The sequence below is a fragment of the Blastococcus sp. LR1 genome (assembly GCF_020166105.1).
In the GTDB taxonomy this organism is placed as follows: domain Bacteria; phylum Actinomycetota; class Actinomycetes; order Mycobacteriales; family Geodermatophilaceae; genus Blastococcus.
This window is the reverse complement of the sequence record NZ_JAIUJY010000003.1, coordinates 282,327-338,329: the sequence shown is the minus strand read 5'-3', so window position 1 is coordinate 338,329 and position 56,003 is coordinate 282,327. Positions and strand designations below refer to the sequence as shown.

57 protein-coding genes (2 of these 57 cut by a window edge) are annotated in these 56,003 nt (G+C 73.3%); 27 read left to right on the top strand and 30 right to left on the bottom strand.

All coding sequences use genetic code 11. The features are described 5' to 3' along the window. The 12 genes from LBW97_RS10370 to LBW97_RS10315 all read right to left on the bottom strand — a co-directional run. Positions 1-749 carry the 5' portion of an amidohydrolase family protein gene (locus tag LBW97_RS10370; RefSeq protein ID WP_224499348.1) on the bottom strand. It extends 271 nt beyond the left edge of the window, so 749 of the gene's 1,020 nt are visible here — the first part of the coding sequence; the start codon lies at positions 747-749; its stop codon lies off the left edge, out of view. Continuing rightward, positions 746-1,525, bottom strand: coding sequence for an NAD(P)-dependent oxidoreductase (locus tag LBW97_RS10365; protein ID WP_224499347.1), 780 nt, complete (start codon positions 1,523-1,525; stop codon positions 746-748). The genes LBW97_RS10370 and LBW97_RS10365 overlap by 4 nt, the downstream gene beginning before the upstream one ends. Next, positions 1,522-2,484 carry a VOC family protein gene (locus LBW97_RS10360; protein WP_224499346.1) on the bottom strand — a complete coding sequence of 321 codons (963 nt, stop codon included), beginning with the start codon at positions 2,482-2,484 and terminating at the stop codon, positions 1,522-1,524. The genes LBW97_RS10365 and LBW97_RS10360 overlap by 4 nt, the downstream gene beginning before the upstream one ends. Positions 2,485-2,503: 19 nt before the next feature. Further along, positions 2,504-3,580, bottom strand: a complete 1,077-nt coding sequence (locus LBW97_RS10355; RefSeq protein WP_224499345.1) for a 4-oxalomesaconate tautomerase — start codon at positions 3,578-3,580, stop codon at positions 2,504-2,506. Beyond that, complete coding sequence (locus LBW97_RS10350; protein ID WP_224499344.1) at positions 3,580-4,281, bottom strand: 4-carboxy-4-hydroxy-2-oxoadipate aldolase/oxaloacetate decarboxylase; 702 nt, start codon at positions 4,279-4,281, stop codon at positions 3,580-3,582. The genes LBW97_RS10355 and LBW97_RS10350 overlap by 1 nt, the downstream gene beginning before the upstream one ends. Further along, on the bottom strand, positions 4,278-4,928 hold the full coding sequence (locus tag LBW97_RS10345; RefSeq protein ID WP_224499343.1) for a GntR family transcriptional regulator: 651 nt from the start codon (positions 4,926-4,928) through the stop codon (positions 4,278-4,280). The genes LBW97_RS10350 and LBW97_RS10345 overlap by 4 nt, the downstream gene beginning before the upstream one ends. Before the next feature lie 226 nt (positions 4,929-5,154). Continuing rightward, on the bottom strand, positions 5,155-6,417 hold the full coding sequence (locus tag LBW97_RS10340; RefSeq protein WP_224499342.1) for an ABC transporter substrate-binding protein: 1,263 nt from the start codon (positions 6,415-6,417) through the stop codon (positions 5,155-5,157). Further along, positions 6,414-7,541 (bottom strand): branched-chain amino acid ABC transporter permease, encoded by a 1,128-nt coding sequence (locus LBW97_RS10335; protein ID WP_224499341.1) that lies wholly within the window; start codon positions 7,539-7,541, stop codon positions 6,414-6,416. Before LBW97_RS10335 ends, LBW97_RS10340 begins: the two co-directional genes overlap by 4 nt. Continuing rightward, complete coding sequence (locus tag LBW97_RS10330; RefSeq protein ID WP_224499340.1) at positions 7,541-8,422, bottom strand: branched-chain amino acid ABC transporter permease; 882 nt, start codon at positions 8,420-8,422, stop codon at positions 7,541-7,543. Before LBW97_RS10330 ends, LBW97_RS10335 begins: the two co-directional genes overlap by 1 nt. A 1-nt stretch (position 8,423) precedes the next feature. Then, positions 8,424-9,134 carry an ABC transporter ATP-binding protein gene (locus LBW97_RS10325; RefSeq protein WP_224499339.1) on the bottom strand — a complete coding sequence of 237 codons (711 nt, stop codon included), beginning with the start codon at positions 9,132-9,134 and terminating at the stop codon, positions 8,424-8,426. Further along, complete coding sequence (locus LBW97_RS10320) at positions 9,121-9,876, bottom strand: ABC transporter ATP-binding protein (protein WP_224499338.1); 756 nt, start codon at positions 9,874-9,876, stop codon at positions 9,121-9,123. Before LBW97_RS10320 ends, LBW97_RS10325 begins: the two co-directional genes overlap by 14 nt. A 183-nt stretch (positions 9,877-10,059) precedes the next feature. After that, complete coding sequence (locus LBW97_RS10315; RefSeq protein ID WP_224499337.1) at positions 10,060-11,247, bottom strand: CynX/NimT family MFS transporter; 1,188 nt, start codon at positions 11,245-11,247, stop codon at positions 10,060-10,062. Between the two features lie 294 nt (positions 11,248-11,541). Between LBW97_RS10315 and LBW97_RS10310 the strand changes: the two genes are divergently transcribed. The 5 genes from LBW97_RS10310 to LBW97_RS10290 all read left to right on the top strand — a co-directional run bounded on the left by LBW97_RS10310 (position 11,542) and on the right by LBW97_RS10290 (position 16,768). Beyond that, a complete protein-coding gene (locus LBW97_RS10310) occupies positions 11,542-12,942 on the top strand; it encodes an aminomethyl transferase family protein (protein ID WP_224499336.1) in 1,401 nt (466 codons plus the stop codon). A gap of 200 nt (positions 12,943-13,142) precedes the next feature. After that, entirely contained in the window at positions 13,143-14,762 is a 1,620-nt protein-coding gene (locus tag LBW97_RS10305) for a GAF domain-containing sensor histidine kinase (RefSeq protein WP_224499335.1), read from the top strand. Then, positions 14,759-15,421 (top strand): response regulator transcription factor, encoded by a 663-nt coding sequence (locus tag LBW97_RS10300; protein ID WP_224499334.1) that lies wholly within the window; start codon positions 14,759-14,761, stop codon positions 15,419-15,421. The genes LBW97_RS10305 and LBW97_RS10300 overlap by 4 nt, the downstream gene beginning before the upstream one ends. Before the next feature lie 152 nt (positions 15,422-15,573). Then, positions 15,574-15,867, top strand: a complete 294-nt coding sequence (locus LBW97_RS10295) for a 2Fe-2S iron-sulfur cluster binding domain-containing protein (RefSeq protein WP_308010452.1) — start codon at positions 15,574-15,576, stop codon at positions 15,865-15,867. Positions 15,868-15,892: 25 nt separating this feature from the next. Next, the gene (locus tag LBW97_RS10290) at positions 15,893-16,768 is read left to right on the top strand and encodes an alpha/beta fold hydrolase (RefSeq protein ID WP_224499333.1); all 876 of its coding nucleotides are present in this window, start codon (positions 15,893-15,895) and stop codon (positions 16,766-16,768) included. A gap of 16 nt (positions 16,769-16,784) precedes the next feature. On the opposite strand, the gene LBW97_RS10285 is transcribed toward LBW97_RS10290, so the two are convergent. Continuing rightward, positions 16,785-17,534, bottom strand: a complete 750-nt coding sequence (locus LBW97_RS10285) for an IclR family transcriptional regulator (protein ID WP_224499332.1) — start codon at positions 17,532-17,534, stop codon at positions 16,785-16,787. A 161-nt stretch (positions 17,535-17,695) separates the two neighbouring features. On the opposite strand from LBW97_RS10285, the gene LBW97_RS10280 reads away from it, so the two are divergent. The 13 genes from LBW97_RS10280 to LBW97_RS10220 all read left to right on the top strand — a co-directional run bounded on the left by LBW97_RS10280 (position 17,696) and on the right by LBW97_RS10220 (position 30,377). Beyond that, complete coding sequence (locus tag LBW97_RS10280; protein ID WP_224499331.1) at positions 17,696-18,673, top strand: PDR/VanB family oxidoreductase; 978 nt, start codon at positions 17,696-17,698, stop codon at positions 18,671-18,673. A 32-nt stretch (positions 18,674-18,705) separates the two neighbouring features. Continuing rightward, positions 18,706-19,917 (top strand): cytochrome P450, encoded by a 1,212-nt coding sequence (locus LBW97_RS10275; RefSeq protein WP_224499330.1) that lies wholly within the window; start codon positions 18,706-18,708, stop codon positions 19,915-19,917. Positions 19,918-19,943: 26 nt separating this feature from the next. Further along, entirely contained in the window at positions 19,944-21,305 is a 1,362-nt protein-coding gene (locus LBW97_RS10270) for an aminomethyl transferase family protein (RefSeq protein ID WP_224499329.1), read from the top strand. Between the two features lie 145 nt (positions 21,306-21,450). Next, a complete protein-coding gene (locus LBW97_RS10265) occupies positions 21,451-22,167 on the top strand; it encodes an alpha/beta fold hydrolase (protein WP_224499328.1) in 717 nt (238 codons plus the stop codon). A 1-nt stretch (position 22,168) separates the two neighbouring features. Next, the gene (locus tag LBW97_RS10260) at positions 22,169-22,450 is read left to right on the top strand and encodes a muconolactone Delta-isomerase family protein (protein ID WP_224499327.1); all 282 of its coding nucleotides are present in this window, start codon (positions 22,169-22,171) and stop codon (positions 22,448-22,450) included. Further along, positions 22,447-22,854: a protocatechuate 4,5-dioxygenase subunit alpha gene (gene ligA, locus LBW97_RS10255; protein ID WP_224499326.1), complete on the top strand. Its 408-nt coding sequence runs from the start codon at positions 22,447-22,449 to the stop codon at positions 22,852-22,854. The genes LBW97_RS10260 and ligA overlap by 4 nt, the downstream gene beginning before the upstream one ends. Continuing rightward, complete coding sequence (locus LBW97_RS10250) at positions 22,847-23,695, top strand: class III extradiol dioxygenase subunit beta (protein WP_224499325.1); 849 nt, start codon at positions 22,847-22,849, stop codon at positions 23,693-23,695. Before ligA ends, LBW97_RS10250 begins: the two co-directional genes overlap by 8 nt. Before the next feature lie 34 nt (positions 23,696-23,729). Next, the gene (locus LBW97_RS10245) at positions 23,730-24,596 is read left to right on the top strand and encodes a methylenetetrahydrofolate reductase (RefSeq protein ID WP_224499324.1); all 867 of its coding nucleotides are present in this window, start codon (positions 23,730-23,732) and stop codon (positions 24,594-24,596) included. Next, positions 24,593-25,465 (top strand): bifunctional methylenetetrahydrofolate dehydrogenase/methenyltetrahydrofolate cyclohydrolase FolD, encoded by an 873-nt coding sequence (folD, locus tag LBW97_RS10240; RefSeq protein ID WP_224499323.1) that lies wholly within the window; start codon positions 24,593-24,595, stop codon positions 25,463-25,465. Before LBW97_RS10245 ends, folD begins: the two co-directional genes overlap by 4 nt. Then, positions 25,465-27,249 carry an aminodeoxychorismate synthase component I gene (gene pabB, locus LBW97_RS10235; RefSeq protein ID WP_224499322.1) on the top strand — a complete coding sequence of 595 codons (1,785 nt, stop codon included), beginning with the start codon at positions 25,465-25,467 and terminating at the stop codon, positions 27,247-27,249. Before folD ends, pabB begins: the two co-directional genes overlap by 1 nt. A gap of 46 nt (positions 27,250-27,295) precedes the next feature. Further along, positions 27,296-27,925, top strand: a complete 630-nt coding sequence (locus tag LBW97_RS10230; protein ID WP_224499321.1) for a cyclodeaminase/cyclohydrolase family protein — start codon at positions 27,296-27,298, stop codon at positions 27,923-27,925. Continuing rightward, positions 27,922-28,884: a dihydropteroate synthase gene (folP, locus tag LBW97_RS10225; protein ID WP_224499320.1), complete on the top strand. Its 963-nt coding sequence runs from the start codon at positions 27,922-27,924 to the stop codon at positions 28,882-28,884. The genes LBW97_RS10230 and folP overlap by 4 nt, the downstream gene beginning before the upstream one ends. Then, the gene (locus LBW97_RS10220; protein ID WP_224499319.1) at positions 28,881-30,377 is read left to right on the top strand and encodes an aldehyde dehydrogenase family protein; all 1,497 of its coding nucleotides are present in this window, start codon (positions 28,881-28,883) and stop codon (positions 30,375-30,377) included. Before folP ends, LBW97_RS10220 begins: the two co-directional genes overlap by 4 nt. Positions 30,378-30,436: 59 nt before the next feature. Here the strand turns inward: LBW97_RS10220 and LBW97_RS10215 are convergent, their stop codons facing one another. Then, entirely contained in the window at positions 30,437-31,033 is a 597-nt protein-coding gene (locus tag LBW97_RS10215) for a 5-formyltetrahydrofolate cyclo-ligase (protein WP_224499318.1), read from the bottom strand. 276 nt (positions 31,034-31,309) lie between these two features. On the opposite strand from LBW97_RS10215, the gene LBW97_RS10210 reads away from it, so the two are divergent. Beyond that, a complete protein-coding gene (locus LBW97_RS10210) occupies positions 31,310-32,176 on the top strand; it encodes a siderophore-interacting protein (RefSeq protein ID WP_224499317.1) in 867 nt (288 codons plus the stop codon). A 278-nt stretch (positions 32,177-32,454) separates the two neighbouring features. After that, entirely contained in the window at positions 32,455-32,628 is a 174-nt protein-coding gene (locus LBW97_RS10205; protein WP_224499316.1) for a hypothetical protein, read from the top strand. Positions 32,629-32,638: 10 nt separating this feature from the next. Here the strand turns inward: LBW97_RS10205 and LBW97_RS10200 are convergent, their stop codons facing one another. From LBW97_RS10200 to LBW97_RS10185, 4 genes are all read right to left on the bottom strand, one after another. Continuing rightward, entirely contained in the window at positions 32,639-33,196 is a 558-nt protein-coding gene (locus LBW97_RS10200; RefSeq protein ID WP_224499315.1) for a helix-hairpin-helix domain-containing protein, read from the bottom strand. A 31-nt stretch (positions 33,197-33,227) separates the two neighbouring features. Next, a complete protein-coding gene (locus LBW97_RS10195; RefSeq protein ID WP_224499314.1) occupies positions 33,228-34,202 on the bottom strand; it encodes an alpha/beta hydrolase in 975 nt (324 codons plus the stop codon). A gap of 29 nt (positions 34,203-34,231) precedes the next feature. Further along, positions 34,232-35,053, bottom strand: a complete 822-nt coding sequence (locus LBW97_RS10190; RefSeq protein ID WP_224499313.1) for a mycofactocin-coupled SDR family oxidoreductase — start codon at positions 35,051-35,053, stop codon at positions 34,232-34,234. Positions 35,054-35,116: 63 nt separating this feature from the next. After that, the gene (locus LBW97_RS10185) at positions 35,117-36,763 is read right to left on the bottom strand and encodes an FAD-binding protein (protein WP_224499312.1); all 1,647 of its coding nucleotides are present in this window, start codon (positions 36,761-36,763) and stop codon (positions 35,117-35,119) included. A 53-nt stretch (positions 36,764-36,816) separates the two neighbouring features. Between LBW97_RS10185 and LBW97_RS10180 the strand changes: the two genes are divergently transcribed. Next, positions 36,817-37,371, top strand: a complete 555-nt coding sequence (locus LBW97_RS10180) for a TetR/AcrR family transcriptional regulator (protein WP_224499311.1) — start codon at positions 36,817-36,819, stop codon at positions 37,369-37,371. Between the two features lie 117 nt (positions 37,372-37,488). Here the strand turns inward: LBW97_RS10180 and LBW97_RS10175 are convergent, their stop codons facing one another. The 5 genes from LBW97_RS10175 to LBW97_RS10155 form a co-directional block, all read right to left on the bottom strand. Next, a complete protein-coding gene (locus LBW97_RS10175; RefSeq protein ID WP_224499310.1) occupies positions 37,489-38,421 on the bottom strand; it encodes an ABC transporter substrate-binding protein in 933 nt (310 codons plus the stop codon). Between the two features lie 100 nt (positions 38,422-38,521). Then, entirely contained in the window at positions 38,522-39,211 is a 690-nt protein-coding gene (locus LBW97_RS10170) for an ABC transporter permease subunit (RefSeq protein WP_308010451.1), read from the bottom strand. Positions 39,212-39,214: 3 nt separating this feature from the next. Continuing rightward, positions 39,215-39,865 (bottom strand): ABC transporter permease, encoded by a 651-nt coding sequence (locus LBW97_RS10165; protein ID WP_224499309.1) that lies wholly within the window; start codon positions 39,863-39,865, stop codon positions 39,215-39,217. Then, entirely contained in the window at positions 39,862-40,926 is a 1,065-nt protein-coding gene (locus LBW97_RS10160; RefSeq protein ID WP_304505426.1) for an ABC transporter ATP-binding protein, read from the bottom strand. Before LBW97_RS10160 ends, LBW97_RS10165 begins: the two co-directional genes overlap by 4 nt. 135 nt (positions 40,927-41,061) lie before the next feature. Continuing rightward, positions 41,062-42,579: an aromatic amino acid lyase gene (locus tag LBW97_RS10155; protein WP_224499308.1), complete on the bottom strand. Its 1,518-nt coding sequence runs from the start codon at positions 42,577-42,579 to the stop codon at positions 41,062-41,064. 128 nt (positions 42,580-42,707) lie between these two features. Here LBW97_RS10155 and LBW97_RS10150 point away from each other — a divergent pair, with 128 nt between their 5' ends. Beyond that, the gene (locus tag LBW97_RS10150; RefSeq protein WP_224499307.1) at positions 42,708-43,505 is read left to right on the top strand and encodes an SDR family NAD(P)-dependent oxidoreductase; all 798 of its coding nucleotides are present in this window, start codon (positions 42,708-42,710) and stop codon (positions 43,503-43,505) included. Continuing rightward, complete coding sequence (locus LBW97_RS10145; protein ID WP_224499306.1) at positions 43,502-44,242, top strand: SDR family oxidoreductase; 741 nt, start codon at positions 43,502-43,504, stop codon at positions 44,240-44,242. Before LBW97_RS10150 ends, LBW97_RS10145 begins: the two co-directional genes overlap by 4 nt. A gap of 7 nt (positions 44,243-44,249) precedes the next feature. Here the strand turns inward: LBW97_RS10145 and LBW97_RS10140 are convergent, their stop codons facing one another. Then, complete coding sequence (locus LBW97_RS10140; RefSeq protein ID WP_224499305.1) at positions 44,250-45,560, bottom strand: MFS transporter; 1,311 nt, start codon at positions 45,558-45,560, stop codon at positions 44,250-44,252. Positions 45,561-45,718: 158 nt separating this feature from the next. On the opposite strand from LBW97_RS10140, the gene LBW97_RS10135 reads away from it, so the two are divergent. Further along, positions 45,719-47,374: an AMP-binding protein gene (locus LBW97_RS10135; RefSeq protein ID WP_224499304.1), complete on the top strand. Its 1,656-nt coding sequence runs from the start codon at positions 45,719-45,721 to the stop codon at positions 47,372-47,374. A gap of 13 nt (positions 47,375-47,387) precedes the next feature. On the opposite strand, the gene LBW97_RS10130 is transcribed toward LBW97_RS10135, so the two are convergent. Continuing rightward, the gene (locus tag LBW97_RS10130; RefSeq protein ID WP_224499303.1) at positions 47,388-47,801 is read right to left on the bottom strand and encodes an alpha/beta fold hydrolase; all 414 of its coding nucleotides are present in this window, start codon (positions 47,799-47,801) and stop codon (positions 47,388-47,390) included. A 90-nt stretch (positions 47,802-47,891) separates the two neighbouring features. Here LBW97_RS10130 and LBW97_RS10125 point away from each other — a divergent pair, with 90 nt between their 5' ends. Further along, positions 47,892-48,365: a heme-degrading domain-containing protein gene (locus LBW97_RS10125; RefSeq protein WP_224499302.1), complete on the top strand. Its 474-nt coding sequence runs from the start codon at positions 47,892-47,894 to the stop codon at positions 48,363-48,365. Positions 48,366-48,393: 28 nt separating this feature from the next. Here the strand turns inward: LBW97_RS10125 and LBW97_RS10120 are convergent, their stop codons facing one another. Beyond that, the gene (locus LBW97_RS10120) at positions 48,394-49,173 is read right to left on the bottom strand and encodes a creatininase family protein (RefSeq protein WP_224499301.1); all 780 of its coding nucleotides are present in this window, start codon (positions 49,171-49,173) and stop codon (positions 48,394-48,396) included. Between the two features lie 93 nt (positions 49,174-49,266). Here LBW97_RS10120 and LBW97_RS10115 point away from each other — a divergent pair, with 93 nt between their 5' ends. Both LBW97_RS10115 and LBW97_RS10110 read left to right on the top strand, forming a co-directional pair. After that, positions 49,267-50,586: an amidohydrolase family protein gene (locus tag LBW97_RS10115; protein ID WP_224499300.1), complete on the top strand. Its 1,320-nt coding sequence runs from the start codon at positions 49,267-49,269 to the stop codon at positions 50,584-50,586. Between the two features lie 98 nt (positions 50,587-50,684). Further along, positions 50,685-52,064: an amidohydrolase family protein gene (locus tag LBW97_RS10110; RefSeq protein ID WP_224499299.1), complete on the top strand. Its 1,380-nt coding sequence runs from the start codon at positions 50,685-50,687 to the stop codon at positions 52,062-52,064. Positions 52,065-52,139: 75 nt separating this feature from the next. Here LBW97_RS10110 and LBW97_RS10105 read toward each other — a convergent pair whose 3' ends face one another. From LBW97_RS10105 to LBW97_RS10090, 4 genes are all read right to left on the bottom strand, one after another. Then, positions 52,140-53,306, bottom strand: a complete 1,167-nt coding sequence (locus tag LBW97_RS10105) for an ABC transporter substrate-binding protein (RefSeq protein ID WP_224499298.1) — start codon at positions 53,304-53,306, stop codon at positions 52,140-52,142. Positions 53,307-53,437: 131 nt separating this feature from the next. Further along, positions 53,438-54,310 (bottom strand): ABC transporter permease, encoded by an 873-nt coding sequence (locus LBW97_RS10100; protein WP_224499297.1) that lies wholly within the window; start codon positions 54,308-54,310, stop codon positions 53,438-53,440. A 44-nt stretch (positions 54,311-54,354) separates the two neighbouring features. Continuing rightward, positions 54,355-55,128, bottom strand: a complete 774-nt coding sequence (locus tag LBW97_RS10095; protein ID WP_224499296.1) for an ABC transporter ATP-binding protein — start codon at positions 55,126-55,128, stop codon at positions 54,355-54,357. 120 nt (positions 55,129-55,248) lie between these two features. Beyond that, on the bottom strand, positions 55,249-56,003 hold the 3' portion of the coding sequence (locus LBW97_RS10090; RefSeq protein ID WP_224499295.1) for an amidohydrolase family protein. 490 nt of this gene lie beyond the right edge of the window; only the last 755 of its 1,245 coding nucleotides appear in the window; its start codon lies off the right edge, out of view; it ends in the stop codon at positions 55,249-55,251.

Sequence of the window (56,003 nt, the reverse complement as noted above, 5' to 3'; positions counted from 1 at the left end):
ATGACGTTGGCCTCGACAGGCGGCTGCCCGAGCATGTCGGCCAGGCCCCGGTAGCGGCCCCAGTGGTAAGGCACCGCTCCCCCGCCGTGCGGGATGACCAGCCGCAGGTCGGGGAGGTCGGTGAACAGGTTCCCCTGGATGAGCTGCATGAACGCCGTGGTGTCGGCGCTGATGTAGTAGGCGCCTGTGGCGTGGAAGAACGGCGTCGCCGAGCCGGAGACGTGCACCATCGCCGGCACGTCGAGCTCCACCATGGCCTCGTAGAACGGGTACCAGCTGCGGTCGGTCAGGGCCGGGGAGCTCCAGTGCCCACCACTCGGGTCGGGGTTGAGGTTGCACCCGATGAAGCCGAGCTCCTCGACGCAGCGGCGCAGTTCCGCGATGGACCCCTCGATCGGCTCGCCGGGCGACTGCGGCAGCTGGCAGACGCCGATGAACCGGTCCGGGTAGAGCTGCGTCACCCGGTGGATCAGGTCGTTGTTCCGGCGGGCCCACTCCAGGCTCACCGCGCCGTCGCCGACGTGGTGGGCCATCGCCGAGGCACGCGGGGAGAAGAGCGTGAGGTCGATGCCGCGCTCGTCCATGAGCCGCAGCTGGCTGCCCTCGATGGTCTCCCGGAGCTCGTCGTCGCTGATCGTCGGGTACGCCGCCGGGGTGGTGCCCGCCTTCCAGGCCGACACCTGCTCCTCCCGCCAGGCCGTGTGGGCGGCCGGGGCGGTCGTGTAGTGGCCGTGGCAGTCGATGATCACGCAGTTCCCTCCTGGGCGTCGCGCAGCTCGGCGAGCAGGTCGCGGGCGGCGGTGGCGACCCGCGGGCTCACGCCCAGCTCGACGAGCTGGTCGGTGGCCGCGGCCATCTCGTCGGCCCGCCGGCGCGCGTGCCGGTGCGTGCCCTCGACCAGCCGGTCGATGGTGCGGTCGTCGAAGGCGGCCAGCTCGGCGCTGATGTTGTCCCGCAGCCAGTCCGCGCAGCCGGCCGCCTCGCCGGCCTCCAGCGCCTCGACCACCGCGGCCGCGAGGCCCTTGTAGAAGACGCTGCGCAGCAGCTTCCGCGAGATCGCCTCGCCCACCGGGCCGGGCTGCACGGTCACCTCGGCGCCCAGCGGCGTCATGATCTCGGCGTAGCGCTGCGCGGCCGGCCCGGAGACGAGCATCGGCGTCCGGATGCCCTTGCCCGGCACCGGCGCCATCAGGGCGACGTCGACGACGTCGATCCCCTCCCCCGCCGCCTCGGCCACGGCAACCTTCACCCCGGGCGCGGCGGTGTTCAGCTCGGCGAACACCGTTCCCGGCCGCAGCCCCGGCAGGGCGTTGGTCAGCGCGGTGAGCGCGTCGTGCGAGCTGTTCATGCTCAGGACGACGTCGGCGTCGGCGACCGCCTCGGCCTCGCTGCCGCGCGACTGCACGCCGTCGACGACCAGGCCCTTCGGGTCGTACCCGCGGACGTCGGCCCCGGCGGCGACCAGGTCGCGGCCGATCTCCGTGCCCGCCTCACCGAGCCCCAGGAGGGCGATGCGCGTCGTCATCCCTGGGCGCCCGGCTGCTCGACCGGCGGGGTGCCGTGGGTGTGGAACGTGGAGATGGTCTGCAGCCCCCACGCCTGGCCCTTCGCCCGCTCCGCGGCGTTCCAGTCGATCGGCTGCCAGTCCGGGGCGAACACCAGCCGGGCGCCCGGGTTGTCCAGCTCGATCCGGTTGCCGGCCGGGTCCCAGACGTAGAGGAAGAAGCTCTGCTGGATGGTGTGCTTGTGCGGGCCGGTCTCGATGTGGATCCCGTGCTCGAGCGCCAGGTCCGCGGCCCGGATGACGTCGTCCCGGCTGTCGACGGCGAAGGACAGGTGGTGCAGCCGCCCCGCGGTGCCGGTGTTGTCCCGGGTCCACACGGCGTCGTAGCCCTTGTTCGTGAACGTCGTCCAGCTGCCGGCGACGCCGTCGTCGAGCACGATCTGCTCGGTGATCATCCCGCCGAGGGTGTCGACGGCGAAGTCGCGGTTGGCGACCGGGTCGACCGCCAGGTAGTTGATGTGGTCGATGCGGCGGACGCTCACGCCCCGGCCCGGATAGGCCTGCGCCTGGTTCTTCAGCGCCGGCTTGAGGTCACCCTCGGGCCGGTACCACTCGGTCTCGTAGTAGACGCCCATCTCGTGGCCGTCGGGGTCGGTGAAGACGTAGACCGGGCCGTAGCCGGGGTCGCCGTCCTGCCAGCCCTGTCCCAGACCGGTCGCCTCGATCGCCTCGACCCGCCGCTGCAGCGCCTCGGGGCTGCTCGCCCGGAAGTTCGTGCGGCCGACCCCGGGACGCGGAGCGGCGGTGAGCTTGATCGTGGTGTTCTCGTAGTCGTCCCACGCGCGCAGGAAGACCGAGTCGCCGTCCCGGCCGTTCTCGGTCATGCCGAGGTAGCGCACGTAGAAGTCGAGGCACTCCTCGGGCTTGTCGGTCAGCAGCTCGACGTGGGCGAGGTGCGCGATGTCGTGCAGCGGCGGCACTGGATCTCCTGAGGTCGGGTCAGCGGGGGTAGGCGGTGCCGTCGAAGAGCTTGCGGGCGGTGCGGACGACGCCCGAGCGGACCACCCGGGGCGGGGTGACCGAGCCGTCGACGACGACGTCGACCACCAGGTGGCCGGTGGGGTGCTCGACGTCGACTCGCGAGGTGTCGGCCGGCCAGTCGGCGGTGAGCTCGTGGCCCACGGCGCCGGGCAGCAGCATCCCCGTGACGACGCTGACCGCCCCCAGCACGCCGATCGAGCTGTGCGGCTGCACCGGGATGAACGAGCGGGTGCACACCTGGCCGCCGTCGCGCGGCGCCGACAGCAGCACGGTCTTGGGCACCGACGCGGCGGAGACGTCGCCCATGCCCATGAGCTCGGCGGCCTTGCGGCGGAAGGCGTCGACCCGCTCGAGCAGGGAGCTGTCGGCGGCGAGCTCCTCGTGCGACTCGTACCCGGTGAGCCCGAAGGACTCCGCCAGCGCCAGGACGACGGGCATGCCGTTGTCGACGCAGGTCACCTCGATGCCCTCGACGCGATCGCGGACGTTGCCCGTGGGCAGCAGCGCGCCGGTGGCCGAGCCCTCGGTGTCGGTGAACGCGAGCACGATCGGCGCCGCCGTGCCCGGGACCCCGGCGATCCCGACGTCGCCGCGGTACTCGACCCGGCCGCCAGGCGTCGGGAAGGTGGCGACGGCGACGCTGTCGGAGTTGACCATCCGGATGCGCACGCTGGTCTCGCCGTCCGCGGCCGGCACCAGCCCGCGCTCGACGGCGAACGGCCCGATGCCCGAGAGCATGTTGCCGCAGTTCTGCCGGTCGCTGACCGTCGCCTCGTCCACGCCCAGCTGCAGGAACAGGTAGTCCACGTCGACGTCGTCGGCCGGCGAGGGCGAGACGATCGCGACCTTGCTGGTGAGCGTGGTGGAGCCGCCGAGCCCGTCGATCTGGCGCGGGTCGGGGGTGCCCATCAGCCGCAGCAGCAGGTCGTCACGCTCCGCCGGGTCCTCCGGGAGGTCGCGCGCCTCGAAGAACAGCCCCCGCGACGTGCCGCCGCGCAGCATCGTGCAGCGGACCCCGGTGTCGTCGTAGTCCATCACTGTCCCCCGACGTGCTCCTCGTAGGAGACGTACTCGATGCCGAAGCCGGCCAGCTGGTCGCGCAGGCCGTAGCGGTCCAGCCCCAGCTCCCCCTGCTGGAAGGCCGCGCGGCTGGCGGCCTCCTTGTCGATGCGGGCCTGGCCCGCGGTCAGCGCCCGCGGCACGTCGGCGCGCGGAACGACCATGACGCCGTCGTCGTCGGCCAGCACGACGTCGCCGGGGTGGATGGTCTGGCCGCCGAGCACGATGGGCACGTTCACCGCTCCGGCGGTCGCCTTGACCGAGCCCTGCGCGCTCACCGCGCGCGACCAGGCGGGGAAACCCATCTCCTGGAGCTCGGCGACGTCGCGGACCCCGCAGCCGAGGATCACGCCGCGCACGCCGCGGTGGGCCAGCGCGGTGGCGAACAGCTCGCCGAACAGGCCGTCGGTGGACGGTGAGTTGGTGGCCACGACCAGCACGTCGCCGGGCCGGCACTGCTCCACGGCGACGTGGATCATCAGGTTGTCGCCCGGCCAGCAGAGCACCGTGACCGCGGTCCCGCCGATGCGGGCGCCCGGCCACGCGGGGCGCAGCTCCGGGCCGAGGTAGCCGACCCGGCCCAGCGCCTCGTGCACGGTCGCGACGCCGAGCTCGCCCAGGCGGGCGGCGTCCTCCGCGTCGGCGCGCGGCGGATCGGTGACGACGACGTTCCTCATGCAGGTCCTCCGGAAGGGCTGGGGTCGGACAGTGCGGCGATGACGCCGCGGAGGTGGTCGCTCGCCGCTGCCTCGGCCCGCTCGGGGTCGCGGTCGACGATCGCGTGCACCAGTGCGGTCAGGCCGCCGAGGCTCACGCGGGGGCGGCCGGGGCGCAGGGAGAGCTGGAACTGGTGGCGGACCAGCTGCGCCTGCAGCCGGCCGACCAGGTCGGCGGCGATCGGGTGGCGGGCCGCCTCGGCGACGAGGCCGTACATCTGGCGGATGAGCTCGGAGTACTTCCGGACGTCGCCGGAGTCGACCGCGGCGGTCATGGTGACCAGGTGGGCGCTCAGCTGCTCGGCCTCGGCGTCGGTGATCCGTTCGGCGGCCTTCGCGGCGAGCAGCCCCTCGAGCGGGACCCGGCACTCGGTGATGGCGATCGCCTCGTCCGTGGAGACGACCCGCACGCGGGCGCCCTTGTTCGGGATCCGCTCGACGAGCCCCTCGGCCGCCAGCGTGTCGATCGCCAGCCGGACGGCGTTGCGGCTGACGCCGATGAGCTCCACCATCTCCGCCTCGACCAGCCGGTATCCCGGCGGCATGTCGCCGCGGGAGATGGCGTCCCGCAGGGCGCGTTCCGCCGTTTCCTGGGCCGGGGAAGGCATGGGCGCACGCTAACCCACTCTCCACCGATTGCCAACAATCTTGCTGACAATTCTCGGGAGTTGCGGTTCTGCCCGGTCCGGGCGCCGGCCGGAGATGGCCCAGAGGACGCCGGGACGAGGGGCGGGGTCCGACCCCGCTCCAGCGAGAGGGGCGCGTGCCCGAGGTGAGGCCGGTGCCACGGGGCGGCCCGTCCGGAGACGGGCCGCCCCGGGCCTCACGCCGGGATCACTCGAAGGACTCGACCGTGTCGTAGCCCTTGCCGTTGTACTTCTGGACGACCACGGTCGAGACCGCGGGCTGACCGTCCTCGGTGGTGGTCACCGAGGTGTCCGGCAGCATGAGCGGGGCCTCGAAGCCCTCGATGCCACGCAGGGCCTCCATGAAGGACTCCCGGGTGGGCTCCTCCATCTCCGCGAAGGCCTGCTCCAGCGTCGCGCCGACCATCCAGCTCCACTGGCAGTGCGGGAACGCCGGCGGGTCCGGGTAGTTGCCGTACTCCTTGAGGGCCGCCAGGTACTCGACGACGTCCTCGTCCTGGGCGAACGCCGGGCTGGCCGGCGCCTTCGCGAAGGACACCGAGTAGACGCCGGGGAAGGCCGCGGCGCCGCCGGGCTCGAGGATCGCCCCCGGGCTCGACGTGTTCGACGGCAGGAACCAGTTCGGCGTCCAGTTCAGCTGCTGCGCCTTCTGCAGGGCCGCGATCGTCAGCGGGGTCACCGACATCGCGTTGAAGATGACGTCGGCACCGCTGCTGGCGAGCTCGGTGATCTGCGCGTCGACGGTGGTGTCGGTCGCCTCGTAGGTGAGCTCCTGGACGATCTCGATGTTGTCCGAGCCCTCGATGGCCGACTTGAAGCCCTCGACGTAGCCCTCACCGAAGTCGTCGTTCTGCGACAGGATCGCGACCTTGTGCTCCGCGGTGGAGCCGGCCAGCAGCTCGCCGAAGGCTTCGCCCTCGTTCTGGTAGATCGGCACGAAGCCGAGCTGCATGGGGCTCTCGTCGGTGTCGCTGAAGATCGGGTCGCCGGTCATGATCAGCGCCTGCGGGACCCCGTCGGCGATCGCCGCGTCGCGCCAGGCGCGGTTGGTCGGCGTACCGAGCCCCGCCGTCATCGCGAAGACGTCACCCTTGAGCGAGTCGTAGTTCGCCGCCGCCTGCTGCGGGTCGTAGGTGTCGTCCAGCGCCTCGATCTCGACGGTCCGGGTCTTCCCGTCGCCGAACTCGATGCCGCCCTCGGCGTTCTTCATGCCGAAGTACGCGGTGACGCCGGCGACCGTGCACGTGCCCGGCCCCGCGGTGGCACCGCTGAGCGGGGTGGTGATGCCGAGGGTGACCGACTCATCGGTGATGCCGGGGCTGGGTGCTCCCTCGGCCGCGTCGCCGCTGCGCCCGCTGTCGCCGCCGCCGCCGCAGGCGGTGAGCGTCAGCGCGAGCGCCGACACCGCGGCGATGCCGATCGCGTGTCGCGATCCAAAGTGCCTGTTCATGCGTGACCGTGCCTTTCTGTCTCGGTTTGCTCCGCCGCGGTGCCCGACCCGGGGGTCGATGACGGAGTGGTCGGTGGTGCGGCAGAGCCGCGACCGGCGGAGGAGCGCCGCAGCCCGCGCATGACCGCGCGGGGCAGCGACACGAGGCCGCCAGGCAGGACGAACAGCACGGCCAGCAGGAGCGCGCCCTGCAGCAGCGCCGTCAGGCTCGGGTCGATGGCGTTCGTGATGTCGGGGACGACCACGTAGAACACGCCGCCCAGGATCGAGCCCACGATGCTGCCGGCGCCGCCGATGACCATGGCGACGAGCAGCTCGATCGAGTGCCCGAAGCTCATCGTCTCCGGCGACGTGTACTGGACGACGACCATGTAGAGGAAGCCGCTCACGCCGCCGATGAGCGACGCGATGGTGAAGGCCAGGACCTTGTACCGGTAGGGCGAGATGCCCATGGACGACGCCACGTTCTCGTTGCCCTTGACGATCGCGAAGGCCCGGCCGTACTTGCCTCGGACGAGGAAGTACGTCAGCAGGAACACGATCCCGCCGATGACCAGCACGAGGTAGAGCTGCCACTGGTCGTCGTAGAGCCCGCTTCCCTCCGGCGCCGCGACGAAGCGCGCGGACATGCCCTGCGAGCCGCCGGTGAAGTCGCTCAGCCGCTTCGCCAGCGGCACACCGACGATGGGCAGCGCGATGGTGACCATGGCGATCGCCAGCCCGCCCAGGCGTGCGGCGGCCAGTGCCACGAGCAGTCCCGCGACGGCGGGGATGGCGCAGGTGAGCACGAAGACCAGGACGATGTTCCACTCCTGCGAGACCCCGTACGCGGTGACGTAGGCGCCCAGGCCGAGGAAGAAGATCTGGCCGAGCGAGACCTGCCCGGTGTAGCCCATCACCACGTTGAGCCCCAGCACGGCGACGGCGAAGACGCCGATGCGGGCGAGCGTGTCGTTGGCGGACTCCGTCATCACGAGCGGCAGGACGGCGAGCCCGACCAGGAGCAGCAGCGGAGCTCCCCAGCGCACCCACGGGCTCTGCCGGAAGGACGAGGCCGGCGACGAGGTGGCCGACGACGCCGGGGCGGACGTCGTCGGGACGGACGTCTTCGAGGAGGAGGCCATCACACACGCACCACGGTCTTCCGGCCGAACAGGCCCTGGGGTCGGACGATGAGCACGACGAAGATGAGGATGAAGGGCACGGCGACCTTCAGGTCGAAGCCGATGAAGCCGACGTACACCGCGGCCAGGTTCTCCAGGACGCCGATCAACCACGCCGCGATGACGACGCCGACCGGGCTCGTGAGACCGCCGAGGATGACGGCGGCCAGCGCGTACACGAGGGCGTTGTCGAGCATGCCCGGCGTCAGGGTGAGCTGCGGGGCGACGAGCGCTCCGGCGATGGCGCCGAGCACCGCGGCGAGGCCCCAGCCGACCATGAGGAGGCGCTCGACCGGGAGTCCGGAGTAGGACGCCGACTGCGGGTTGATCGCGACGGCCCGCAGGGCCAGGCCGAGCTTCGTGCCGACGAAGAGCGCCTGCATCGCGACCATCGCCACGACGATCACCAGCGTGGTCCCGATCGAGCGGATGCTGACCGAGACGCCCAGGAGCGACACGGTGTCCAGGGGGAACAGCGAGGGGAACTGCTGGTTGTTGTACCCCCACAGCCAGCCGGCGATGCCGGTGATCAGGGTCAGCAGACCGATCGTGACGACGACGGCGGTGTCGGGGTCACCGCGCTCGAACCGCCGCATCAGGAACCGCTCCAGCACTGCGCCGAGCAGGAAGGAGAAGACGATCGACGCCAGGATGGCGAGGACGAGCGGCACGCCCTGGTTCGTCAGCACCCAGGCGACGTAGGCGGCCAGGACGGCCATGCCGCCCTGCGCGAAGTTGACCAGGCCGGTCGCCGAGTGGACGAGCACGATCGCGAGGGCGAGCGCGGCGTAGACCGAGCCGGTGGACAGCCCGTCGATGACGAGTTGGACGAATTTCTCCATGTCAGCCTCCCAGGTAGGCGCGGCGGATCTCGTCCATGCCTTTGAGCTCGGCGGACGTGCCGGTCAGCACGCTCCGCCCGGTTTCCAGGACGGTCGCGTCGTCGACGACGGTGAAGGCGAGGTTGGCGTTCTGCTCGACCACGACCATGGCGATGCCGGACTCCAGGCGCAGTCGGCGGATCGCGTCGTAGACGTTCTTCGCTGTGCTCGGCGCGAGGCCGAGCGAGGCCTCGTCCAGCAGCAGCATCCGCGGCTTGCTCATGATCGCGCGGGCAACGGCGAGCATCTGCTGCTCACCGCCGGACAGCGCCGAGGCGTTGGACTTGATCCGGTCCTGCAGGTTCGGGAACAGGTCCAGGCAGTAGTCGATGTCCTCGTCGATGCCCTTGCGGTCCTTGCGCAGGTAGGCGCCGACCCGCAGGTTCTCGCGGACGGTGAGGTCACCGAAGGAACCGCGGCCCTCCGGGACGTGCGCGATGCCGAGCGCGGCGACCTGGTCGGGCCGCATCCCGCTGATGTCCTTGCCGTCGAAGACGATCCGGCCGCCGGTGCGGACGGCGCCGCTGATCGCGCGCAGCGTGGTGGTCTTGCCGGCGCCGTTGGCGCCGAGGATGCCGAAGGCGCCGTTCTCCGGAACGCTCAGCGACACACCGTCCAGCACCTGCACGGGTCCGTAGGACGCCGTGACGTCCTCGAGCTCAAGCAGCGTCATCCGCCGCGTCCTTTCCGATGTAGGCCTCGATGACCCGGGGGTCGGACTGCGCCTCGGCGGCCGTCCCCTCCATGAGCTTGGCGCCGTGGTCGAGCACGACGACGCGGTCGGTGAGGGCGGCGATGAGGCCCATGTGGTGCTCGACGATGACGACGGTGATGTCGTCGTCGGAGCGCAGTCGCCGCACGGTCGCGATCAGCGTCTCGACCTCGCTGTGCGGCAGGCCGGCCGCGGGCTCGTCCAGGAGCAGCAGCTTCGGCTTCATCAGCAGCGCGCGGCAGAGCTCCACGCCCTTGTGGAGGCCGTGCGACAGCTCGTCGGCCGGCAGGTGCGCCGCCCAGCCCAGGCCGTTGCGCTCCAGGAGGTCGAGCGCCTCGGCGCGCAGCTCCTTCTCCGCACGCCGGGTGCGCGGCAGCCGCAGCGCCCACTCGAGCGCGCCGCCGGGAAGGCGGGAGTGCGCGCCGAGCAGGACGTTCTCGAGCACTGTCGCGTGCAGCTGGAGGGCCGGGTGCTGGAACGTCCGGGCCAGGCCGTGCCGGGCGAGGGTCGCCGGACGCGCGCCGTGCACCTCGGCGTCGTCGATCCGGATGGTGCCCGCGGTCGGCTTGTAGTGCCCGCTGATGCAGTTGAACAACGACGTCTTGCCCGCGCCGTTGGGCCCGACGAGACCGAAGATCTGGCCCGGCTCGACGGTGAAACTCACCTCTTGCAGGACCTTGATGCCGCCGAACTGCAGACTCACGTCCTGCAGGGTCAGCTCAGCCGCCATGAACCGTCTCTCCCGCCGTCGGATCGATCTCCGCGGTGCCGGCGCCGGTGGTGCGCGTCACAGCCCGCTCGCGGTCGGAACCTACGGACCGCCGGTGGGATTGACAACAATCCTGGCGGGAAAGTTGTCGCGTCGTCATCTGGAGGCCCCTCTGCCTCACGCGATCCGCTCCCCACGCGGCAACATCACCGCACCGAGCGCGACCAGCCCGGCGAAGCACCCGAGCAGCAGCGACTGCGCCGTCGCCCCGGCGGCCAGGGCCGTGCCGACGGCGACGACCAGTGGCGGGCCGAGCAGCTGCCCCAGGGCCGATCCCTGGGTCAGCAGGCCGATGGCCGCGCCGGCCGCGCCGGTGCCCGCGGAGACGGCGGCCAGCGCGGCGAAGAGGCTGGCGGGCACCATCCCGCCGGCGAACGAGAAGACCAGCGCGGCGGCGACCCGGAGCTCCATCGGGTGCGCCGGGTCCAGCACCGCCCACGCGGAGGCGACCATGCCGAGGCAGCCCGCGGGGATCACCCACCGCAGCGGCGCTCCCCGGTGCAGGAGGTAGGCGCCCAGGAAGTTGCCCGGCGCGCTGACCAGGAACGCGATCGCGCCCAGCACTCCTGCGGCGGCGACCGTCAGCCCCTCGTCGGCGACCAGCGAGGCCGGCAGCAGCCCGACCACCGCGAGGAACTGCGCGGAGTAGAGCCCGAACGCGGCGGCGATGATCAGCACCGACCGCGAGCGGAAGGCCCCCAGCAACCCCGCGGCCGTGGCTCTCCCCCGTCCGCCCCCGGACGGCACCCAGCGCAGGGCGAGGACGAGGACCACCGCCGCCAGGACGCCGTCGGCGACCGAGGCACCCCGCCAGCCCCACTCCCCGATCGCCGGCGGCACCAGCAGCGCGGCCAGCCCGGAGCCGACCGGCAGGTAGGCGCCCCACGCACCCGACACCAGCCTCCGGTGCGACGGCGAGGAGACCTCGGCGAGCAGGGGCGGAGCGGCGAGGATGACCATCACCAGGCCCAGTCCCTCCCCCACCCGCGCGACCAGCAGCCCGGCCAGCGAGTCGACAGCGGCGCCGCCCAGGTCGGCGAGGACGATCGCGAGCAGCCCGAGCCGGACCTGACGGCCGAACCCCAGCGTCTGCCCGAGCCACCCGAGCAGAGCGCCGCCGATCGCGCCCAGGGCGCTCACCGTCGAGAGGTACCAGGCGGCGGCCGTCGAGCTCAGCCCGAACTCGTCCTGCAGGACCGGCAGCGCCGCCGAGGCTCCGCCGATCTGCGCCGCGGCGACCACCCCGGCCCCCATCAGCCCGGCGACGGCGGTCCAGGACGTCGCCGGATATCCCTCGCTCGGCACGCGGCCACTGTCGCCGATTCCGGGACCGTCGTCGCGCGACCGCCCGGGTAATACGTCAAATGACCCATCGGCCCGGTCATCCGACGCAGTCCGGGCGGCCGCATCGGTCGCCGCGAGGTGACGGATGGCTGTGTGCCGGGACACACCGACCGGCCTAGGCTGACGAGGACCGGATGATCACCCACTCGTTCGCGGCGAGCTCCCGGCCGGATCGCCAGCGCGAGCCGACCCCGGGCACCAGGCGATGGGCCGGTCCCGCCGGCCCGCAGAAGTGACACCGATGAATGGACGGACATGAGCGCCAAGAACCTGCAGGAACTCCTCGACCAGACCGGCGACACCGTCGGCATGCTGCGCAACTCCCAGCTGGGCACCTACATCTACCCGGTGGTCCCCTCGGAGTTCACCAACTGGCGGCGCGAGCAGAAGGCCTGGCAGCAGACCGCAGTGCTGTTCGACCAGTCGCACCACATGTTCAACCTGTTCATCAAGGGCCCGGACGCGCTCAAGCTGATCTCGGACACGGGCATCAACAGCGTGGCCAACTTCCCGGTGAACATGGCCAAGCAGTTCGTCCCGGTGACCCCGGCCGGCAACGTGATCGGTGACGGCATCCTCTTCCACCTGGCCGAGGAGGAGTTCGTCTACGTCGGCCGCGCCCCCGGCGCCAGCTGGCTGCAGTTCCAGGGCGAGACCGGCGGCTACGACGTCGAGATCCGCAACGACCCCCGCTCGCCGTCGCGTCCCTACGGCAAGCCCGTGACCCGCGACCTGTGGCGCTTCCAGATCCAGGGCCCGAACGCCTGGCCGATCATCGAGAAGCTCAACGGCGGCACGGTCGAGCAGCTCAAGTTCTTCCGCATGGGCGAGATGACGATCGCCGGCGAGACCGTGCGCACCCTGCGCCACGGCATGGCCGGCGCGCCGGGCCTGGAGATCTGGGGCCCCTACGAGAGCTACGACCGGATCCGCGAGACCATCCTCGAGGCCGGCCGCGAGTTCGGCATCGAGCCGGTGGGTTCGCGCGCCTACTCCACCAACACCCTGGAGTCGGGCTGGATCCCCTCGCCGCTGCCCGCCATCTACACCGGTGACGAGCTGCGCGCCTACCGCGAGTGGCTCGGCGCCGACAGCTACGAGGCGACGAACGCGATCGCCGGCAGCTTCGTGTCCGAGAACATCGAGGACTACTACACGAACCCGTGGGAGCTCGGCTACGGCTCGTTCGTGAAGTTCGACCACGACTTCATCGGCCGCGACGCCCTCGAGGCGGTCGACAAGGACGCCCAGCGCCGCAAGGTCACCCTGGAGTGGAACTCCGACGACCTGGCGAAGCTGCTCTCCTCGCCGGTCGAGGGCGCCAAGTACCAGTTCTTCGACCTGCCCAACTCGAACTACGGGTCGTCGAACTTCGACCGGGTCATCGACGCCGACGGCACGAACCTCGGCGTCTCGATGTTCACCGGCATCTCGGCGAACGAGCAGAAGGGCCTCTCGCTGGCCACCATCAGCCCCGACGTGCCGCACGGCGCCGAGGTCCGCGTGGTGTGGGGCGAGCCCGACGGCGGCAGCAAGAAGACCACCGTCGAGCCGCACGAGCAGTTCGAGGTCCGCGCCATCGTCAGCCCGGTCCCCTACGCCAAGATGGCGCGGGAGACCTACCAGGGCGGCTGGCGCACGGTCGGCAAGGCCTGACCTCTCCCGGCACCGGGCCGGGTCGCGACCGCAGCAGTTCCGCGGTGGCGACCCGGCCCGTTCCGTGTCCGCCCGCCCACAGGGTGACGCCGCCCCATGACCGGGCCGGCGGCCATGGGTCGTGGGTCACAATGGCCGAGTCGATCACGGTGATCGATTCCGGCGACCGATTCGGCCGGCATGGACGGGAGGTGGCCCCGGTGCAGCTCGACGTCCCGCCGGCGCAGCAGCCGTCCTCCGCGGACGGAACCCCCCGCGAGGTCTTCCAGCACGCGCCCGAGGGGCTGGCGGTCATCGACGCCGACGCCCGCTTCGTGGCCGCGAACCCCGCTGCCCGCGCCCTCTGCGGCCTCCCGCCCGGCGACGTCGCGGGCATCCCTTCACCCTTCCCCGTACCCGGCTCCACGCCGGCCGCCGGCGGCGCGACGGAGACCACCGTGGAGTGGCGGACCGGGCCCGGCCGGCGCGAGTTCGCCTACCTCGTCGACCGCGTTCCGGACCGGGACGAGTGGGTCGTGTCCTTCCGCGACGTGACGGTCAGCCGGCAGCAGCAACGACGACTGGCCGCCATCGCCAAGGCGGCGTCCAGCGTGGCGACCAAGCGTTCCCTGGTCGGCACCCTCGAGGCCCTGGCCCGCGAGGTGGCGCGGGCCGACTCGCTCGCCGGCGTCCAGGTCATGACCGTCAACTCGACCGGCGACCGGCTGCACGTCATGGGCGCGGCAGGATTCGTCCGTACGCCGGACTTCTTCGACAAGCTCATGGAGTGCCGTGCGCGGGGCGCCCGGCTGGTGATGCTGGAGGCGCTCGAGAGCCGGACCCCTGTCGTCGTGGGCGACCGGTACGACGCCGTGATGCAGGACCCGGCCTGGGCTCCGCTGCACGAGCTGATGGGCAGCCCGCGCTGGGGCTGGTTCGCCAGCGTCCCCCTCCTGGCCCGCCGGGAACCGGTCGGCATCCTGAACGCCTACTTCGCCCCCGGGCAGATCGTGGGCGACGCCGAGCTGGAGTTCCTGCTCGCGATGGCCGAGCAGGCGGCGATGGCCGTCGACCACGCCGCGCTCCTCGAACGCGAGCGGGACGTCGCCAGCCGCGAGGAGCGCCAGCGCCTGGCCCGCGACCTGCACGACTCCGTCGTCCAGCAGGTCTTCTCGATGATGATGCAGGCGCGCTCGCTCGGGGTGCTGGTGGAGCGCGGCCTCCCACCGGCGCCGGAGAAGGTCGCCCAGGTGGCCGACGACCTGAGCACCAGCGCCGAGGACGTGCTCGCCGACCTGCGCGGCATGGTCGTGGAGCTGCGCCCGGCGACCGGCACCGCCCGCGGGCTCGGTTCGGCGCTGCGCAGCCTGGTCGACACCACCGGGGCGCGGACCGGCCTGGACGCCTCGCTGGAGGTGGACGACCCCGCCGACGAGCTGGCGGGGCTCGATCCCGACCTCGTCGAGGACGTCTACCGGATCATCGCCGAGGCGGTGCACAACAGCGTGAAGCACGCGTCCGCGGCCACCATGCGCGTCCGGGTGGCGGTGACTCCGCACGGCAGCCGCCGGCGGCTCGTCGCCGAGGTCATCGACGACGGCTGCGGGCTCGGCGACGAGCCCCGCCCGCACGAGGAGGGCCCGCCCTCCGGCGGCTTCGGCATGACCGCCATGCAGGAGCGCGCGTCGCGGTGGGGCGGCGTCGTGCGGGTGCGCGACCTCCCCTCCGGCGGAACGCGCGTGCAGCTGACGCTGCCGTTGCTCGCCAGCCTTCCCACCGCCCCCGTGCCCACCACCCCGACACCGACCCCGCACACCGACGACGAGGAGTTCAGCCCGTGACCGGTCCGCACCCGATCCGGGTCCTGGTGGTCGACGACCACGCCGTCGTCCGCCGCGGCGTGGTCGCCTACCTCGAGGCGCTGGAGGACGTCGAGGTCGCCGGCGAGGCGGGCAACGGCCAGGAGGCGCTGGACTTCCTCGCCCGGGCCGCGTCGCTGGACGGGCTGCCCGCCGTCGCCCTGATGGACCTGCAGATGCCCGGCATGGACGGCGTCACCGCCACCCAGGAGATCGTGCGGCGGTTCCCCGACGTCAAGGTCGTGATCCTGACCAGCTTCGGCGAGGTGGAGCGGGTGCACGCCGCACTCGAGCGGGGCGCGTCGGGCTACCTGCTCAAGGACGCCGGCCCGGCCGAGGTGCACGCCGCCCTGCGCGCCGCGGTGCGCGACGAGGTCTTCCTCGACGCCGCGGTGACCCGCCGGCTCACCCAGGAGATCCGCGCTCCCCGGACCGGCCTCGGCGTGCTCACCGCCCGCGAGAAGGAGGTGCTGGTGCTGATCGCCGAGGGGCGCTCCAACAAGGACATCGCCCGGCACCTGGTGATCAGCGAGCGGACCGCGCGCACCCACGTGAGCCACCTGCTCACCAAGATGGGGCTCACCTCCCGCACGCAGGCGGCGCTGCTCGCCGTCAAGGAGGGGCTCGTCCAGCCGCAGTGACTCCCCGCGTCGGATGTCGCGGCCCGGACGGGACACCCGGCGTCCGCGGGGCCGGTCAACCGCGCGATCCGCGCAGGCCGGGGGCCTCGTAGCGTCCGACCCGGAGGCCGCGCCACTCCCCTGGGCCGCGCCTCCCGCCGAGGGAGGACGACGTGACCGCACCGGATCCGGTCGAGGACCCGTCGGACCTGCAGGTGGTCTGCGAGACGGCCGGGACGCTCCTGGTCGTGCCGCCCGACACCTCGATCCTCGACGCGGCGCGGGAGGCCGGCCTGGACGTTCCCGCCCCGTGCGCCGACGGGCTCTGCGGAGCCTGCGAGACCTGGGTGCTCGAGGGCCGGCCCGACCACCGCGACGGGCTGCTCAGCGACGAGGAACGGACCTGGGGCGAGACCATGCTCATCTGCGTCTCGCGGGCCACGACACCGCTGGTGCTCGACCTGTGAGCGGGCGGACGAGGAGGGGCTGGACATGAGCGGAGCCGGTACGACGTACAGCCGGCCGGTGGACGGTTTCCGGCTGGCCTACGACCGCACCGGCGGCGGCCCGCCGGTCGTGCTGCTGCACGGCTGGCCGGGCGACCGCACCGACTACCGGCTGCTGGCGCCGCTGCTGACCGACGTCGCCGACGTCGTCGTCCCCGATCTGCGCGGCTTCGGGAACTCCGACCGGCACGCGGTCGAGCCGGAGGAGGGCTACTCCGCCGACGCGCAGGCGCGCAGCGTCGTCGGGCTCCTCCACGAGCTGGAGCTCGGGCCGGTCGTGCTGGCCGGGTACGACATCGGCAGCCGGATCGCCCAGACCGTGGCCCGGCTGGCTCCGGAGCGGGTACGCGCCCTCGTGGTCGCGCCGCCACTGCCGGGAGCCGGGGCGCGGCTGCTCGACCCGGCCGTCGTGACCGAGTTCTGGTACCAGAACCTGCACCGGAGCGGCCTGCCCGAGAAGCTGCTGGACGGCGACCGGAACGCCGTCCGCGGCTATCTGGAGCACTTCTGGACGCACTGGTCCGGGCCGTCGTTCACCCCGGCCGCCGCCGACCTGGACCGGCTCGCCGACGGCTACGCCCGGCCGGGTGCCTTCACCTCCTCGATCGGCTGGTACCGGGTCGGGCCAGGCATCCTGGTCCGGGGGCTGGCCGAGCAGCCACCCGCTCCGGAGGACCGGCTCGCCATCCCGACGCGCGTGCTCTGGCCCGAGCACGACCCGCTGTTCCCTTCGGCGTGGGCCGACCGGCTGGACGAGTTCTTCGCCGACGTCACGGTCACCCCGGTGCCGGGCGCGGGGCACTTCCTCCCGCTCGAGGCGCCGGAGGCGTTCGCCGCGGCCATCCGCGCAGCGCTCGACTGAGCCGGGCCGGGCCGGGTCAGGGATCCCGCAGGGCCCGTCCGATGCCCCGGGCTGCGGCCAGCAGCACCGGCACGGCCGAGGCGGCCCGGTCGTCGTTCGGCACGATCACCGACAGGGAGGCGACGACCTCGCCCAGGCCGTTCCGCACGGGAACCGCGATGCCCGCCGCGTCCTCGTGCACGTGCCCGGGCAGGAGTGCGTAGCCCTGCTGGCGCACCTGGACCAGCAGGCTCCGGAGCCGGGCCGGCGAGGTGACGGTGGCCGCCGTGCGGCCCTCCAGCGGCCGGGCGAGCACCCGTTCCTGCAGCTCCGGTGGGCCGTAGGCCAGCAGCACCACACCGGACGAGGAGATGTGCAGCGGCAGCCGGCCGGCGATCCGCGAGAAGTTGATGACGGCGTCCCGCGCCGACAGCCGCTCCAGGAAGATCACCTCGTCGCCGTCCCGGACCGCGAGCTGGGCGTGGTGGCCCACGACGGCGTGCAGGTCCTCGAGGAAGGGCAGCGCCGCGTCGCGCAGCGTCCGGGTCGGCGCGGCCCGGGAGGCCAGCTCCCACAGCCGCATGCCCACGCGCACGCTCCCGTCGGCGCCCCGGGTCAGGAGCCCCTCGTCGGCGAGCTGCCCCACCAGGCGGGAGGCGGTGGCGACGTGCAGCCCGGACCGCCGGGCGATCTCGGAGATCCGGAGCTCCGGGTCCTCGGCGGTGAAGGCGTCCAGCACCCGCACCGCCCGGGCGAGTGACGACTCCCCCGTCGCGGTGCGTGGCATGACGGGAAGTGTGCCCGACCGTCGAACCGCGAACAGTGTGCGCGGATGCGCCGTTTCGGGGGCCAGAACGGCGCATCCGCGCACACCGTCCGGCCAGCAGGCCGTCTCGTCCATTGAGAAGGTGTTTCCCAGGTCACAGCCGCGTGCTCCACGGTCAGCGCATGACCGCGATCTCCCCGGCACCAGCGGCAGGGGCCGCCGACGTCGCCACCCTGCGGGTCACCGGCAAGCAGCCGCAGGCCGACGGCGTGCTGACCCTGGAGCTCTCGTCACCCTCCGGCGGCCGGCTCCGCGACTGGACGCCCGGCGCGCACATCGACCTGGTGCTCCCGAACGGGCTGACCCGGCAGTACTCGCTCTGCGGCGACCGCCGGAACCCCGGCACCTACCGGGTCGGCGTGCTGCACGAACCGGAGAGCCGCGGCGGCTCGGCCTACGTGCACGAGCAGCTGCGGGTGGGCGACCTGGTGGGCGTGGGCGGCCCGCGCAACAACTTCCCGCTGGTGCCCTCGGCGCGGTACCTCTTCGTGGCCGGCGGCATCGGGATCACCCCGATCCTGCCGATGGTGGCGCAGGCCGAGCAGCTCGGCGCCGACTGGCGGCTCCTCTACGGCGGGCGCCGGCGCGACTCGATGGCCTTCCTCGACGAGCTGGCCGGCTACGGCGACCGGGTGCTGGTGCGGCCGGAGGACGAGTTCGGCCTGCTCGACCTGCCCGGCTTCGTGGGCGAGCCGCGCGCGGGCGTCCGCATCTACTCCTGTGGGCCCGCTCCGCTGCTCGCCGCGATGGAGCGGACGTGCGCCTACTGGCCGCCGTACAGCCTGCGCGTCGAGCGGTTCGTCGCCGACGACGCCGGGGCGCCGGCGCGGACCGCGCCGTTCGAGGTGGAGCTCGCCCGCACCGGCACCACGGTCACCGTGACGCCGGACGTCACGGTGCTGGAGGCGCTCAACCGCGTCGGGGTGGAGGTGCTCTCCTCCTGCCGCAGCGGCGTCTGCGGCACCTGCGAGACCACCGTGCTGGCCGGGCGGCCCGACCACCGCGACGCCCTGCTCGACGACGACGAACGGCAGGTCGGCGACTGCATGTACGTCTGCGTCTCCCGCTCGCGCGACGAGCGCCTCGTCCTCGACCTCTGAGTCCTCGACCTCTGAACTCCGGAAGGCTCCCCGTGACCGCTCCCGCGCGCCCCAGCAGCACCGTTCCGACCAGCGATGCGGACCCTTTCGGCTCCGAGGTGCTCGAGGACCCGCTCCCGATGCACGAGGCGTTGCGCGAGGCCGGGCCGGTCGTGCTCCTCGAGCGGTACGACACCTTCGCGCTGGCCCGCTACGACGACGTGCACGCGGCGCTGGTCAACTGGCAGGAGTTCGAGTCCTCGGCCGGGGTCGGCCTGTCGAACTTCCGGTACGAGGAGCCGTGGCGCCCGCCCAGCATCCTGCTCGAGGCCGACCCGCCCCGGCACGACGCCCCGCGCCGGGTGCTGCAGAAGGTGCTCGACCCCCGGGCGCTGCGCCGGCTGCGGGAGGACTGGGCCGCCGACGCCGACGCCCTGGTCGACGAGGTGCTGGCGCGCGGCACCACCTTCGACGCCGCGAAGGACCTCGGGGCGGTGTTCCCCCTGCGGGTGTTCCCCGACGCCGTCGGCATTCCACAGCCCGGGCGGGAGAAGCTGCTGCCCTACGGCGACCACGCGTTCAACGCGTTCGGCCCGGCCAACGACCTGGTCGCCAAGGGTGCGCCCCGGGTGGCCGAGCTCTCCGGCTGGGTGAACGAGCAGTGCCGGCGGGAGGTGCTGGCCCCGACCGGCTTCGGCGCCGACATCTGGGCCGCCAGCGACCGGGGCGAGATCACCCCCGAGCAGGCGCCGCTCGCCGTCCGCTCGCTGCTGACCGCCGGCGTCGACACCACCGTGCACGGCATCTCCGCGATCCTCTACGCCTTCGCCACCCACCCCGACCAGTGGCAGCGGCTGCGCGCCGAGCCGGCGCTGGCCCGCGTCGCCTTCGACGAGGCGGTGCGCTGGGAGTCGCCGGTGCAGACCTTCTTCCGGACCGCGACCACCGACGTCCGGATCGGCGACGTCGTCGTCCCCGAAGGGCGCAAGGTGCTGATGTTCCTGGCCGCGGCCAACCGGGATCCGCGGCGCTGGGCCGACCCCGACCGCTTCGACCTCGCGCGCGATCCGTCGGGGCACGTCGGCTTCGGCATGGGCATCCACCAGTGCGTCGGCCAGCACGTCGCCCGCCTGGAGGCGGTGTCCATCGTGACGGCGCTGGCCCGGCGGGTCCGCTCGATCGAACTCGACGGCCCGACCGTCCGGCACCACAACAACACCCTGCGGGCGCTGGAGAGCGTTCCGGTGCGGGTCACCCTCGACTGAGCTCCGTCCGACGAAAGGTGCGTCCTGTGACGTCCGAGTCCCTCGCCTCCGCCCTCGCCCGGGCCGGCAGCCCGGTCGAGCTCCTCCGCAACCTGAGCTTCCCGCCGAGCACCTTCCCGGTGCGGCCGGAGTTCACCAACTGGCGCTCCGAGCAGCGGTCGTGGGTGGAGAGCTGCGCGCTGCTGGACCACTCCCACCACATGACCGATCTGTTCGTCTCCGGTCCCGACGCGCTCCGGCTGTTCAGCGACGTCGGCGTCAACAGCTTCGCGAACTTCGGCGTCGGCAAGGCCAAGCAGTTCGTCGCGGTGGACCCGGAGGGCCACCTGATCGGCGACGCCATCCTCTTCCACCTCGAGAACGAACTGTTCGACCTCGTCGGCCACCCGATGGTTCTCGACTGGGTCACCTTCCACCTCGAGCGCGGCGACTACACGGCCAGCGCGGAGCGCGACGACAACTCCGCGGTGCGCAGGTCCGGGCCGCCCCGGCTCTACCGGTACGAACTGCAGGGCCCGACCGCGGCAGGCCTGATCGAGCAGGTGAGCGGCGCACCGCTCCCGGACGTGCGGTTCTTCTCCATGGCCGAGTTCACCATCGCCGGTCGCCGGGTCCGCGGCCTCCGCCATGGCATGGCCGGGCAGCCCGGCTTCGAGCTCTTCGGCCCCTGGGAGGACGGCGAAGCCGTGCTCGCGGCGCTGCTGGAGGCCGGCGAGGACCACGGGCTCGTGCGCGTCGGCGCCAAGGCCTATTCGACGGCCAACCTCGAGTCCGGATGGGTGCCCGCCCCGGTGACCGCGCTGTTCTCCGACGACCCGCTGATGAAGGAGTACCGGGAGTGGCTCCCGGTCACGAAGGTCGGGTCGATCGGCGGCAGCATGGACTCCGAGGACATCCGCGACTGGTGCCTGACCCCCTACGAGGTCGGCTACGGCAAGACCGTGAAGTTCGACCACGAGTTCATCGGCCGCGAGGCGCTCGAGCGGAGAGCGCAGGAGCCCTCGCGCACCAAGGTGACGCTGGTGTGGAACGCCGACGACGTCACCGCGGCGATGGGGTCGCTGCTCGCGCCGGGCCCCGGCGCCAAGTACATCGAGCTGCCCAAGGCCCGGTACGCCACCCACCACGAGGACAAGGTGCTGGTGGACGGCCGACCGGTCGGGATCTCCCTGGACTGCGGCTACCTCGCCAACGAGCGGGCGATGGTCTCCCTCGCCGTCGTCGAGGCGGAACTCGCCGAGCCCGGCACCGAGGTGACGGTGCTCTGGGGCGAGCAGCCGGTCTCGGCGAAGCCGGCGGTCGAGGAGCACAGCCAGGTGGAGATCCGGGCCGTCGTGGCCCCGGTCCCCTTCGTGGACTTCGCCCGCGAGAACTACCGGGCCCGCTGAGCAGCCGGCCGGGCCCACGACAGATGACGTAGGCCGCCCGGGCGGCATCGGCGAGGTCGCGGTGACATCGCGCCGATCCCCCGGCGCGGCGCGATCCTTAGCGTGGACGTGAGCCAGCACACGATCTTCTGGAGGGCACTGCCGCATGAGCACGTTCGTCCTCGTGCACGGGGCCTGGCACGGCGGCTGGTGCTGGGACCGCGTGGCGCGCCCGCTGCGCGACGCCGGCCACGACGTCCACGCCCCGACCCTGACCGGGCTGTCGGAGCGGGCGCACCTGCTCTCCCCGCTGGTCGGGCTGGACACCCACGTCGAGGACGTCGTCCGGCTGATCGACACCTTCGCGCTGACCGACGTCGTCCTCGTCGGGCACAGCTACGCCGGCCAGATCGTCACCGCCGTCGCCGACCGCCGTCCGGACACGGTGGCGCGGCGCGTCTACCTCGATGCCTTCGTCGGCGCCGACGGCGAGGCCGCCCGGGACCTGCTGCCGGAGACCGTCGAGCACCACTGGGCCGAGTCGGCCGCGGAGCAGGGGTTCGGCTGGCTCGTCGCGGTCCGCAAGCTCTCCGTGCTGGGCGTGACCGAGCAGGCCGACGTCGACTGGCTGCTGCCGAAGCTCACGCCGCACCCCTGGAAGACCTACACCGACGCCCTGCGGCTGACCGGTGCCGTCGATCGGGTGCCGGCCGCCTTCATCGAGTGCGTGGACTGGATGCGGGTCTTCGCCGGCCAGGCCGACCGGGCCCGCGAGCGCGGCTGGCCGGTGCACGAGCTCGCCACCGGCCACGAGGCCATGGTCACCGCCGCGCCGGAGCTGGCCGAACTGCTGGACCGCCTGGCGAACGAGAAGGGTGCCTGAGATGGAGTTCCTCGTCCGGTCGGAGAACCGGCTGCCCGTCGACACCCCCGCCGAGCGCCGCGAGGAGCTGCGGGCCGGCGAGCGCAAGCGGGCCATGGAGCTGCGTGCCGAGGGCGTGCTGAAGCGGCTGTGGCGCGTTCCCGGCCGCAACGCCACGATCGGTCTGTACGAGGCCGAGGACCCGGCCGCCCTGCACGACGCCCTCATGTCCCTGCCGATGGCCCCCTGGCTCGACGTGCACGTCGAGGCGCTGGCGACCCATCCGCAGGAGCGGACCACGTGACCACTGCGACCGCGCCCACCACCGAGGGGACCCCGATGAGCACACCCGAGACCGGCGGCCGGCTGAACGTGCCCGGGACGCCGATCTTCGACGGGCAGACCAGCCGGCGCGGACTGCGTCTGAACAAGATGCTCATGAGCTTCCGCGCAGCGGAGAACCGCGACCGGTTCTCCGACGACGAGGCCGCCTACTGCACGGAGTTCGGGCTCGCCCCCGAGCAGACGCAGGCGGTCCTGGACCGCGACTGGACGGCGATGATCGACCTCGGCGGCAGCATCTTCTACGTCTACAAGCTGGCCATGATGGACGGCCGGTCGATGCAGTACCTCGGTGGTGTCTTCACCGGCATGACCGAGGAGGAGTTCCAGGCAGAGCTGCGAGCAGGGGGTCGCCGGGATGGCTGACGTGATCTGGGGTCTGGCGACGTCGCACGTGCCGTCGATCGGCGCGGCCATGGACCGCGGCAAGACCGAGGACCCGAACTGGAAGGACCTCTTCGACGGCTACGCCCCCGCCCGGGAGTGGCTCGCCGAGCACAAGCCGGACGTGGCGATCGTGGTCTACAACGACCACGCCAACGGCCTGGACCTGGACATCATCCCGACCTTCGGGATCGGCACCGCGGACAGCTACACGGTCGCGGACGAGGGCTACGGCCCCCGGCAGGTGCCCGACGTCATCGGCGACCCGGACCTGTCGCTGCACCTGCTGGAGAGCCTGGTCGACGAGGGCTTCGACCTCACCGTCTTCCAGGAGCTCGAGGTCGACCACGGGCTGACCGTGCCCCTCTCGGTGTGGACCCCGGACCCGGGCGACGCCTGGCCGTGCCCCGTGGTGCCGATCCTGGTCAACGTCATCCAGTACCCGCAGCCCACCGCGTCCCGCTGCTACGCCCTGGGCCAGGCGCTCGGCCGGGCGATCTCCTCCTACCGCGACGACGTCACCGTCGGCATCCTCGGCACCGGCGGCATGTCCCACCAGCTCGCGGGCTCCCGGGCCGGCTTCATCAACCCCGAGTTCGACGCCATGTGGCTGGAGAAGATCCAGACCGATCCCGCGGCGCTGGCCGCGCTCAGCCGCGAGGAGCTCATCCGTCAGGCGGGCTCCGAGGGGATCGAGCTGATCATGTGGCTGATCATGCGCGGGGCGATGAACCCGCAGGTCACCAAGGTGCACTCGCACTACTTCCTGCCGGCGTCCAACACCGCCGCCGGCATCGCGCTCCTGGACAACCGCCCCGCCTGAGCGCGGGCGACCCTCCCCTACGAGAGAAGGCACCGTGAACCGCGCTCTCAACGTCCGCGACGCGAGCACCCGCGCCGCGCTGCTGACGACCTTCGAGCACCTCGGGTACGAGGTCATCCCGTTCAAGAAGACCCAGGAGCAGGTGCTGCAGCACGTGCCCCGGGAGGTCCCGCTGACGGTGACCGCCTCGCCGGCCAAGGGCCAGGACGTGACCATCGACCTCGCCGTCGCCCTGGCCGCCGCCGGGTACTCGGTGGCGCCGCACTTCTCCGCCCAGCAGGTCCGGGACCGCTCCCACCTCGCCGACCTGGTCGCCCGCTGCCGCGAGGCCGGGATCACCGGGGCGTTCGTGGTCGGCGGTGACCCGACCGAGGTGCCGACGGAGTTCAAGGACGCGCACGCCCTGCTGGTGGCCCTGCACGAGCTCGACCACGGCTTCACCGACATCGGCATCGGCGGGCACCCCGAGGGCCACCCCTCGGTCAGCGAGGACGTCCTCTTCCAGGCGCTCGCGGACAAGGCGCCGCTCGCCACCCACATCACCACCCAGATCGTGTTCGACCCCGCTGTGATCCTGCGCTGGGCCCGCGAGCTCAAGCGGCGCGGGATCGACCTCCCGGTGCACGTCGGCGTCCCGGGCTCGGTCAGCCGGCAGAAGCTGCTCCGCGTCTCCGGCGGCCTGGGGATCGGGGAGTCGGCGAAGTTCCTGAAGAAGCAGCAGACGCTGCTCTGGCGGTTCTTCGTCCCCGGCGGCTACGACCCCACGAAGATCATCAAGGGCCTGGCGCCGCACCTGGGCAAGCCGGACAACTCCCTCGCCGGCTTCCACGTCTTCACGTTCAACGACCTGGAGCCCACCGAGGAGTGGCGGGTCCGCACGCTGCGCGGCCTGGCCGGATGACCGCCCGGGTCATCGACGGCAAGGCCGTCGCGCGCGAGGTCCGGGACGAGGTCGCCTCGGGGGTGCAGCGGCTCCTCGCCGCCGGCGGCACCGCGCCCGGGCTGGCGACGGTGCTGGTCGGGGACGACCCGGCGTCGGAGGTCTACGTCCGCAACAAGCGCCGGCTCAGCGTCGAGGCCGGCATGGTCGACCTGCACCGGCACCTGCCCGGCGACGTCGACCAGGCGACCCTCGAGGCGCTGCTCGACGAGCTGGCCGCCGACCCGGCGGTCTCCGGCATCCTGCTCCAGCTGCCGGTGCCGAAGCACCTGGATGCGGACGCCCTCGTCGCCCGCATCCCGGCTGAGAAGGACGTCGACGGGCTCACGACGCTCAACGCCGGCCTGCTCGCCCAGGGCCGGCCGGGACTCCGGCCCTGCACCCCGGCCGGGGTGCTGCGGCTGCTCGACGAGTACGACGTCGCCCTGTCCGGGGTCGAGGCGGTCGTCGTCGGCCGGTCCCCGCTGGTCGGCAAGCCGATGGCGCAGCTGCTGCTCGGCCGGCACGCGACGCTGACCACCTGCCACTCCCGCACGAAGGACGTCGCCGAGGTCTGCCGCCGCGCCGACGTGCTGGTCGTCGCCGCCGGGATCCCGGGTCTGATCGGCGCCGACGCCGTGAAGCCCGGCGCCACCGTCATCGACGTCGGCATCCACCGCGGCGAGAACGGGCTGGTCGGCGACGTCCGGTACGACGAGGTGGCCGAGGTCGCCGGGCTGCTCACCCCGGTGCCCGGCGGCGTCGGTCCCATGACCATCGCCATGCTGCTGGCCAACACCCTGACCGCGGCGATCGCCCAGCAGGGGCTGCTCGAGGAACTGGGCGGCTGATGCCCGGGCCGTGGGCGCGGTTCGACGACCTCCGGGCGGGGACGGCGTTGCGCTGCCCTCCGCCCCGGGAGGTGCTGACCGCGACCCGGCCGGACGAGGTCGCCGGCGTGCTGCAGGCGGTGCACGACGCGACCGAGGCCGGCAGTTGGGCCTACGGCTACGTGGCCTACGAGGCGGCGTCCGGGCTCGACCCGCGCCTGCCCGGCGGGAGCACCGCGCCGGGCGAGCCGCCGCTGGTGTGGTTCGGGCTCTGCGACGAGCCGGTGCCGGTGGCTCCGGTCGTCTCCCCCGCCGCCGCCGGCGGCGCCGCCTGGCTGCCCGACTGGTCTGATCGGGAGCACGCCGACGGAGTCGCCACCGTTCGCGAGGCGATCGCCGCCGGGGAGACCTATCAGTGCAACCTCACCGACCGGCTGCGGTCGTCGGTCGCGGGCGATCCGGAGGAGCTCTACGCGCGGCTGGCGCTGGCCCAGCGCGGCGCGCACAACGCCTACCTGGACCTGGGGCGGCACGTCGTCGCCAGCGCCAGCCCGGAGCTGTTCTTCGAGTGGGCCGGGGACGAGGTGCGCACCCGACCGATGAAGGGCACGGCCACCCGCGGGCGCACCACGGCCGAGGACCGCGAGCAGTCCTCGGCACTGCTCTCCAGCGCCAAGGAACGCGCGGAGAACCTCATGATCGTGGACCTGCTGCGCAACGACCTGGGCCGGATCGCCGAGGTCGGGAGCGTGCGGGTGGACGAGCTCTTCGCGCTGGAGCGCTACCCGACCGTCTGGCAGCTGACCTCGGAGATCTCCGCACGGGTGCGGCCGGGCACAGGGCTGCTGGAGCTCTTCCGGGCGCTCTTCCCCTGCGGCTCGGTCACGGGGGCACCCAAGCAGCGGACGATGGAGCTGATCGCCGAGCTGGAGCCGAGCCCGCGGGGCGTCTACTGCGGCGCCGTCGGGCTCGTCGCGCCGCCGTCGGCGCCGTTCCGCGCCCGGTTCAACGTCGCCATCCGCACCGTGGTCCTGGACCGCTCGACCGGGCGGGCCGTCTACGGGGCCGGCGGGGGCATCACCTGGGACTCCGACGCCGGGCGCGAGCTGGCCGAGCTGCACGCCAAGGCCGCGGTCCTCACCCACGACGTCACCGAGCACCAGCTGCTGGAGACCCTGGCCTTCGACCCCGTCGACGGTCCGCGCAACCTGGACCAGCACCTGGCCCGGATGGCCGACTCCGCGGCGTGGTCGGACTTCCGCTGCGATCCCGACGAGATCCGGAGCGCCGTCGAGCGCGCGTTGGCCGGCCGGGCCGAGCCAGCACGGATCCGCGTCCTGCTCTCCCGCGACGGCGCCGTCGACGTCGAGCTTCATCCGCTGCCCGGCACGGGCACGGCCCCGGTGCGGCTGGCGCTGGACGACGAGCCGGTCGACCCCGGCGACCCCTGGTTGCAGCACAAGACGACCCGGCGCGACGTCTACGTCTCCGCCGCGCTGCGGCATCCGGGGGCCGACGACGTCGTGCTGGTCAACACCCGCGGCGAGGTCACCGAGACGACGATCGCCACCGTGGCCGTGCGGCTGGACGGGCGGTGGTGGACGCCGCCGACCGCAGCGGGCTGCCTGCCCGGGGTCGAACGGGGACGCCTGCTCGACCTGGGCCTGCTCTCCGAACGCGTGCTGCGGCCGGCGGATCTCCTCGCCGCCGAGGAGATCGCCGTCGTGAGCTCGCTGCGCGGATGGCGATCGGCGACCCTCGTCGTGCACCAGCCGCCCGGACCCGCCCTGCAGCCCACGCCCTGAGCCACTCCCCCGACGCCCCTCCCCACCGAGACTGCGAACCGGAGCCATGGACACCAACCCCGATCTGCCCCGCCAGACCATGGGCGAGTTCCTCGGCGAGCTCGCCGCGCGGCTGTCCGCCCCCGGCGCCGGCGCGGCAGCGGCGATCGAGGCGGCGCTGGCCGCGTCGCTGGTCGCCATGGTCGGCCGGTTCACCACCGAGGAGCAGCACGCGGAGCTCGTCGGCGGGATCGTGGCCGCCGCGGACACCGGACGTGACGCCGCACTCGAGGCGGCCGCCGCCGACGAGAAGGCGTTCTCCGCCGTCGCCGCGGCGATGAAGCTGCCCCGGGACACCGACGAGCAGAAGGAGACCCGCCGCCGGTCCATGGCCGAGGCCCAGCTCGACGCGGCGCGACCGCCGCGCGCGATCCTCGGGATCGCCGCCGACCTGGTGTCGCTGGCCGAGCGGATCCTCCCGGTGGCCAACCGCAACCTGGTGAGCGACGTCGCCGCCGCGACCGCCGCCGCCCGCGCGGCCGCGACGACCGCGCTGCTGGCCGTCGAGACCAACCTCGCCGGCATGGACGACGACGGGGCGGCCGCCGACCTCGCCGCCGCGACGGCCGCGGCCGACGACCTCACGCGCCGGGCCGATGCGGTCGAGGCCGACGTGCGGAAGGTCCTGCGCGGATGAGCGCGGCCCTGCTGCCGGCCGGAACCGGGGTGGCCCTCCCCCGCTCGGACCGGTGCTCCGTCATGGGCATCCTCAACGTCACGCCCGATTCCTTCTCCGACGGCGGCCGCTACGCCTCGACCGACGCCGCCGTGGCGCACGGGCTCGCGATGGTGGCCGCGGGTGCGGACTCCGTCGACGTCGGCGGGGAGTCCACCCGGCCCGGCGCCGGGCGGGTGGAGCCGGCGGAGGAGCTCCGCCGCGTCCTGCCGGTCGTCGCCGGGCTCGCGAGCGCCGGGGTGGCGGTCAGCATCGACACCACCCGCGCGGTCGTGGCGACGGCCGCCCTCGAGGCCGGCGCGGTGCTCGTCAACGACGTGAGCGGTGGCCTCGCCGACCCCGACATGGCGCGCGTGGTGGCCGACGCCGGCGTTCCGTGGGTGCTCATGCACTGGCGGGGCTCCAGCCGGGACATGTACGCCGGTGCCGCCTACCGGGACGTCGTCGGCGAGGTGCGCCGGGAGCTGTGCGCCCGCGTGGACGCCGCGCTGGCGGCCGGCGTCGCCGCCGACCGGGTGGTCGTCGACCCCGGTCTCGGCTTCGCCAAGCGCCCGGAGCACGACCTCGCCCTCCTCGCCGGGCTGGCCGACGTCGTCTCGCTGGGCTTCCCGGTGCTGGTGGGAGCCTCGCGCAAGCGGTTCCTCGGCACGGTGCTCGCCCGCCCGGACGGCTCGGTGCCGCCGGCCGCCGAGCGCGACGGCGCCACCGCGGCCACCACCGTGCTCGCCGCCGCCGCGGGCGCGTGGGGTGTGCGGGTGCACGACGTCGCCGGGAGCGCCGACGCCGTGCGCGTCGTCGCCGCCGCGCGGGGATGCTGGGCTCCGGGCCCGGACGAGACTTCGGCGCACGCGGCGCCGGACGGGATGCCACTGCGCGTCCCGCCAGCAACGGAAGACACAGAGAGGTGGCGATCCGTATGACCAGCACGGTCAGCACGACGGCTCCGGTGACGACGGGGCTCTACATCGGCGGGGAGGCGCGGTCCGCGGCGCAGACCATGGACGTGTTCGACCCGGCCCGCCCGGATGTCGTCGTGGGTACCGCGGCGGCGGCGTCGAAGGACGACGTCGCGGACGCCGTGGCCGCGGCGAAGGGCGCGTTCCCGGCGTGGGCGGCGCTGTCCGCCACGGAGCGCGCGGCGCAGATGGCGGCGGCCATCGAGGGGATCGCCGAGGACCGCGACGAGGACGCCCGCGTGCTCTCGCTGGAGAACGGCAAGATCCGCATGGAGGCCTGGATCGACGCCCTGGTCTTCGACATCCGGTGGCAGCTCGCGCTCTCCATCGCCGACCAGGTCGACGGCACCACGGTGCTGCCGCCCGCTCCCGGCATCCCGGTCGAGACCACCGTGGGCTACCAGCCGCTCGGCGTCGTGACGCTCATCGTGCCGTTCAACTGGCCGATCGCGATCCTCGGCGCAGCGCTCCCGCACGCGCTGCTGGCGGGCAACACCGCCATCGTCAAGCCGCCGCCGACCACGCCGCTGGCGATCACCCGCCTGGTGCAGCGCGTGGCCGAGAAGCTCCCCGCCGGCGTCCTCAACGTCGTCACCGGCAAGGACAGCGAGATGGCGGGGCTCATCGACAACCCCGACGTCGCCAAGGTCTGCTTCACCGGCAGCGTCAACGGCGGCAAGCGGATGATGGAGATGGCGTCGCGCAACCTCACCCGGGTGACCCTGGAGCTGGGCGGCAACGACGCGGCGATCTTCCGCGAGGACGCGATCCTCGACGACGAGCACCTCGACCGGCTGTTCGGCGGCATCTTCGACACCACCGGCCAGATCTGCATGGCGGCCAAGCGGCTGTACGTGCACCGGTCCCGCATGGACGAGCTCGTGGCCGGGCTCTCCGCGCGGCTGGAGAAGGTCGTCCTCGGCCACGGCCTGGCCGAGGGCACCACGATGGGCCCGCTGCACCAGAGCGCCCAGAAGGCGTTCGTCTCCGAGATCATCGAGGAGGCGAAGGCCGCCGGCGCGACGGTGCTGGAGTTCGGCGAGCTGCCGGACGGCGAGTTCGCCGAGGGCAACTTCCTGCGCCCGGCGATCGTCGTCGACCCCGACCCGTCGCTGCGCGTCGTGACCCAGGAGCAGTTCGGCCCGGTGATCCCGGTCCTGCCGTACGACGACGACGACGAGGCGGTGCGCCTGGCCAACGACACGTGGGGCGGGCTCTGCGGCTCGGTCTGGACGGCGGACACCGCCGCGGCCAACCGGATCGGCGGACAGCTGGCGTGCGGCTACGTCTGGGTCAACGACCACGGCGCCACGCGGCTGGACCTGCGTGCTCCGTTCGGCGGCATGAAGCAGTCCGGCATGGGCCGCGAGCAGGGCATCGAGGGCGTGCGGGCCTTCCAGGACACGCGGTCGATCGCGCACCTGGACGCCGCGGCGCTGGCTGCCTCCGCCCACTGAGCCAGGCAGCGCACTGAGCTGCGCCGGGCCGGCGGGGTGCTCCCCCGCCGGCCCGGTCCTCAGCCGGCGGGCGGTTCGAGCGGCTGCCAACCACCGGACGGCGTGACGACGGCGGTCACCGGCCGGTCGTGCACCTCGCGGGGCACCTCGTCCAGACGCTCGTCGTCGAACACCACGGTGACCAGTACCGCGTCGGGCCGGGCGTAGGCGAGGGCGCGGTCGTAGTAGCCGCCGCCCCGGCCGAGCCGGATGCCGGCGCGGTCCACTGCCAGGGCCGGGACGACGACGGCGTCAGCGCCGCTCAGCGCCGTCGCACCCAGGCGCGGGCCGACCGGCTGGGCGAGCCCGTACCGGCCGATCTCGAGCTCGCCGGTGTGCTCTCCCCAGTCCAGCACCCGGCCGGTCGGCGGGATGACGGGCAGCAGCACCCGCGCGCCCAGCGCCGCGTACGCATCGGGCAGCCGGCCGTGCCCGGGCTCCTCGGGGTCGGGGACGAACGCCGCCAGCGTGCCGATCCCGGCGAGCCCGGAGACGAGCGCCGTCGCGACGGCGTCGGCCGCGGCCGCGCGGTCGGCCGCGGTCCGCGCCCGTCGCCGGGACAGCAGGAGTTCGCGGAGGGCGGTCTTGGCCAGGGCCGGGTCGCCCGCTTCGGTCACTCCCGCAGCCTAGGGCCGGCTCCCGGACGGCGACTTCTCCCGGTGCCCCGCTGAACGACCCGAGGTGTGCCCCGTCGCGTGTCGCGGATGCCGCAGTGTGGGCGTCGGTGCCGCGCTGCGGCGCGGCAGTCGTGCCCATACCGCGGCTCTCAGGCCCGCCGGGGTCCGGCCTCGCCACGGGCAACCTCCCCAGGCCCGTGTCGGCATCCGGGCAGGTGGGGGTAGCGTTCGCCTCAGTAAGGGCTGCCTAACCACGGGCGCCGGAACGGAGCACCCATGACCGAGCCACGACGCACCGGCGACGGACGACCGCCGCGCAAGCGCACCCCGCGCATCGGCGAGGTGGTCCGCACCTCCCGGATCACTCCGCACATGATCCGGGTGGTCCTGGGCGGCGAGGGCCTCGCCGGCTTCCCCTCCGGCGGGCTGACCGACCGCTACGTGAAGCTGCTGTTCCCACCGGTGGGCGCCACCTACGGCGTCCCCTACGACGTCGAGCAGATCCGCGCCGAGCTGCCCTCGGACCAGTGGCCGGTCACCCGGACCTACACCGTCCGCGCCTGGGACGCCGCGGCCGGCGAGCTGACCATCGACTTCGTGCACCACGGCGACGAGGGCCTGGCCGGGCCGTGGGCGGCCGCCGCGCAACCCGGCGACCTCATCCAGTTCATGGGCCCCGGCGGCGCCTACTCGCCGCGCCCCGACGCCGACTGGCACCTGCTGGCCGGGGACGAGGCGGCGCTTCCGGCGATCGCGGCCACTCTGGAGCAGTTCCCCGCCGGTGCCCGGGCCCTGGTGTTCGTCGAGGTGGCCGGTCCCGAGGAGGAGCAGGCCGACGTCGTCGCCGCGCCGGGGGTCGACCTGCGCTGGGTGCACCGGGGCGACGGCTTCCCCGGTGACGCGCTGGTCGCAGCGGTCACCGCCACCCCGCTGCCCGAGGGCCGGGGCCACCTCTTCGTGCACGGCGAGGCCTTCGCCGTCCGGACCCTGCGCGGGCACCTGCGCGACCGGTGCGGCCTGGACGCCGAGTGGACCTCGCTCTCCGGCTACTGGCGCCGAGGCGACACCGAGGACCGGTGGCAGGCCTCGAAGCAGGAGTGGAACGCCGCGATCGAGGCCGAGGAGACCGCCGTTCCGTCCTGACCGCGGCCCGCGGTCCCCGGCGGCGGCGCCCTCGCCCTCGGCGAGCACCCGGGGACTGCGAGTTCCTCATGCCGGGCCGGTCGCACGCCGCCGGGTGGCACCCGTCGGGTCGTCGCGCCGAACCGTGCGATCCGGTGCAGTCTCATCCCTGCCGGTCGCTGGGGCCGTCCAGATCAGCGGCCCGGTGCGGGGAGGTGGCGTGCGGCGGCTGCGGTGGAGCCTCGAGCGGACGGCGCAGGTCGTCGCGTGCGCGCACCCTCGCCTACGGCCTGTCGCTCGTGCCCGGCGTGCGCCGCGAGCCCGGGTACGTGCCGCTCCTGGACGGCTGGTTGAACGCGCTCACCGACGCCTCGATCATCGTGGTGCTGCTCAGCCCGCCGGTGCCGGCCGGGGAGATCCCCACCCTCGTCGCCCGTGCGGCCCGGCCGGTCGCGGCCGACGCACGCCGCTGACCGGGGCCGGTCAGCCCAGCAGGCGGCGCACGGTCCGGATCGGCGAGTGCACCCACCACCGGGCCAGGTGCAGCCCGAGGTTCCAGAGGTCCGCCCACTCCGGCGGTCGGGTCGTCGGCGGGCGGACGGCCGCCGGCTCCGGAGCCGACGCGGTCGGCTCGACCGGCTCGGGGATCTCGACCCGCTCGGGGACCTCGGGCTGCTCGGGCTGCTCGGGAAGCTCCAGCTGCCGCGGGACGAGCAGGTCGATCGGCGAACGACGACGCTGATCGCGCAGCGAGGCGAACGACGGGATCGACGGCGCCATCGGGGACTCCTGGTCCTCGACCCGGCGCGCCGCCCGCGAGGCCGGCGGCAGGGTGCCCACCGGCTCCGGGACGACGGCCCGGATGGCCGCGACCATGCCGGCGCCCAGCCCCGGTACGGCGGCCAGCTCGGCGCGGGTCAGCGCGGCCAGGTCGTCGACGGCGGTGATCCCCGCCCTGGTCAGCGCGGAGACCGCGCGGCCGGGCAGGCCGAGCTCGTGGACGGTCTGGACGTGTTCGGTCCCGGACGACTTCCTCGGCATGACGCCCGACGCTAGTCGCCCGGGACCGGCGTCACGCGCGCCCCTGGGTCCCCGCGGCCCCGGAGAGCGCCGACCCCAGCTCCGAGCAGAGCTCCGCGAGGGCCTGCGGAGCGCTGCGGCAGAGCTTCGGGAACGCCAGGTAGCCGTGCGGCATCCCGACGTAGGTCGTCGTCCGCACCGGGACGCGGGCCGACTCCAGGGCTGCGGCGTAGCGCAGCCCGTCGTCGCGGATCGGGTCGTGCTCGGCCACCTGGATCAGCGCCGCCGGGAGGCCGCTGTGATCTGGCGCCAGCAACGGCGAGACGTACGGGTCGGCCCGGTCCTGGACCCCCAGGTAGTGGTCGCGGTAGGCGACCATGTCGGCCCGGGTGAGGATCGGCGCCTCGGCGTTCTCCGCGACCGACGGGCTGCCGAAGGTCAGGTCGGTCGCCGGGTAGAGCAGCGCCTGGAACGCGATGCCCGGCCCCGAGCGGTCCCGCGCCATCAGGGTCGCGACGGCCGCCAGGTTGCCCCCGGCGCTGTCGCCCATGACCGCGACGCGGTTCGGATCCGCGCTCCACTCACCCGCTCGCGCGACGACGTCGACCAGCGCCGCGTAGCAGTCCTCCGCCGCGGCCGGCCAGGGGTGCGCCGGGGCGAGCCGGTAGTCGACCGAGACGACGACCGCACGCGCCGTCGCGGCCACGTTGCTGCACAGCCAGTCGGACTGGTCGCGGGAGCCGACCACCCAGCCGCCGCCGTGGAAGTTGACCACCAGCGGCAGGGTCTCCCCCGCCGCGCCGGCCGGGCGGTAGACGCGGACGGCCCGCGGTCCCACCGCCCCTGCGGCGACGGCGTCGGTGAGCTCGGCCCCGGGTGCGACCCCGCCCAGGAGCAGGTCGGTCACCGGGTTGTGGCCCGGCGACCGGCCCTGAGTCCGCGCGAGCTTCGCCGCGTCCATCGTGGCGACGGAGGTGAGCCCGAGCAGCCGGCCCAGCAGCCGCACCCGGAGGTCGAGCCTCGTCATGCCAGCGGAGTCATGCCAGCGGAGTCATGTCAGCGGACCAGGGTGCCGAGGTCGACCGGCAGCTGGATGCCGGTGACGTGCCGGGCCTCGTCGGAGGCGAGCCAGGCGACGGCGTTGGCGATGTCCTCGGGCTGCGACACCGGGTCCGGCAGCGCCTGCATCAGGATCGGCGCCAGCGTGGTCGAGTGCTGACCGGCCAGCTCCATCATCTCCAGCGGCATCATCCCGGTGGCCACGCCGTGCGGGTGCACGGTGTTGACCCGGATGTTGTGCTGCCCCAGTTCGTTGGCCATGGTCTTCGCCAGCCCGACGACGCCGTGCTTGCTGGCCGCGTAGTCGGCGAGGAACGGCAGCCCGCGCAGGCCCGCCACCGAGCTGATGATGATGATCGAGCCGCCGGTGCCCTGTTCCAGCAGCACCGGCACGGTGGCCTTGGCCGTGAAGAAGGTGCCGGTGAGGTTGACGTCGATCGTCTCGCGCCACTTCTCGACCGGGATTTCCCAGGACATCGAGCCCGAGCAGATCCCGGCGTTGGCGACGACGACGTCGAGCCGCCCGAACTCCGAGACGCCGTCCTTCACCACGGCCATCTGCCCGTCGAGGTCCCGGACGTCGACCTTGCGGGCGAGGATCCGCCGTCCCTGGGCCTCGACCAGCCGGGTGGTCTCGTCGAGGTCGGCCTCGGTGGGCCCGTCGTAGGAGGTCGTCTCGGCCTTCACGCAGTTGTCGATGGCGATGATGTCGGCGCCCTCGGCCGCGAGCCGCACCGCGTGCGCGCGGCCCTGACCGCGGGCGGCACCGGTGATGTAGGCGACCTTGCCGCCGAGACGTCCGGACGTGCTGGTGCTCACAGCATCTCTCCTGTGGTGAGGGGCCCGGCACGCGGTCGCGCGCCGGAGGGATGGGGGTGCAGGTCAGGCGGAGCGGCGGGCCATGTGCCTGGCGGCGCGCAGCCCGAACACCGTGGCCGGGCCGATCGTGGAACCCGGTCCGGGGTAGGTGCGGCCCATGACCGACGCCGAGTTGTTGCCGGCCGAGTAGAGGCCCTCGATGACCGAGCCGTCCTCGCGCAGCGCGCGGCCGTCGGCGTCGGTGACCACACCGCCCTTGGTGCCGAGGTCGCCGATCACCACCTGGTGGGCGGTGAACGGGCCCTTCGTCAGCGGGCCCAGGTTCGGGTTGGGGCGCACCGTCGGGTCGGCGTAGTAGCGGTCGTAGGCGGAGTTGCCGCGGCCGAAGTCGCCGTCGACCCCGGAGCGGGCGAACCCGTTGAACCGCTCGACGGTGGCCGGGAGCCGGGGCGCGCCGAGCTTCGCGGCCAGTTCCTCGATGGTGTCGGCCTTCACCAGCATCCCCGCCTCCCGCCTCGCCTTGTTCGCGCGCGGGTCCAGGGCGTAGGTGCGCAGGTAGCGGTGGGCGTGGCGGGCGTCGGCGACCAGCCAGTACCGGCCGTCCTTGTCGTGGTCGAGCATGTGGTGCCCGAGGTCGACGTAGGACTCCGACTCGTTGGCGAACCGGTCACCAGTGGCGTCGACCATGATCGAGAACGGCATCGAGCGCTCGCCGACGATGAAGCCCGGGGCGGTGCCGGGCACCGGCGCCACCGAGGCACCCCACCACGCGTCGTCCATCAGCTCCAGTGCGGCGCCGGCTCGCTGCGCGATCTCGATGGGCCCACCCACGTTCGCGGGGTTCCCGGAGGGGGTGCCATCGATGCCGTGGTGCTTCTGCCGCCAGTCACGGTTGTGGTCGAACCCGCCACCGGAGAGCATCACCCCGCGGGTGGCCCGGATACGGAGCTCCCGACCGTCCCGACGGATGCGCACGCCGACCACGCGGTCGCCGTCGAGGATCAGGTCCTCCAGCGGCGCGTTCAGCCAGAGCGGCACCTCGCGCTCGACCAGCAGGGCCTTGCCGAACGACGTCGCCAGGGCGACGCCGATGCCGACCAGCCGCTGCCCGCGGACCAGACCGCCGAGCGCGCGGAAGACGAACCGGGCGCCGCGCACGAACCCACCGGGGGTGGACCAGGCGCGGCCCAGCAGCCAGACGTCATCGGTCTTGGCCGGGAGGGGGACGGCGTTGCGCAACGTGCGCCACCACTCCCCCAGCGGCCTGGAGTCCAGCGGCCTGATCTCGATCCCGCGGCCGATCTTCCCGCCGGGCAGCTCGGGGTAGTAGTCCGGATAGTCCTTGGCCCGCACGAAGGTCATGCCGAACTTCTCCGCCGTCGTCACGAAGTCTGCGATGCCGTCGACGAAGGCCTCCTTCCGCTCTCGCGAGCTGGATACGCCCTCGTCGCCGACGGTCGCCTCGAGGTAGGCCAGCGCCTCCTCGCGGGAGTCGCGCACCCCGGCGCGCTGCATGAGGGGGTTGTTCGGCATCCAGAGGCCGCCGCCGGACATCGCGGTGCTGCCGCCCCACTTGTCGGAGCCCTCCACCAGCAGGACGCTCAGCCCCTCGTCGACGGCGCCGAGAGCCGTGGCGAAGCCGGCGCCACCGCTGCCGATGACCACCACGTCGTAGGTCTCGTCGAACTGCTCGTGCCGGCCGGGTGCCACAGCGACCTCCTCGAGGAACCGGACAGGGCTGTCCGGTTCGCTACGGTGTGAGCATGACCACAACGGGCGGGCGCGTCAACCGTGGCCCCGCCGCGGCGTCGGACAACCGGCAGGCGATCCTGCGGGCGGCCCGACGGGTCATGGCCGAGCGCGGCTACCGGGTCCCGCTGAGCGCCATCGCGCGAGAGGCAGGTGTCGGCCAGGGGGTGCTCTACCGCCACTTCCCGACGCGGCTGGACCTGGCGTTCGCGGTGTTCGAGCAGAACTTCGCCGACCTCGAGGCTGCCATCGTGCCGGCGGACGGCGAGGCGCTCGGCCGGCTGTGGCGCGAGATGGTGGCGCAGGCGCTCGGAACGACGGCCTTCGTCGAGATGGTCATCGAGGCGCGGCGCAACCTGCCCGACTACGACGGGCAGGACCGCCTGCTGGCACTCATCGAGCAGGTGCTGCCGGCTGCCCGGGCGGCCGGCCGGGTCGACGCCGGGCTGGCTCCGGCGGACGTCGCGCTGGCCTGGCGGATGGTGCTCGGCGTCGTCCTCACCGCTCCCGACCCGGACACGGCGCGCGCCGCGGTCGACCGGGCGTGCGCCCTGCTCCCCCTGCCCTGAGGAACCGAGTGCCTGAGGAACCGGGTGCCCTGAGGAACCGAGTGCCTGAGGAACCGGGTGCCCTGAGGAACCGAGGGTGCCGGCCGTGCGGGTCGCGCCCGCACGGCCGGCCGGGACTCAGACGAGCCCGGTGTCGCTCAGGAAGGCCTCGGCGACGGTGGCCGTGTCCTCCTTGTCCACCTGGATGCGGGCCAGGTACTCGGTGAGGTTCTCCGTGGTGAGGGCGGCAGAGACGGCGTTGAGCGCCTCGGTGACCGTCTCGTCGACCTTCTCCGAGCGGATCAGCGGGAGGATGTTCTCCGCGAGGTAGAGCTCCTCGGGGTCCTCGAGGACGACGAGGTCGTTGACCTTGATCGCCGAGTCGGTGCTGAACACGTTGCCGACGTCGATCGTCCCGTCCAGGAGGGCACCGATGGTGAGCGGGCCACCGGCGTCCAGCGGGCGGAACTCCTTGAACTCCAGGCCGTACACCTCCTTGAGCCCGGGCAGGCCCTGGTAGCGCTCGGCCCACTCGGGCCCGGCGCCGATGACGAGCTGGTCGGCGACGGGCACCAGGTCCGCGATCGTCTCGAGGCCGTACTCGTCCGCGGTCTCCTGGGTGACGGTGAGGGTGTCCTTGTCCTCGGCGTCGGACTGCTCCAGCACCTCGGTGCCCTCGGGCAGCACGTCCTGCAGCGCCTCGTAGACGTCGTCGGGGCTGCTGACGCCCTCCGGCGCACCACCCTCGGTCAGGGCCGACAGCAGGGCGCCGTTGTACTCGGGCAGGAGGTCGATCGAGCCGTCCTGGAGCGCCTGCAGGTAGAGCTCGCGGGCACCGATGTTGAACGACCGCTCCACCTCCAGGCCCTCGGCCTCCAGCGCCTGGGCGTAGATCTCGGCGAGCAGCTCGCTCTCCGGGAAGTTGGCCGAGCCGATGGCGATCGACGACGAGGAGCCGCCGTCGGAGCCGGAGTCGTCGAGCGGGTCGCTGTCCGCGCCGCACCCGGTGAGGGCGAGGGCGAGGGCGGTGACGGCGGCGAAGGTTGCACCGGCCGAGTGGGAACGTGACATGTCGTGCCTTCCGAGAGTCGCTGCAGAACGGGCGGTCGGGTGGTGCGGACGTGCGGTCAGAGGGGCGGACGGTCAGGGGGCGCGGTCAGGGGGGGCGCGGTCAGGGGGCGGGCGCGGCCCGGCGGGTGCGGACAGCCCGCCCGGTCAGCCCCGGCGAGACGATCGAGCGCTGGATCAGGCCCAGGAGCAGGTCCAGGACGATGGCCAGCGCCGCGACCACCACGGCGCCGGCGAGGACGCGCGAGTAGTCGTTGAGGGCCAGCCCGTCGATGAGCAGCCGGCCCAGCCCGCCGAGACCCACCGCGGCGGCGACGGTGGCGGTCGCGATGACCTGCAGCGCGGCGCTGCGGAAGCCGCCCATCAGGACGGGCAGCGCCATCGGGAACTCCACCCGCAGCAGCACCTGCGACGGGCGCATGCCCATGCCGCGGGCGGCGTCGACCACGGAGGCGTCCAGGGACCGCATCCCCGCGTAGGTCGACGTGAGCACGGGCGGGATGACCAGCACGGTCAGGGCGATCAGCACCGGCGTCAGGCCGAGACCGAGCAGGGTGACCATCAGCATCAGCAGCCCGAGGGTCGGCAGCGAACGGCCGGCGTTGCCCGCGTTGATGGCGAGGAACGACCCGCGGCCGGTGTGCCCGATGAAGAGCCCGACCGGCAGCGCGATGAGGGTGCCGAACAGCAGCGCGAGAGCGGAGTAGCCGAGGTGGCTCAGCAGCAGCTGCGGGATGCTCCCGGCGGCACCCGGGTCCCAGTGCTCGGGATCGAAGAGGTAGGAGGAGTCCACGGGTCACACCCGCCCGGCGGAGAGCCGGGCCCACGGGGTGAGCGCCCGCTGGACCAGCACGATGAGCAGGTCGGCGATGCCGGCCAGCAGGACCGAGAGCAGCACCCCGACGATGATCGGTTCGGCGTAGAAGAGCTGGAAGCCCCGGGTGAACAGCGCCCCCAGGCCTCCGACGCCGATCAGCGCGCCGACGCTGACCAGGCTGATGTTGGAGACCGTGGCGACCCGCAGCCCGGCCAGGACGACGGGGAGCGCGAGCGGCAGCTCGACGCCGAACAGGCGGCGGATCCGCCGGTAGCCCATCGCCGTCGCCGCGTCGGTCAGCGTCCGGTCGACCGAGCGGAGGCCGTCGGCCACGGTGCGGGCCAGCAGCGCCACGGTGTAGATCGACAGCGCGACGACGATGTTGACCGGCGAGAGCACCTTGGTGCCGATCACCACCGGCAGGATCACGAACAGCGCCAGGGACGGGATCGAGTAGAGGATCCCGCAGACGTTGACCATCGGCTGGTACAGCCGCGGGAAGCGAACCCCCAGGTAGCCCAGCGGCAGCGAGACGACGATGCCGATCAGCACCGGGAGCAGCGCCAGCACGACGTGCTCCCCGAGCGCCTCGAGGACCAGCTCCTGGTTGCGCTGCAGGTAGTCGATCACGCGGTCCGCTCCGCGCCCGACCGGCCTCTCCGGGAGGCGAGGTGGTCGACGAGGTCGTGGTGCCGGACGATCCCGTCGACCGCGCCGTCGGGGCCGACCCGGACCGCGATCCCGACCGGGGAGCTGATGGCCAGGTCGGTCACCGCGCGCAGCGTGTCGGTGGAGGAGAACGTCCCACCGGTGGGCACCGGCGTCGCCGGGCTGCCGACGGCGGGACCGAGCCACCCGAGCGGGCGCCCTGCCGGATCGAGCACCAGCTCGGCACCGTCCTCGGCCGCGTCACCCGGCGGGCGCACCGGCACCGAGTCCGCGGTGTCGAAGGACAGGCTACGGAAGCCGCGGTCGCGGCCGACGAACTCGCCGACGAACGCGTCGGCCGGCCGCTCGAGGAGCTCCCGGGGCGTGCCGAACTGGGCCAGCCGCCCGCCCTCCCGGAAGACGGCGACGACGTCGCCCAGCTTGATCGCCTCGTCGATGTCGTGGGTGACCAGGGCGATGGTCTTCCCCAGCTCGGCCTGCAGACGCAGGAACTCCCGCTGGAGGCTCTCCCGCACGACCGGGTCGACGGCGCTGAACGGCTCGTCCATCAGCATGACCGGCGGATCGGCGGCGAGCGCCCGGGCGACCCCGACGCGCTGCTGCTGCCCACCGGAGAGCTGGGCGGGGTAGCGGTCGGCGAAGCTCTGCGGCAGGCCCACGCGCTCCAGCACCTCCAGTGCGGCGCGGCGGGCCTCGCGGCGGCTGCTGCCGAGCAGCAGCGGAACGGTGGCGACGTTGTCGACCACGGTGCGGTGCGGAAAGAGCCCGGCGTGCTGGATCACGTAGCCGATGCCCCGGCGCAGCGTTGCCTCGTCCTGCGCGGTGACGTCCTGCCCGTCGATGAGGACCCGGCCCGAGGTCGGGGTGATCATCCTGTTGATCATCCGCAGCGAGGTGGTCTTGCCGCAGCCGGACGGCCCCACGAAGACGGTGATCTTGCCGGTCGGCAGCTCCATGCTCAGGTGGTCCACCGCGGCGCTCCCGCCCGGGAAGACCTTGACGACCTCGTCGAACGTGATCATGGCGACTCCCGATCTCCGGACACGTGGTCCTGAATAGCAGTGATCCATGGTCGTGGAATGCGGAAGACGATTCCGTTAGTCGTGGTCGACATTATCGACGGCAGTACATCTGTGGTGTCCGGCGCGGGTGCGCGCTCATCGTCCGGGGTGCGACTGGCCGGCCCAGCCGGCGACGAGCAGCTCGCCGATCCGGTCGAGGTCGCGCCCGTAGGGCCGGTCCCCCGTCCCGGCCGGCAGGGCGGCGTCCAGCTCGTCGAGCAGCCCGCGCAGCGAGGCCGGAACCCGGTCGGGCGAGGCGAGCCGGCGCGCCTGGACGATCGCCAGCAGCTCGCAGGCGAGCACGTCCCGCAGCCCCTCGACGGCCTCGGCGACGCACTCCGCGGCCTCGAACCCGAAGCTCTGCACGTCCTCCTGGCCCGAGGAGGTCTCCACCGGGCCGACCAGCGCGGGCGCGCCGAACCGCCGCAGCCGGTGCGCCACGCCCACCGCGCGCTTGTGCACCGCCACGAGCCCGGCGTGCGCTCCGGGGGCGTCGGACAGCTGGCGGGGCAGTCCGGTCACCCGGTCGTCGAGCATCCGGTGCAGGCGGGCCGCCCCCAGGTCGGCCAGGTGCACCAGCGCCGTCGTGAGGGCGCCGAGAGCCGCGACGAGATCGGTGCCCGCGAACCCCGCGGTGCCGACGAACCGCCCTTCCAGGTGGGCGGGCGAGTCCGAGACGCCGTCCAGCGCGCGGTCGACGGCGGCCTCTCCCTGTGCGACCGCGCGCAGCGTGACGGCGAGCGCTCCCGGCGACACCCGGAAGGACACCGGCGCCTGCAGCGCCCTCACCGGACCGTCCCCGCAGAGCTCGCGCAGGGCGTCCAGGACGGCGCCGAGCTCCGCGTCACCCCGGCCCAGCGCCGGATGCAGCGGATCCCGGTCGGCCTGCGCGAGCGCGAACTCCGCGGCCAGGGCGACCGACAGCGGACCCAGCAGCCGGCGGACCGCCTCGACGTGCACGATCGCCAGTCCGGTCAGCCCGGGCGCTCCCTGGAGGAAGGCGATCCCCTCCTTGGCCGCGAAGGAGCGCGGCGGGACGCCGGCGGCGGCGAGCGCCGGGGCGGCGTCCACGGCGGCCTCCTGCATGGCGTCGTGGACTGCGGCGTCCCGCCCGTCGAGCACCTGACCGGTGCCCAGCAGGACCGCGCCGGCGTGCGCCAGCGGGATGATCTCCCCGGCCGCCCCTCCCCCGCGGGCCGGAACGGCCGGCAGGACGTCGGCGGAGAGCAGCGCGGCCAGCTGCCGGCACAGGTCGGGCGAGACCGCCGCCTCGGCGTGCAGCAGCGTCCGGAGCCGGACGGCCAGCAGCGCGCGGACCTCGGGCCGCCGCAGCCAGGGCCGCGAGCCCACGGCCCGCGCCGTCATGAGGGTGTCCTGGTGGCCGGACTGCGCGTCGGCGTCCAGGAGCACGCCGCTCAGCGCTCCCGTGCCGGTGGTCACCCCGTACACCGGCCCCGCGGCCGCGAGCGCGTCCAGCCCCGCCGCCCGCGAGGCGGCGAGCGCGGCAAGCAGCCCGTCGCCCAGCTCGATCCCGCACCCGCCCCGCGCCAGCCGGGTGATCGCGGACCGGTCGAGGTCCTCGGGCCGGTCGATCCGAATGCCCTGACTGGTCACGGGCCTCTCCTCTGCTCGACCGGGTGCATCGTCCCAGGTGGCAGTGACCCTTCCCGACGTCGCCGTCGGAACCTTCCGTACCGTGCCCGCATGCCCGCCCCCTTCCGCACCCTGACCTGGAGCGCCCGATGACCGCCCGGCGCGTGCTCGTCACCGGCGGCGCCTCCGGCCTCGGCGCCGCCCTGGCCACCCGCTACGCCGCCCGCGGCGACCGTGTCCTCGTCACCGATGTCGCCGCGTCGGCCGAGGTCCCCGCCGGCGCGCTCTACCAGCGGCTCGACATCACCTCGGAGACCGACTGGGCGGCAGCGCTCGAGCGGGTGCGCGACGACCTCGGCGGGCTCGACGTCCTGGTGAACAACGCCGGCATCGCCGCCGGCGGGCGGATCGACCGGCTGGGTGCCGAGCACTGGCGCCGGGTCCTCGACGTCAACGTGCTGGGTGCGGTCACCGGCTGCCGCACCTTCGTGCCGCTGTTCAAGGAGCAGGGGTCGGGCCACCTGGTGAACGTCGCCTCCGCCGCCGGGCTGGTGCACCCGCCGGCCATGACCTCCTACGACGCCGGCAAGGCCGCCGTCGTCGCGCTCTCGGAGAGCCTGCGGTGGGAGCTCGCGCCGTGGGGCATCGACGTCTCCGTCGTCTGCCCGACGTTCTTCCGCACCAACCTCGCCGCCTCCCTGGGCGACGACGACCCGCTGATGAACACCGTCGCGACCCGGCTGATCGAGCGCTCGAAGCTCGGCGCCGACGAGATCGCCGAGCGGGTGCTGCGCGCGGTCGACGCGAAGAACTTCCTCGTGCTGCCCGACCGCAACGCCCGGATCGCCTTCTGGAGCAAGCGGCTGGCCCGGCCGCTCTACGAGCGGCAGATGCTCGGCATGGGCGCCCGCATCCACCGCGCGGAGAAGGACGGGGACGCCCGATGAGCACGATCCTGATCACCGGCGCCAGCTCCGGACTCGGCGCGGAGATGGCCCGCCAGTTCGCCGCGCTCGGCCACGACCTGGCGCTGTGCGCCCGCCGCACCGAGCGGCTGGACTCCCTCGCCGAGGAGATCCGGGCCGCCACCGGACGCCGGGTGGAGACCGCCGCGCTCGACGTCGCCGATGCCGACGCCGTTCCCGCCGTCTTCGCCCGGTTCGCCGAGTCGTTCGGCGAGATCGACCGGGTGGTCGTGAACGCCGGGCTCGGGAAGGGCGCGCCGCTGGGCACCGGCCGGGCCGACGCCAACCGCGAGACCGCCATGACGAACTTCGTCGGAGCGCTGGCCCAGACCGAGGCGGCGCTGGAGATCTTCCGCCGCCAGTCCCGCGGGCACCTGGTGCTGATCTCCTCGATGTCGGCGCTGCGCGGCATGCGCAAGTCGATGACCACCTACGCCGCCACCAAGGCCGGCGTCGCCGCGATCGCCGAGGGGCTCCGCTCCGAGCGGATCCGGGGCCTGGACGTGTCGGTGATCTACCCGGGCTACATCCGCTCGGAGATGAACGAGCACGTGCAGCGGAAGACCCGCTTCATGGTCGACACCGCGACCGGCGTGCGGGCCATGGTCGCCGCCATCGAGGCACGGCGGACCAAGGCCTACGTGCCGGCGTGGCCGTGGGTGCCGATCGGGTTCGCCATGAAGGTGCTGCCGCTGTCGGTGGTCCGGAAGCTGACCTGACCCCCGGTCAGCGCACCGACCGGATCGGGAGCACGGCCAGCGCCCCGGCGACGGCGACGGCCATGGCGATCGGGAACAGCGCGGCGTAGCTCAGCACGCTGACGATGAGCCCGGCGATCGCCGGCGCCAGCGCCTGGGGCAGCGTCACCGCGATGTTCAGCACGCCCAGGTAGCGGCCGTTGTCCTCCGTCGTCGGGAGCACCTCGGTCAGCAGCGCCTGGTCGACGGCCAGGTAGGAGCCGAACCCCAGACCGGCCAGGACGGCGAAGACGTAGATCCCGGTCATCGTCGGCATCACCCACGGCGCCACCAGGCCCGCGGCGATGAGCAGCCCCGCGGCGACGGCGACCGGCTTGCGGCGGCCCATCCGGTCGCTGAGCGGCCCGCCGATCACCGTGCTGAGCAGCGTGGCGACCAGGCTGACCGCGGAGATCGGCAGGATCGCGTCGACGGCGTCGTCCCCCAGGCCGATGTGGTCCTGCAGCACGTAGAGCTGGAACGTCGTGGTGATGTAGTAGCCGGTGAGCGTGAGCAGCCGGCCGAGGAAGCCCCAGGCGAAGTCGGGATGGGCCCGCGGGCTCACCCAGTAGGTCTTCAGGAACGCGGTCCACTGGAGCGGGGGCCGGGGCTCACCCCGGTTGTCGTGGTCGGGGTTGAACAGCGCGAACCCGCAGGCCGCGACCACGATGACGACGGCGAGCACCGCGTAGCCGACCTGCGGCGTGTCCGCGAGCACCGACCCGAGCCCCATCCCGCCGGTGATGCCGACGAGGACGCCCAGGCCGCCGGAGGCGGAGAACAGCCCGCGCACCCCTCGGGGCACCCGGTCGGGCATGACCGCTGCCTTCGGGCTGAAGTAGATGTTGAGCGCCACCATGACCAGCAGGTACAGGGCGCCGATGCCGACCAGGCCGCTTCTCCCACCCAGGACCACCATCGCTCCGGCAGCCAGCAGCGCCCCGGCGAAGATCCACGGCGCGCGGCGTCCCCAGCGGCTGCGGGTGCGGTCGGAGAGCAGTCCGGCGATCGGCTGGGCGATCATGCCGCCGACCGCGCCGACCGCGGTGACGATCGCCAGGTTCGCCGCCTTCTGCGCCGGGTCGACCGCCTCCACCTGGAGCGGCAGCAGGACGCTGTTCACCGCGCCGAGGGCCAGGTACACGCCCAGGCTGGCGATGCCGTACCAGACGAGGAGGCGCCGCAGCGGGCCCGTGACGGCGATCCGCTCGGTGCTCTGCGGGTCGTGGCCCTCCGGGCTGAGCCGGGGCCGGGGTACCGAGGTGATTCCGGCCGAGGAGGCGTGCGGGACGACCGACATGGACTTCCTTCCCGCGCAGCGAGCGCTGGGGCGCGGGAACTGTCACGCCGTCGTGACCCCCCGGAGTCGGACGGCAGCGTAGGGGCAGAGTGATCTGGACCACAAGAAGTGCAGCCGCGGGGCTGTCCCCGACGCCGTCGCCTCCTAGGCTCGCTCCTGTGACCGCCGCCACGCTGCCCTCGTACTCCAACGGCCCCTCGACCGTTCCGCTGCTCGGCGACACCATCGGCGCGAACCTCGACCGCACAGCGGCCCGCGTCGGGGAGCACGAGGCGCTGGTGGAGTGCGCGACCGGACGCCGCTGGTCCTATCCGGAGCTGGCCGCCGAGGTCGACGCCTGCGCGCTCGGGCTCCACGCGATGGGCGTCGGCAAGGGCGACCGGGTCGGCATCTGGGCCCCGAACTGCGCCGAGTGGGTCTTCGTGCAGTACGGAACGGCGAAGCTCGGCGCCGTCCTGGTGAACATCAACCCGGCCTACCGCACCTCCGAACTGGCCTACGTGCTGGAACAGGCGGGGATCTCCGTGCTGGTGAGCGCGCCCGAGTTCAGGACCAGCGACTACCGCGCGATGGTCGCCGAGGTCCGCCCCGAGCGGCCGGACCTGCGCGAGGTCGTCTTCCTCGGCTCCCCCGAGTGGGACCGGCTCATGGCCACCGGCCGCGCCGCCGACCGCGACCTGCTGGTGCGACGCGAGGCCGAGCTCTCCGCCGACGACCCGATCAACATCCAGTACACGTCGGGCACCACGGGCTTCCCGAAGGGCGCCACGCTCACCCATCACAACCTGCTCAACAACGGCTTCTTCGTGGGCGAGGGCTGCGGCTACACCGAGGCCGACCGCGTCTGCATCCCGGTGCCCTATTACCACTGCTTCGGCATGGGGATGGGCAACCTCGGTGCCACCTCGCACGGCGCGACGATGGTCATCCCCGCGCCCGGCTTCGATCCGGCGCTGACGCTGCAGGCCGTGCAGGACGAGCGCTGCACCTCGCTGTACGGCGTCCCGACCATGTTCATCGCCGAGCTCGCGCTGCCCGACTTCGCCGACTACGACCTCTCCAGCCTGCGCACCGGCATCATGGCCGGCTCCCCCTGCCCGGTCGAGGTCATGAAGCGGGTGGTGGCCGAGATGGGGATGACCGGGGTGACCATCTGCTACGGCATGACCGAGACCTCACCGGTGTCCACGCAGACCGGCGCCGACGACGACCTCGACCGCCGCACCTCGACCGTCGGGCGAGTGCACCCGCACCTGGAGGTGAAGGTCGTCGACCCGGCGACCGGCCTGACGGTGCCGCGCGGAACGCCCGGGGAGTTCTGCACCCGCGGCTACTCGGTCATGCTCGGCTACTGGAACGAGCAGGAGAAGACCCGCGAGGTGATCGACGCCGCCCGCTGGATGCACACCGGCGACCTCGCGGTGATGGACGACGAGGGCTACCTGAACATCGTCGGCCGGATCAAGGACATGGTCATCCGCGGCGGGGAGAACGTGTACCCGCGGGAGATCGAGGAGTTCCTCTACACCCATCCCGACGTCGTCGACGCCCAGGTGATCGGGGTTCCCGACGAGCGGTACGGCGAGGAGCTCATGGCGTGGGTGCGGCTGCGCGAGGGCGCCGAGCCGCTCACCGCGGAGGGGCTGCGCGAGTTCTGCGCCGGCAGGCTGGCCCACTACAAGGTGCCGCGGTACGTGAAGGTCGTCGACGAGTTCCCGATGACCGTCACCGGCAAGATCCGCAAGGTCGAGATGCGCCAGGTCTCGGTCGAGGAGCTCGGCCTCGAGGCCGCGGCCACCACGCGCAACGCCTGACGTCGGCCGGCCGTCACTCCGCGAGCGCGTCCAGGAAGCCGAGCACCACGTCGAGCACCAGCGCCGTCCGCGCCAGTCCGAAGAAGTGCGTCGTCCCCGGGAAGACCGCGAGCTGCGAGGCGGGCACCCCGTCGAAGTCCCCGTTGACGTCGCCGCCGCGAAGCCGCAGGAAGCGAACTGCGTGCTCGAGCCGGACCATGTCGCAGTCGCCCACGGTGATCAGCGTCGGAGCGGCGATGCCCTCGACGTCGGCGTCGGACCAGCCGGGGAAGCCCTGGTCGAACGCGCCGAGCTTGTCGAGCAGGCCCTGCAGCCGCTCGGGGTGTAGGACCAACGGGGTCCCGCCGGAGCCGTGCACCTCGTAGTACATCTGCAGGCCGTTCACGGGCGCGTACCCCGTCGTCGCCGTCGTCGCGGATGACGTCACCGGCCGAGCCTCGGGGCGCACCCCTGTACCGGTCAAGCCTCCAGCCGGCGAGCCCGTGCGACGTCGGCAGCACCCCCTAGGGTCGGGCGCATGACCGACACCTTCCCGTCCGTCGCCGAGCTCGCCGCCGAGGAGGCGGAGCTGCAGTTCGGGTCGTTCACCAACGACGACGCGTGGGAGCTGGGATCGGCGCTGGTCGCGACCGCCCGCCGGGACCCAGCTCCGGTGGCGGTCGAGATCGTGCGCAACGGGCACCGGCTGTTCTCCGTCGCGCTGACCGGTGCGACGCCGGACAACGCCTCGTGGATCGAGCGGAAGTCCCGGGTCGTGCACCGGTTCGGGCACAGCTCGCTCTACGTGGGCCAGGCCAGCCGGGAGCGGGGCACCACCTTCGAGCAGGAGTTCGGCCTCGACCCGGCGCTCTACGCGGCGCACGGCGGCGCCTTTCCGATCCTCATCCGCGACGTCGGGCCGGTCGGGGTCGTGGTGGTCTCCGGGCTCCCCCAGCTCGAGGACCACCGGATGGTGGTCGGGGCGCTGCGCGCGAGGCTCGCCGGCGGCTGAGCCACTCGCCTGGGAACGCCGGGCGGGCTCAGGCCGGAGGGGCGGGGTCGAAGCGGGCGATCTCGGCCAGCGCCTCGCCCAGGTAGCCGACCATGCCCGCCACCCGCTGCTCCCCGTACTCCGCGGTGGCGCCCGTGGCGTCGCCGATCACCCCGGCCGGGCCGAAGTCGTCCGAGGACCAGCCGAAGGAGACCGAGCCGCCGAAGCGGACGTGCCGGTAGGCGTCCAGGTGCTCGGGAACCCAGCGGCCGGCCTGCGACATGTCGACCAGGTCCGGCCGCAGATGGAGCATCACCGACGTCTCGTCCATCCCGCCGTGCACCCCCATCCCCAGCTCGCCGGCCGGGCTGGTGCCGCCCTGGTCGGCCGGCGGCCGCGGGTGCACGACGAAGGTGCGCAGCCCGGTCTCCACGCGGATGTCGCGGGCGGCGACCTGGAGCAGCGCCGAGTTGCCGCCGTGCCCGTTGAGGAACACCAGCCGGCGGGCCGCGGTCGTCGCGACGCTGCGCCCCAGGTCGTGCAGGACGGCGGTGAGGGTGCTCGCCGAGAGCCAGAAGGTGCCGGCGGACCAGGCGTGCTCGTTCGACTTCGTGTACGCCAGCGGAGGCAGCAGCCACAGGTCCAGCTCGTCGCCGAACCGTTCGACGGCGCGTTCGGCCAGCGCCGAGGCGGCGATCAGGTCGGTGGCGAGCGGGAGATGCGGCCCGTGCTGCTCGATGGCGCCGACCGGCAGCACCAGGACGCTGTCGGGGCGCAGCGCGCTGCGGATCGCCGGTGCGGACAGTTCGGTCAGGAGGCGTGCGGTCACGGGGCGCACGCTAGGGAGGCGGCGTTGCAGCCGTGTGACGACACCGGCGTCCTCCGTCACGTGCCCGGAACATCGCGCTGGGAGCCTCCGGGCGTGCTGACCGTGCGAGGTGCCCTGACCGTGCTGACCGGCGACGGGGACGAGCTGACCGGCGTCGACGTCGTCGGCGGGGACGACGGGCGGGTCCTGGCGCCGGGGTCCGCGGAGACCGCCGGCGAGGTGCTCGACGCCTCCGGCTGCGTCGTCACCCCCGGCCTGGTCAACGCCCACCACCACCTGCTGCAGACCGCCTTCCGCACGCTGCCCGGCACCCGCGGCGTGCCGATGGCGCAGTGGCTGCCGACCATGGCCGCCGCCTACGCCGCCGTCGGCGTCGACGACGAGCTGGCGCACGCCGCTGCCTCGGCCGGGCTGGCCGAGGCGCTGCTGTGCGGCGTGACCACGGTCGCCGACCACCACCTCACCTGGCCCCGCTCCCCCGCTCCTGCCGACGGCGGGGTCGCGATCGCTCGCGCGACCGCCGCCGCGGCCGCGGAGCTGGGCGCCCGCCTCGCCTTCGTCCGGGGCACCGCCGGCGACGATCCGCAGGAGGCCGCCGCCTCGGCAACGGCGATCGCCACGGCCCTGGTCCCGCCGGGTGGGGTCACCCCCGACGGGATGCTCCAGGTCGCGGTCGGCCCCGCCGGCGTGCACAGCGACCGGCCGGAGACCTTCGCGCTGCTGGCCGAGGTGGCCGCGCGGCACGGGCTGCGACGGCGGACCCAGGCCAACGAGCAGGTCGACGTCGCCATCGCCGCGGAGCGGTTCGGCCGGCGCCCGCTCGAGCTGCTGGCCGAGTGGGGCTGGCTGGCGCCCGACGTCACCCTCGCCCACCTGTGCGGCGTCACCGACGAGGAGGTGCGGCAACTCGCCGATGCCGGCGTATCGGCGACGCACGCGCCCGGCTGCGACCTGCCCATGGGCTGGGGCGTGGCGCCGGCCGCCGCGCTCTCCGACGCCGGCATCCCGGTGGGCCTGGGCACCAGCGGCGGCGGCTCCAACGACGCCGGGCACCTGCTGGCCGACGCCCGGCTGGCGATGCAGGTGGCGCCGCTGGCCGGGCGCCCCGTCGCCGCCCGCGAGGTGCTGGGGTGGGCCACCCGGGGTGCGGCGGACGGCCTGGGCCGCGCCGACCTCGGCCGGCTGACCGTCGGCGCCCGGGCGGACCTGGTGTGCTGGGACGTCACCGGCGTCGCCGACGCCGGGGTCGCCGACCCGGTGGCCGGGCTGCTCTGGGCCTCGCCCGGCCGCCGCCCGCGGCACGTCGTCGTCGGCGGGCGGGTGGTGGTGCGCGACGGGGTTCTGCAGACGGCCGCGGAGACCGACGTGGTGGAGCGCCTGCACCGCCTGCTCGCCGCCCGGCGGGCCGCCTGACCGACCCTTCCCCGACCTGACCTGAGGGGCCGGGCGCAGGACGCCGGCGGGAACGTCGTCGTCACCGGACGGCAACGTGCGGCAGGGATCGTCCGATCGTGATCCGTCTCCTCGTGCACGATGCCGTCCTGCTCACCCTCGACCCCGACCGGCCCGATCCCTTCCGCGGCTGGTTCACCGTCGGCGACGACGGCCGGCTGCTGACGGTCGAGGCCGGGAACCCGCCGCCGGACGTGCTGGCGGGGCTGCGCGCCGAGCAGGTTCTCGACGTGGGCGGTGCGCTGGTCGGCCCCGGCTTCGTCTCCTCGCACAGCCACCTGTTCACCTCCGCCTCCCGCGGCCTGGGCACGGACCTGTCGCTGTACGGCTGGATCGAGGCGATGCTCCGCTACACGTTCGCGGCCGGCGCCGAGGACCTCTACTGGATGACGCGGCACGGCGCGCAGGACTTCCTGCGCAACGGCATCACCACCGCCTTCGACTTCACCGACTCGGGGCTGACCTTCGCCCGGGAGTCCGACGGCGTCGCGCACTACTCGGCCAGCGTTCCCGATCCGCTCTACCAGCACGCGCAGCTGCGCGGAAAGGCCGACGCCGGGCTTCGGACGGTGCACAGCGTGATGCTCGGGCAGGGGCCGGTGGACCCCGCCGCCGCGCTCGCGCACCTCGACGGCGTCGTCGAGCTGTCCACCGACATCGATCCCTCGCTGCTGCTCAGGCTCGCCGTCAGCGGCACCGTGCAGTGGGCCGACGACCCGGCGGCCGCCGACCTCGAGGTCACCGCCATGCGCCGACACGGCCTGCTCAACCAGCCGCACTTCCTGGAGACGCCGCACGAGGTGGAGCTCCAGCAGTCGAAGTTCGGCTGGTACCGCGACGCCGGTGCGCTCGGCCCCGACCTGGTGTTCGGCCACTTCATCCAGACGACCGACGAGATCATCGCCGAGGCGGCGGCCGCGGGGTGCGGGATGAGCTGGCAGCCGATGAGCAACGGGCGGCTCGCGTCGGGGGTGGCGCGGATTCCGGAGATCCGGGCGGCCGGCATGCGGATCGGCATCGGCCTGGACGACCAGTCGTGCACCGACGTCAGCGATCCGTTCGCGAACATGCGCACGGCCCTCGCGCTGATCCGGGCGACCTACCGCGATCCCGAGGCGCTGCCGGTCCGCGAGGTGCTGGCCATGCACACCCGCGGTTCGGCGGAGGTGCTCGGCCTCGACGAGCACGTCGGCACGCTGCGGCCGGGGCGGTTCGCCGACTTCCTGGTGGTCGATCCGCGCCGGCCCGACACCGGCCCGGTCTGGGACGCCTACGGCACCTACGTGCTGGCCTGCTCGCTGCGCAACCTCCGCCAGGTCTGGTCGGGCGGACGGCTGGTCGCCGAGGGCATGACGCTCTGCGACCCGGGCTCCGACGAGGTCGAGGGCCAGGTGCACGAGCGGATGGCCCGCCTGCGCGCCGAGATCGACGGCGCCTGACACGAGACCGCGCCGGCAGCCCCCCGTGGGCTGCCGGCGCGGTTCCGGTCCTCGCGCCGGGGCGCGAGGGTGCTGCTACTCCAGACCGATCGAGTCGTCGATGTACTCGTTCGTCGCCAGCTGCTCGGCGGTGAAGCCGTCGGCCGGCGGGGTCCCCTGCTCGGTGAAGATCGGCGTGGCCAGCTCGATGAGCGTCGAGAGCCGGTCCATGTCGAAGTTGCCGTGCGTCTCGTCCGGCCCGTTGCCGACCAGACCCAGCTCCCGCATGGTCTCGACCGAGTACTCGGCCACCTCCGCGCCGTACACCCAGCCGGTGTCGTACTGCTCGACCAGCTCGATGATCAGCTCGTTCGTGCCGGACGGGTCCTCGACGAAGTCCAGGTCGGCCTGCTGCATCACCGGGATCAGCTCGGTGAGGCAGCCGGAGAGCTCCTCCTGCTTGTCGGCCCGCACCGACAGCGAACCGGCGTAGACCTGGAAGCCGGTGTCGTGGACCAGCTGGTACTCGACCGGCTTGCCCCAGGCGTCGACCTCGTTCTCGTAGATGAACGGCTCGGCGCTGGCGAAGCCCTGCTGCGCGTCCTTCCCCCCACTGGCGACGAACGCCGCCGGCGCGCCGTCGTAGCTGCCGTCGAGCTGCTCCTCGCGGAGGATGCCGGCGCCGGTGAGGTAGTCCATGTACGCGGACCCCTCGAAGTAGCGCACCGTGGCGTCGGTGTCGGCGAGGTCGGCGATCTCGTCGGCGTCCGGATAGGTCTCCGGGTCCCACATGATCATCTGCGGCGAGATCTCGAGCTGCGCCAGGACACCCACGGTCGGCTGCGTGTCCGACAGCTGGATGGCCTCGTCGGTGTCGACGTAGCCGAGGGTGATGTCGTCGTCGGAGTACATCTGCGCGCTGACCGCCTGGAAGCCGATGGCCGGGCCACCGGCCCGGATCTCGACCGTGACGCCGGTGCTGTCGCCGTTGGTGTCGACGAGGGTTCCGCTGACCGACTTCGATCCGGCGTCGATCTCGGAGTCGTCCCCGACGAGCTGGTAGACGCCGCCGTGCTCGGCCTCGGGGTTCCAGTCGGTCTGGATGACGACGGTGTCGGGGCAGCCGGCGGCGGCGAGGTCGATGCTGCCGACCTCCCCGGTGGGACCGGACGAGGAGGCCTCCTCCTCGCTGCCGCATGCGGTGAGGGCGAGCGCGGCGATGCTGATGGCCGCGAGGCTGATCGTGGTGCGGGTCCTGCGCACGCGTACTCCTAGGGGTCAGGGACGGACGACGCCCCGGCTCGGGGCGTCGCGGGACGGTGCCGTGGGGAGCACGGCACCGACGCGATGTGGGGGGTGGGGGAAACCGGACCCTGAGGGCGGGCCCGCCGGGGTCAGGCGGGGTCGCGGCTCTGGTCGTACCAGCGGCCGACGGCGAGCCTGCCCAGCCAGCCGAAGAGCAGGAAGACGGCGATGCCGAGGGCGGCGGCGACCAGGATCGTGGCGAACAACTCGGGCCCCTGGAGGCGGGCCCGGAAGTTGTCCAGCAGGATGCCGAGCCCCGGCGTGCCCTGCTTGAAGAAGACGTCGCCGACGATCGCGCCGACCACCGACAGGCCGGCCGAGATGCGGAGCCCGGCGAAGATCGCCGGCATCGCCGCGGGGAACTGCAGCTTGAACAGCCGGGTCAGGCGGCCGGCCCCGTGCAGCGTGAAGAGCTCGTGCATCCCGCGGTCGACCGACTGCAGCCCGAACAGCGTGTTGGACACGATCGGGAACAGCGCGATGAGGACGCAGACGATCGTGCGCGCCGGGAAGCCGTAGCCGAACCAGAAGCCGATCAGCGGTACCAGCGCGAGGATCGGGATGCACTGCAGGGCGACGGCGTAGGGGAACAGCGAGCGCTCCGCGGACCGCGCCTGGCTCATCACCACCGCCCACGCCATGCCGATGACGATCGCGATCGCCAGGCCGGTGAAGGAGACCGTGATGGTCTGGGCGAGGGCGGCGGTGATTCGCTCCATCGCCGCGCCGTCGAGGAACGCCTCGGTGATCACGTCCTGCGGCGGCGGCATGAGGAAGCGCTTGCCGGGCTCCAGCACCAGGTAGGTGATGGCGTACCAGATGCCGATCAGCACGGCGAGGATCGCCAGCGGTGCGGCGACGTCGACGAGGGTGCCGCGGCGCTTGCGCCGGCGCGCGGGCGCCGGAGCGGCGGTCGCCATCTCGCCGGGTGTGGTTCCGGCGGACTGGACGGTGGTGGTCACGGCGCGCTCCTCGGCGGCAGGGGGTCGGATGGACGCCGGGGCGCTCACGAGTGCCCCGACCGGAGCGCGGAGGAGACCTTGCCGGCGAGCTCGGCGAACTCCGGGGTGAACCGGAGCTCCGGCGTGCGGTCGGGTCCGAACGGGATGTCGAAGGTGTCGACGATGTGCCCCGGCCGGCCGCTCATGACCAGCACCCGGGTGGACATGTAGACCGCCTCGCTCACCGAGTGGGTGATGAACAGCGCTCCGAACCCCTTCGCGTGGAAGAGCCGGATCAGCTCGTCGTTGAGGCGTTCGCGGGTGATCTCGTCCAGCGCGCCGAACGGCTCGTCGAAGAGGAAGAGATCCGGGTCGAGGGTGAGCGACCGGGCCAGCGAGGCCCGCATCTTCATGCCGCCCGACAGCGCCCGCGGCAGCTTCTTCTCGTGTCCCTCGAGGCCGACGAGCTCGATCGCGTCCCGCGCGGCCTGGTTCGTCTGCGTCTTGCTGATCCCGTGCAGCTCGGCGAGCAGCTGGACGTTCCTGAGCACCGAGCGCCACGGCAGCAGCGTGGCGTCCTGGAAGACGTAGCCGATCCGCTGCGCGTCCATCTCCGCGGTGCCCGACGTCGCCGGCGACAGGCCGGAGGCGATCCGGAGCAGCGTGCTCTTCCCGCAGCCCGACGGTCCGACCACGGTGACGAACTCACCGCGACGGATGTCCAGGTCGACCCCTTCGAGGGCCACCGTGCCGTCCGGGAACGCCTTGGCGACGTCGCGGAAGTGCAGGACCCGCGCAGCGGTGCCGGTCGGGGGGAGGGAGGGCGCGAGAGCACTCAAGAGGGCAGCTCCAGGAGGCAGGGCCGGGGATGCCGGGCCGGTGCTTGGTGGGTCGTGACCACCCTCCGTGGCCAGTGTTTCGATCACGTGAGGCGGCGGTGAACGGCGCTCGCCCGACGGTCACGAGTTGGACACACCGACTCCCACCCGTTCCCGAACGCTCCGGACCACCCGGCTGCTCGCCAGCACGCGGTCGCCGGAGAGCACCACCCGGGCGGTCCCCGCGCCGGCGACGGCGGCGTCCAGGCTCTCCGCCTCGATCGCGACGAACTCCGCCACGGATCCCTCCGCGACCTCCGGCACGGGCAGGCCCATGCACGCCCGGGCCCCTGCGCTGACCGCGTGCCAGGCCGCCCGCGTGGACAGGTGGCCGGCGGTCACGAGCAACGATGCCGCCTCGCAGGCGTCCGCCCGGCCCATCGGGTTGAACGGGTCGCGGAGGTTGTCGCCCCCGGCACCGAGGGTGGCGCCGGCGTCGAGCAGTGCCCGGACGGCGGTGAGTCCCCGCGGCGGACCCACCGGGATCCCCCGCCCCTGCAGGTAGAGGTTGGTCTGCGGCAGCGTCACCACGCCGACCCCGGCCCGCGCCACCTCCTCCGCCGTCGCCCGGGCCACCTCCAGCGGGTGCACGCCGAGGCTGACGCAGTGGCTGGCCGTGACGCCGCGGTCGAAGCCGGACCCGACCACCGCACGCGCCAGGCTGCGCAGTCCCTGGGCGGTCGGGTCCAGCGTCTCGTCGGTGTGCAGGTCCAGCGGCAGCCCGGAGCGGACGGCGGCCTCGAGGGAGAGCGCCAGCCCGGCGTCGCGGTCCGGCCACAGGTGCGGCACCCCGCCGATCACGTCGGCGCCCAGCTCGATCGCCTCGGCCAGCAGCC

Coding starts and splice junctions, on each gene's coding strand:
- LBW97_RS10365 (WP_224499347.1), bottom strand. CDS start 1,525: ATGACGACGCGCATCGCCCTCCTGGGGCTCGGTGAGGCGGGCACGGAG.
- LBW97_RS10355 (WP_224499345.1), bottom strand. CDS start 3,580: ATGGACTACGACGACACCGGGGTCCGCTGCACGATGCTGCGCGGCGGC.
- LBW97_RS10350 (WP_224499344.1), bottom strand. CDS start 4,281: ATGAGGAACGTCGTCGTCACCGATCCGCCGCGCGCCGACGCGGAGGAC.
- LBW97_RS10345 (WP_224499343.1), bottom strand. CDS start 4,928: ATGCCTTCCCCGGCCCAGGAAACGGCGGAACGCGCCCTGCGGGACGCC.
- LBW97_RS10340 (WP_224499342.1), bottom strand. CDS start 6,417: ATGAACAGGCACTTTGGATCGCGACACGCGATCGGCATCGCCGCGGTG.
- LBW97_RS10335 (WP_224499341.1), bottom strand. CDS start 7,541: ATGGCCTCCTCCTCGAAGACGTCCGTCCCGACGACGTCCGCCCCGGCG.
- LBW97_RS10330 (WP_224499340.1), bottom strand. CDS start 8,422: ATGGAGAAATTCGTCCAACTCGTCATCGACGGGCTGTCCACCGGCTCG.
- LBW97_RS10325 (WP_224499339.1), bottom strand. CDS start 9,134: ATGACGCTGCTTGAGCTCGAGGACGTCACGGCGTCCTACGGACCCGTG.
- LBW97_RS10310 (WP_224499336.1), top strand. CDS start 11,542: ATGAGCGCCAAGAACCTGCAGGAACTCCTCGACCAGACCGGCGACACC.
- LBW97_RS10290 (WP_224499333.1), top strand. CDS start 15,893: ATGAGCGGAGCCGGTACGACGTACAGCCGGCCGGTGGACGGTTTCCGG.
- LBW97_RS10285 (WP_224499332.1), bottom strand. CDS start 17,534: ATGCCACGCACCGCGACGGGGGAGTCGTCACTCGCCCGGGCGGTGCGG.
- LBW97_RS10280 (WP_224499331.1), top strand. CDS start 17,696: ATGACCGCGATCTCCCCGGCACCAGCGGCAGGGGCCGCCGACGTCGCC.
- LBW97_RS10265 (WP_224499328.1), top strand. CDS start 21,451: ATGAGCACGTTCGTCCTCGTGCACGGGGCCTGGCACGGCGGCTGGTGC.
- LBW97_RS10260 (WP_224499327.1), top strand. CDS start 22,169: ATGGAGTTCCTCGTCCGGTCGGAGAACCGGCTGCCCGTCGACACCCCC.
- LBW97_RS10250 (WP_224499325.1), top strand. CDS start 22,847: ATGGCTGACGTGATCTGGGGTCTGGCGACGTCGCACGTGCCGTCGATC.
- folD (WP_224499323.1), top strand. CDS start 24,593: ATGACCGCCCGGGTCATCGACGGCAAGGCCGTCGCGCGCGAGGTCCGG.
- pabB (WP_224499322.1), top strand. CDS start 25,465: ATGCCCGGGCCGTGGGCGCGGTTCGACGACCTCCGGGCGGGGACGGCG.
- LBW97_RS10230 (WP_224499321.1), top strand. CDS start 27,296: ATGGACACCAACCCCGATCTGCCCCGCCAGACCATGGGCGAGTTCCTC.
- folP (WP_224499320.1), top strand. CDS start 27,922: ATGAGCGCGGCCCTGCTGCCGGCCGGAACCGGGGTGGCCCTCCCCCGC.
- LBW97_RS10220 (WP_224499319.1), top strand. CDS start 28,881: ATGACCAGCACGGTCAGCACGACGGCTCCGGTGACGACGGGGCTCTAC.
- LBW97_RS10210 (WP_224499317.1), top strand. CDS start 31,310: ATGACCGAGCCACGACGCACCGGCGACGGACGACCGCCGCGCAAGCGC.
- LBW97_RS10200 (WP_224499315.1), bottom strand. CDS start 33,196: ATGCCGAGGAAGTCGTCCGGGACCGAACACGTCCAGACCGTCCACGAG.
- LBW97_RS10195 (WP_224499314.1), bottom strand. CDS start 34,202: ATGACGAGGCTCGACCTCCGGGTGCGGCTGCTGGGCCGGCTGCTCGGG.
- LBW97_RS10180 (WP_224499311.1), top strand. CDS start 36,817: ATGACCACAACGGGCGGGCGCGTCAACCGTGGCCCCGCCGCGGCGTCG.
- LBW97_RS10175 (WP_224499310.1), bottom strand. CDS start 38,421: ATGTCACGTTCCCACTCGGCCGGTGCAACCTTCGCCGCCGTCACCGCC.
- LBW97_RS10160 (WP_304505426.1), bottom strand. CDS start 40,926: ATGATCACGTTCGACGAGGTCGTCAAGGTCTTCCCGGGCGGGAGCGCC.
- LBW97_RS10150 (WP_224499307.1), top strand. CDS start 42,708: ATGACCGCCCGGCGCGTGCTCGTCACCGGCGGCGCCTCCGGCCTCGGC.
- LBW97_RS10145 (WP_224499306.1), top strand. CDS start 43,502: ATGAGCACGATCCTGATCACCGGCGCCAGCTCCGGACTCGGCGCGGAG.
- LBW97_RS10140 (WP_224499305.1), bottom strand. CDS start 45,560: ATGTCGGTCGTCCCGCACGCCTCCTCGGCCGGAATCACCTCGGTACCC.
- LBW97_RS10125 (WP_224499302.1), top strand. CDS start 47,892: ATGACCGACACCTTCCCGTCCGTCGCCGAGCTCGCCGCCGAGGAGGCG.